This is a genomic window from Saccharopolyspora sp. NPDC049426 (genome assembly GCF_040676935.1).
Taxonomy (GTDB): Bacteria; Actinomycetota; Actinomycetes; order Mycobacteriales; family Pseudonocardiaceae; genus Saccharopolyspora.
Genome location: NZ_JBFAPZ010000023.1, coordinates 1 through 57,671 on the forward strand (window position 1 = coordinate 1; position 57,671 = coordinate 57,671).

The 57,671-nt window shown below is 66.1% G+C and carries 54 protein-coding genes, 1 tRNA gene and 1 pseudogene; 30 read left to right on the forward strand and 26 right to left on the reverse strand.

Features of this window, described 5'->3' with window-relative positions:
- Window positions 1-89 precede the first annotated feature (89 nt).
- Window positions 90-854 carry an alpha/beta hydrolase gene (locus tag AB0J78_RS31955; protein WP_363795549.1) on the reverse strand — a complete coding sequence of 255 codons (765 nt, stop codon included), beginning with the start codon at window positions 852-854 and terminating at the stop codon, window positions 90-92.
- A gap of 251 nt (window positions 855-1,105) precedes the next feature.
- Here AB0J78_RS31955 and lnt point away from each other — a divergent pair, with 251 nt between their 5' ends.
- Window positions 1,106-2,665, forward strand: a complete 1,560-nt coding sequence (gene lnt, locus AB0J78_RS31960) for an apolipoprotein N-acyltransferase (protein ID WP_363795551.1) — start codon at window positions 1,106-1,108, stop codon at window positions 2,663-2,665.
- A 50-nt stretch (window positions 2,666-2,715) separates the two neighbouring features.
- A complete protein-coding gene (locus AB0J78_RS31965; protein WP_363795553.1) occupies window positions 2,716-3,489 on the forward strand; it encodes a polyprenol monophosphomannose synthase in 774 nt (257 codons plus the stop codon).
- Window positions 3,490-3,774: 285 nt separating this feature from the next.
- Here the strand turns inward: AB0J78_RS31965 and AB0J78_RS31970 are convergent, their stop codons facing one another.
- The 3 genes from AB0J78_RS31970 to AB0J78_RS31980 form a co-directional block, all read right to left on the reverse strand.
- Window positions 3,775-4,113: an RNA polymerase-binding protein RbpA gene (locus tag AB0J78_RS31970; RefSeq protein WP_363795555.1), complete on the reverse strand. Its 339-nt coding sequence runs from the start codon at window positions 4,111-4,113 to the stop codon at window positions 3,775-3,777.
- Between the two features lie 479 nt (window positions 4,114-4,592).
- Entirely contained in the window at window positions 4,593-5,999 is a 1,407-nt protein-coding gene (locus AB0J78_RS31975; protein WP_363795557.1) for an MFS transporter, read from the reverse strand.
- 106 nt (window positions 6,000-6,105) lie between these two features.
- Complete coding sequence (locus AB0J78_RS31980) at window positions 6,106-6,990, reverse strand: glycerophosphodiester phosphodiesterase family protein (RefSeq protein ID WP_363795559.1); 885 nt, start codon at window positions 6,988-6,990, stop codon at window positions 6,106-6,108.
- A gap of 98 nt (window positions 6,991-7,088) precedes the next feature.
- Between AB0J78_RS31980 and AB0J78_RS31985 the strand changes: the two genes are divergently transcribed.
- Together AB0J78_RS31985 and AB0J78_RS31990 are read left to right on the forward strand one after the other, a co-directional pair.
- Window positions 7,089-7,451: a hypothetical protein gene (locus AB0J78_RS31985; protein ID WP_363795654.1), complete on the forward strand. Its 363-nt coding sequence runs from the start codon at window positions 7,089-7,091 to the stop codon at window positions 7,449-7,451.
- A gap of 131 nt (window positions 7,452-7,582) precedes the next feature.
- The gene (locus AB0J78_RS31990; RefSeq protein WP_363795561.1) at window positions 7,583-8,215 is read left to right on the forward strand and encodes a hypothetical protein; all 633 of its coding nucleotides are present in this window, start codon (window positions 7,583-7,585) and stop codon (window positions 8,213-8,215) included.
- On the opposite strand, the gene AB0J78_RS31995 is transcribed toward AB0J78_RS31990, so the two are convergent.
- Together AB0J78_RS31995 and AB0J78_RS32000 are read right to left on the reverse strand one after the other, a co-directional pair.
- Window positions 8,212-9,171: a tyrosine-type recombinase/integrase gene (locus AB0J78_RS31995; RefSeq protein ID WP_363795563.1), complete on the reverse strand. Its 960-nt coding sequence runs from the start codon at window positions 9,169-9,171 to the stop codon at window positions 8,212-8,214. The genes AB0J78_RS31990 and AB0J78_RS31995 overlap by 4 nt on opposite strands.
- A 58-nt stretch (window positions 9,172-9,229) precedes the next feature.
- Window positions 9,230-10,582, reverse strand: a complete 1,353-nt coding sequence (locus AB0J78_RS32000; RefSeq protein ID WP_132684213.1) for a M20/M25/M40 family metallo-hydrolase — start codon at window positions 10,580-10,582, stop codon at window positions 9,230-9,232.
- Between the two features lie 120 nt (window positions 10,583-10,702).
- Between AB0J78_RS32000 and AB0J78_RS32005 the strand changes: the two genes are divergently transcribed.
- The 4 genes from AB0J78_RS32005 (at window position 10,703) to AB0J78_RS32020 (ending at window position 15,194) form a co-directional block, all read left to right on the forward strand.
- Window positions 10,703-10,788 (forward strand) — tRNA-Leu (locus AB0J78_RS32005).
- 113 nt (window positions 10,789-10,901) lie between these two features.
- Entirely contained in the window at window positions 10,902-11,381 is a 480-nt protein-coding gene (locus AB0J78_RS32010; RefSeq protein WP_363795565.1) for a hypothetical protein, read from the forward strand.
- Complete coding sequence (locus AB0J78_RS32015) at window positions 11,378-12,424, forward strand: tyrosine-type recombinase/integrase (protein ID WP_363795567.1); 1,047 nt, start codon at window positions 11,378-11,380, stop codon at window positions 12,422-12,424. The genes AB0J78_RS32010 and AB0J78_RS32015 overlap by 4 nt, the downstream gene beginning before the upstream one ends.
- 544 nt (window positions 12,425-12,968) lie before the next feature.
- Window positions 12,969-15,194 (forward strand): hypothetical protein, encoded by a 2,226-nt coding sequence (locus AB0J78_RS32020; protein WP_363795569.1) that lies wholly within the window; start codon window positions 12,969-12,971, stop codon window positions 15,192-15,194.
- 502 nt (window positions 15,195-15,696) lie between these two features.
- Here AB0J78_RS32020 and AB0J78_RS32025 read toward each other — a convergent pair.
- The 7 genes from AB0J78_RS32025 to AB0J78_RS32055 all read right to left on the reverse strand — a co-directional run bounded on the left by AB0J78_RS32025 (window position 15,697) and on the right by AB0J78_RS32055 (window position 21,661).
- Complete coding sequence (locus AB0J78_RS32025) at window positions 15,697-15,996, reverse strand: hypothetical protein (RefSeq protein WP_363795571.1); 300 nt, start codon at window positions 15,994-15,996, stop codon at window positions 15,697-15,699.
- Window positions 15,997-16,272: 276 nt separating this feature from the next.
- Complete coding sequence (locus tag AB0J78_RS32030; protein WP_363795573.1) at window positions 16,273-18,675, reverse strand: tetratricopeptide repeat protein; 2,403 nt, start codon at window positions 18,673-18,675, stop codon at window positions 16,273-16,275.
- A 21-nt stretch (window positions 18,676-18,696) separates the two neighbouring features.
- Window positions 18,697-19,047: a hypothetical protein gene (locus tag AB0J78_RS32035; RefSeq protein WP_363795575.1), complete on the reverse strand. Its 351-nt coding sequence runs from the start codon at window positions 19,045-19,047 to the stop codon at window positions 18,697-18,699.
- Window positions 19,048-19,199: 152 nt separating this feature from the next.
- The gene (locus AB0J78_RS32040) at window positions 19,200-19,739 is read right to left on the reverse strand and encodes a hypothetical protein (RefSeq protein ID WP_363795577.1); all 540 of its coding nucleotides are present in this window, start codon (window positions 19,737-19,739) and stop codon (window positions 19,200-19,202) included.
- A gap of 93 nt (window positions 19,740-19,832) precedes the next feature.
- The gene (locus AB0J78_RS32045) at window positions 19,833-21,017 is read right to left on the reverse strand and encodes a hypothetical protein (RefSeq protein WP_363795579.1); all 1,185 of its coding nucleotides are present in this window, start codon (window positions 21,015-21,017) and stop codon (window positions 19,833-19,835) included.
- Between the two features lie 15 nt (window positions 21,018-21,032).
- Window positions 21,033-21,329 carry a hypothetical protein gene (locus AB0J78_RS32050; RefSeq protein WP_363795581.1) on the reverse strand — a complete coding sequence of 99 codons (297 nt, stop codon included), beginning with the start codon at window positions 21,327-21,329 and terminating at the stop codon, window positions 21,033-21,035.
- On the reverse strand, window positions 21,329-21,661 hold the full coding sequence (locus tag AB0J78_RS32055; protein ID WP_363795583.1) for an SAV_915 family protein: 333 nt from the start codon (window positions 21,659-21,661) through the stop codon (window positions 21,329-21,331). The genes AB0J78_RS32050 and AB0J78_RS32055 overlap by 1 nt, the downstream gene beginning before the upstream one ends.
- 738 nt (window positions 21,662-22,399) lie before the next feature.
- Between AB0J78_RS32055 and AB0J78_RS32060 the strand changes: the two genes are divergently transcribed.
- Window positions 22,400-22,603: a MerR family transcriptional regulator gene (locus AB0J78_RS32060; protein ID WP_363795585.1), complete on the forward strand. Its 204-nt coding sequence runs from the start codon at window positions 22,400-22,402 to the stop codon at window positions 22,601-22,603.
- A 260-nt stretch (window positions 22,604-22,863) separates the two neighbouring features.
- Here the strand turns inward: AB0J78_RS32060 and AB0J78_RS32065 are convergent, their stop codons facing one another.
- The 4 genes from AB0J78_RS32065 to AB0J78_RS32080 all read right to left on the reverse strand — a co-directional run bounded on the left by AB0J78_RS32065 (window position 22,864) and on the right by AB0J78_RS32080 (window position 25,695).
- Window positions 22,864-23,100 (reverse strand): DUF397 domain-containing protein, encoded by a 237-nt coding sequence (locus AB0J78_RS32065; RefSeq protein WP_363795587.1) that lies wholly within the window; start codon window positions 23,098-23,100, stop codon window positions 22,864-22,866.
- A gap of 45 nt (window positions 23,101-23,145) precedes the next feature.
- Window positions 23,146-23,559 carry a hypothetical protein gene (locus tag AB0J78_RS32070; protein ID WP_363795589.1) on the reverse strand — a complete coding sequence of 138 codons (414 nt, stop codon included), beginning with the start codon at window positions 23,557-23,559 and terminating at the stop codon, window positions 23,146-23,148.
- Window positions 23,560-23,924: 365 nt separating this feature from the next.
- Entirely contained in the window at window positions 23,925-24,305 is a 381-nt protein-coding gene (locus AB0J78_RS32075; RefSeq protein ID WP_363795591.1) for a hypothetical protein, read from the reverse strand.
- A 13-nt stretch (window positions 24,306-24,318) separates the two neighbouring features.
- Entirely contained in the window at window positions 24,319-25,695 is a 1,377-nt protein-coding gene (locus AB0J78_RS32080) for a helix-turn-helix transcriptional regulator (protein WP_363795592.1), read from the reverse strand.
- Window positions 25,696-25,883: 188 nt separating this feature from the next.
- Between AB0J78_RS32080 and AB0J78_RS32085 the strand changes: the two genes are divergently transcribed.
- The 18 genes and pseudogenes from AB0J78_RS32085 to AB0J78_RS32170 all read left to right on the forward strand — a co-directional run.
- Complete coding sequence (locus AB0J78_RS32085) at window positions 25,884-26,138, forward strand: zinc finger protein (RefSeq protein WP_363795594.1); 255 nt, start codon at window positions 25,884-25,886, stop codon at window positions 26,136-26,138.
- Between the two features lie 1,150 nt (window positions 26,139-27,288).
- Window positions 27,289-27,759, forward strand: coding sequence for a hypothetical protein (locus AB0J78_RS32090; protein WP_363795596.1), 471 nt, complete (start codon window positions 27,289-27,291; stop codon window positions 27,757-27,759).
- 127 nt (window positions 27,760-27,886) lie between these two features.
- Entirely contained in the window at window positions 27,887-29,275 is a 1,389-nt protein-coding gene (locus AB0J78_RS32095) for a hypothetical protein (RefSeq protein WP_363795598.1), read from the forward strand.
- 96 nt (window positions 29,276-29,371) lie between these two features.
- Complete coding sequence (locus tag AB0J78_RS32100; RefSeq protein ID WP_363795600.1) at window positions 29,372-29,563, forward strand: hypothetical protein; 192 nt, start codon at window positions 29,372-29,374, stop codon at window positions 29,561-29,563.
- A 135-nt stretch (window positions 29,564-29,698) separates the two neighbouring features.
- Entirely contained in the window at window positions 29,699-29,827 is a 129-nt protein-coding gene (locus tag AB0J78_RS32105; RefSeq protein WP_363795602.1) for a hypothetical protein, read from the forward strand.
- Between the two features lie 72 nt (window positions 29,828-29,899).
- Window positions 29,900-30,304, forward strand: coding sequence for a hypothetical protein (locus AB0J78_RS32110; RefSeq protein ID WP_363795604.1), 405 nt, complete (start codon window positions 29,900-29,902; stop codon window positions 30,302-30,304).
- A 121-nt stretch (window positions 30,305-30,425) separates the two neighbouring features.
- Complete coding sequence (locus AB0J78_RS32115; protein ID WP_363795606.1) at window positions 30,426-31,298, forward strand: bifunctional DNA primase/polymerase; 873 nt, start codon at window positions 30,426-30,428, stop codon at window positions 31,296-31,298.
- 256 nt (window positions 31,299-31,554) lie between these two features.
- Window positions 31,555-32,574: a DUF4192 domain-containing protein gene (locus tag AB0J78_RS32120; protein ID WP_363795608.1), complete on the forward strand. Its 1,020-nt coding sequence runs from the start codon at window positions 31,555-31,557 to the stop codon at window positions 32,572-32,574.
- 178 nt (window positions 32,575-32,752) lie between these two features.
- A complete protein-coding gene (locus AB0J78_RS32125) occupies window positions 32,753-33,316 on the forward strand; it encodes a hypothetical protein (protein ID WP_363795610.1) in 564 nt (187 codons plus the stop codon).
- A 192-nt stretch (window positions 33,317-33,508) separates the two neighbouring features.
- A complete protein-coding gene (locus tag AB0J78_RS32130) occupies window positions 33,509-33,934 on the forward strand; it encodes a hypothetical protein (protein ID WP_363795612.1) in 426 nt (141 codons plus the stop codon).
- Between the two features lie 275 nt (window positions 33,935-34,209).
- Entirely contained in the window at window positions 34,210-34,671 is a 462-nt protein-coding gene (locus AB0J78_RS32135; protein ID WP_363795614.1) for a hypothetical protein, read from the forward strand.
- Between the two features lie 38 nt (window positions 34,672-34,709).
- Complete coding sequence (locus AB0J78_RS32140; protein ID WP_363795616.1) at window positions 34,710-34,958, forward strand: hypothetical protein; 249 nt, start codon at window positions 34,710-34,712, stop codon at window positions 34,956-34,958.
- Between the two features lie 109 nt (window positions 34,959-35,067).
- Entirely contained in the window at window positions 35,068-35,442 is a 375-nt protein-coding gene (locus AB0J78_RS32145; RefSeq protein ID WP_363795618.1) for a hypothetical protein, read from the forward strand.
- Window positions 35,439-35,669 carry a hypothetical protein gene (locus AB0J78_RS32150; protein ID WP_363795620.1) on the forward strand — a complete coding sequence of 77 codons (231 nt, stop codon included), beginning with the start codon at window positions 35,439-35,441 and terminating at the stop codon, window positions 35,667-35,669. The genes AB0J78_RS32145 and AB0J78_RS32150 overlap by 4 nt, the downstream gene beginning before the upstream one ends.
- Before the next feature lie 307 nt (window positions 35,670-35,976).
- Entirely contained in the window at window positions 35,977-36,423 is a 447-nt protein-coding gene (locus AB0J78_RS32155; protein ID WP_363795622.1) for a single-stranded DNA-binding protein, read from the forward strand.
- A gap of 116 nt (window positions 36,424-36,539) precedes the next feature.
- Window positions 36,540-37,127 (forward strand): hypothetical protein, encoded by a 588-nt coding sequence (locus tag AB0J78_RS32160; protein WP_363795624.1) that lies wholly within the window; start codon window positions 36,540-36,542, stop codon window positions 37,125-37,127.
- A 160-nt stretch (window positions 37,128-37,287) separates the two neighbouring features.
- The gene (locus AB0J78_RS32165; RefSeq protein ID WP_363795626.1) at window positions 37,288-37,929 is read left to right on the forward strand and encodes a hypothetical protein; all 642 of its coding nucleotides are present in this window, start codon (window positions 37,288-37,290) and stop codon (window positions 37,927-37,929) included.
- 104 nt (window positions 37,930-38,033) lie between these two features.
- Window positions 38,034-38,185, forward strand: a pseudogene (locus AB0J78_RS32170) (methylmalonate-semialdehyde dehydrogenase (CoA acylating)); the annotation flags it as partial.
- Between the two features lie 38 nt (window positions 38,186-38,223).
- Here the strand turns inward: AB0J78_RS32170 and AB0J78_RS32175 are convergent.
- The 4 genes from AB0J78_RS32175 to AB0J78_RS32190 all read right to left on the reverse strand — a co-directional run bounded on the left by AB0J78_RS32175 (window position 38,224) and on the right by AB0J78_RS32190 (window position 42,957).
- Window positions 38,224-40,242 carry a transglycosylase domain-containing protein gene (locus tag AB0J78_RS32175; RefSeq protein ID WP_363795628.1) on the reverse strand — a complete coding sequence of 673 codons (2,019 nt, stop codon included), beginning with the start codon at window positions 40,240-40,242 and terminating at the stop codon, window positions 38,224-38,226.
- Between the two features lie 1,294 nt (window positions 40,243-41,536).
- A complete protein-coding gene (locus tag AB0J78_RS32180) occupies window positions 41,537-41,992 on the reverse strand; it encodes a hypothetical protein (RefSeq protein ID WP_363795630.1) in 456 nt (151 codons plus the stop codon).
- 41 nt (window positions 41,993-42,033) lie between these two features.
- On the reverse strand, window positions 42,034-42,276 hold the full coding sequence (locus AB0J78_RS32185; protein ID WP_363795632.1) for a hypothetical protein: 243 nt from the start codon (window positions 42,274-42,276) through the stop codon (window positions 42,034-42,036).
- A gap of 150 nt (window positions 42,277-42,426) precedes the next feature.
- Entirely contained in the window at window positions 42,427-42,957 is a 531-nt protein-coding gene (locus AB0J78_RS32190) for a hypothetical protein (protein ID WP_363795634.1), read from the reverse strand.
- Between the two features lie 858 nt (window positions 42,958-43,815).
- On the opposite strand from AB0J78_RS32190, the gene AB0J78_RS32195 reads away from it, so the two are divergent.
- Together AB0J78_RS32195 and mobF are read left to right on the forward strand one after the other, a co-directional pair.
- A complete protein-coding gene (locus AB0J78_RS32195; RefSeq protein ID WP_363795636.1) occupies window positions 43,816-44,898 on the forward strand; it encodes a hypothetical protein in 1,083 nt (360 codons plus the stop codon).
- Window positions 44,899-45,256: 358 nt separating this feature from the next.
- Window positions 45,257-50,350: a MobF family relaxase gene (gene mobF / locus AB0J78_RS32200; protein ID WP_363795638.1), complete on the forward strand. Its 5,094-nt coding sequence runs from the start codon at window positions 45,257-45,259 to the stop codon at window positions 50,348-50,350.
- 262 nt (window positions 50,351-50,612) lie between these two features.
- Here the strand turns inward: mobF and AB0J78_RS32205 are convergent, their stop codons facing one another.
- From AB0J78_RS32205 to AB0J78_RS32225, 5 genes are all read right to left on the reverse strand, one after another.
- Window positions 50,613-51,617 carry an ABC transporter permease gene (locus tag AB0J78_RS32205; RefSeq protein WP_363795640.1) on the reverse strand — a complete coding sequence of 335 codons (1,005 nt, stop codon included), beginning with the start codon at window positions 51,615-51,617 and terminating at the stop codon, window positions 50,613-50,615.
- Between the two features lie 7 nt (window positions 51,618-51,624).
- The gene (locus AB0J78_RS32210) at window positions 51,625-53,145 is read right to left on the reverse strand and encodes a sugar ABC transporter ATP-binding protein (protein ID WP_363795642.1); all 1,521 of its coding nucleotides are present in this window, start codon (window positions 53,143-53,145) and stop codon (window positions 51,625-51,627) included.
- Window positions 53,142-54,161 carry an ABC transporter permease gene (locus AB0J78_RS32215; protein WP_363795644.1) on the reverse strand — a complete coding sequence of 340 codons (1,020 nt, stop codon included), beginning with the start codon at window positions 54,159-54,161 and terminating at the stop codon, window positions 53,142-53,144. The genes AB0J78_RS32210 and AB0J78_RS32215 overlap by 4 nt, the downstream gene beginning before the upstream one ends.
- Window positions 54,162-54,170: 9 nt before the next feature.
- Window positions 54,171-55,238 (reverse strand): sugar ABC transporter substrate-binding protein, encoded by a 1,068-nt coding sequence (locus AB0J78_RS32220; protein WP_363795646.1) that lies wholly within the window; start codon window positions 55,236-55,238, stop codon window positions 54,171-54,173.
- Window positions 55,239-55,718: 480 nt separating this feature from the next.
- Window positions 55,719-56,135, reverse strand: a complete 417-nt coding sequence (locus AB0J78_RS32225) for a MaoC/PaaZ C-terminal domain-containing protein (RefSeq protein ID WP_363795648.1) — start codon at window positions 56,133-56,135, stop codon at window positions 55,719-55,721.
- Between the two features lie 371 nt (window positions 56,136-56,506).
- Between AB0J78_RS32225 and AB0J78_RS32230 the strand changes: the two genes are divergently transcribed.
- Window positions 56,507-57,619 (forward strand): Zn-dependent alcohol dehydrogenase, encoded by a 1,113-nt coding sequence (locus AB0J78_RS32230; protein ID WP_363795650.1) that lies wholly within the window; start codon window positions 56,507-56,509, stop codon window positions 57,617-57,619.
- The last annotated feature ends 52 nt before the right edge of the window (window positions 57,620-57,671 follow it).

Below are 57,671 nucleotides of genomic sequence, written 5' to 3' on the forward strand. Positions count from 1 at the left end.
AGTTCTTTCGTCACACATTGATCTTGAACACCCTCCTCCCATAACTACGGGCGCACCCCGCCTCACGTGATCTTCACGGAATCAACCATCTAGAGGGCGCTGGTGGACAGGAAGCGTTCGAGGGTGGTGGCCAGGGCGATCGGGGTCTCGTCGATCGCGTAGTGGCCGGCGTTGGGGAAGACCTCGAGATCGCAGTTGGGGTACCACTGGCCGAAGGTGGCCTTCATGGTCTCTTCGCCGAGGGCGGGGTCGTGCTCTCCGGCGATCACCTTGACCGGCACGGGGTTCCCCTCGATCTCGGTGTGGAAGTCGGTCTGGGCCCAGGCCCGGAGGTAGTCGGCGACGGCGGCCGGGTCGGAGTGCTGCCGGGAGTGCTCGACCATCGCGTCCAGCCACACCGCGGTGAGCCGGTTCCCGGTGGTCAGGTCGATGATGGCGCGGCGGTTGGCGAGGTCGTCGGCGGCACCGGAGAACAGCGCCCAGCCCTGGTCGTCGAAGGGCACTCCCGCTGCCGGGACCGGCGAGATCCCGACCAGAGCCCGGACCCGGTGCGGCGCGTCGGCCAGGACCCGTTGCGCCACCGCTCCGCCCATCGAGTGGCCGACCAGCGAGAACGTTTCCAGGCCGAGCCGGTCGGCCAGGGCGAGGACGTCGGCGGCGGCCTCGGCGAGGGTGTGCTCGCCCGCCTCGTCGATGCGCGCGCCGTAACCGCGGTAGTCGGGGAAGACGTAGCGGAAGCGGCTCGTGTCCAGGTGCGGGTGCAGCACCCGCCAGGCAGCTGCCGAGCCGAACCAGCCGTGCAGCGCGATGACCGGGTGCGCTCCGCCGCCGATCTCCTCGTGTCCGGTGCTCATCGGTCCTCTTTCCGTTCGATCGGTCGGTCGTAGCGCGACCATCGCTGAGGTGCGCTTTCGGCGGGCGCATCGATGATCACCGGGCCGATCGAGAGTAAGCGGGGTCACACGCGGTGGTCAATCGCCTGCTCAGGGCCTGTGTGCGGAGCGCACCCGGCTCAGCGCGTACATTTGGGCGAAGGCGTGCCTGGGCACGCGGCAACGTTGGCGGTCCCGGGCGGGGCCGAGAAAGCACCGAGAAGGTTGGTCGGGTGGTAGTCCCCACGGCTCCTGCGCAGGACGTCGCGCAGCCGGATCGCCGCACTCCCGGACGACGGACCGCCTGGGCGCTGCGCCTGGTCGCGGTGATCGCCGCCGGATTCGCCCTCTACGCCGGTTCACCGCCGCGCGAGGCGTGGTGGGTCGCTCCTCTCGCGCTGGCCGTGCTGGTCGCCGTCGTGCGCCACCGCAGGGCCCGCGCCGGTTTCGGCTACGGCGTGGTGTTCGGGTTCGCGTTCCTGCTGCCGCTGCTGGGCTGGTTGCAGGACTTCCTCGGCGCCGACTTCGGTCCCTGGCCCTGGCTGGGCGTGGCCGCGGTGGAGGCGCTGTTCATCGGACTCGCCGGAGCCGGGATGGCGCTGGTCAGCCGCCTGCCCGCGGCCCCGGTCTGGATGGCGGCCGTGTTCGTCACGGCCGAGTCGGTGCGTTCCGCGTTCCCCTTCGGCGGGTTCCCGTGGGGTCGGCTGGCCTTCACCCAGGACACCGGACCACTGCTGTCGCTGGCCGCGATCGGCGGCGCGACCCTCATCTCCTTCGCCGTGGCTCTCGTCGGCGGCGGGCTGGCCGAGCTCGTGCGCGCCCCGCGCCGCCGCTGGGCGGTGCCGGTGGCCGCGATCGCCGTGCCGCTGCTGGGCGGGCTGGCGTGCTGGCCGCTGGTGGGCACCGACGCCAACGCCGGGACCGCGCGGGTGGCCATCGTGCAGGGAAACGCCCCCAACCTCGGTCTGGGCCTGCTCTACGAGGACGACGTCCTGCACGACAACCACGTGCGCGCGGCGCAGACGCTCGTCGACGACGTGCGAGCCGGGCGGGTCGCACGACCCGATTTCGTGCTGTTGCCCGAGCAGGTCGGCAGCTGGGGCCCCTCGCGCACCGACCCGGAGCTGTCGGCGATCGCCTCCCAGCTGGGCGTGCCGCTGGTCGTCGGCGGGCTCGGCCAGGACAGCGACGGGAAGTTGCACAACCAGGTCGTGCGCTGGGATCCCGGCACCGGCTTCGGCGACCGCTACGTCAAGAAGCACCTGGTCCCCTTCGCCGAGACGATCCCGATGCGGGAGGTCGCGCGTCTGGTCAGCCCGTTCGTGGACCGCTTCAAGTCGGACATGACGCCGGGCGAGGAACCGGGCGTGATCGACGTCGCGGGTCTGAAGCTGGGCGTGGGCATCTGCTACGACGTCGCCTACAACGACGTCTTCGGGCCGGCCGCCGCCGAGGGCGCCACGCTGCTGGCGGTGCCCACCAACAACGCCTGGTACGGGCATTCGGAGATGAGCTACCAGCAGCTGGCGATGTCCCGGCTGCGCGCGGTGGAGACCGGCCGGGCGGTGCTGGTCGGGGCCACCAGCGGGGTGAGCGCGGTGGTGGCGCCGGACGGTTCGGTGATCGCGCAGACCGAGCTGTTCACCGAGGAGAACTTGACCGCCGAGGTTCCGCTGCGAGCGAACCGGACACCGGCCACCGAGCTCGGCTCGGTTCCGATGTGGACACTGGCGGTGCTGGGGGTGGGCGCGATCGCGGCCGCCGGGTGGCGGTCGAGGAAGTCCGACGCCTGATCGACGAACGAGTGCACGGCCGGTCCAGGTGACCGGCTAGGAGGATGTGGATGGCGAGGCAAGCCCCGGCCGAGAAGGTGCTGGTGGTGATCCCCACCTACGACGAGCGGGAGAACCTGGAACCGATCGTGCGGCGGCTGTTCGACGCGCTGCCCGCGGCGAACGTGCTGGTGGTCGACGACGGCAGCCCGGACGGCACCGGCGAGGTGGCCGACCGGCTGGCGGCTTCCGACGACCGGTTGCACGTCATGCACCGCACCGAGAAGGCCGGCTTGGGGGCCGCCTACGTCGCCGGGTTCGAGTGGGCGCTGGCCCGCGACTACACGGCGATCATGGAGATGGACGCCGACGGCTCGCACGCCCCGGAGGACCTGCCGCGCCTGGTCGGCATGCTCGGCGACAGCGGGACCGGTGCGGACGTGGTGCTGGGGTCACGGTACGTGACCGGCGGCCGCACGGTGAACTGGCCCTGGTACCGGGAGTTCCTGTCCCGCGGCGCCAACGTCTACTCGAAGCTGGCGCTGGGCGTGCCGATCAACGACATCACCTCCGGCTACCGCGTGTACCGGCGGGAGGTGCTGGAGACGGTCCAGTTGCACAACATCGCTTCGCAGGGCTACTGCTTCCAGGTCGACCTGGCCTGGCGCTCGGTGGAGGCGGGGTTCACGGTGGTCGAGGTCCCGATCACCTTCGTGGAACGAGAGCTCGGCGCCTCCAAGATGGACGCGGAGGTCGTCCGAGAAGCCCTGCTCCGCGTCACCAAGTGGGGCCTGCGCCGCAGAGGCGGCCAAGCAGCAGGAGCAATCCGCTCCCTACTCCCCTGACACCAGCAGGCGCGAGGCGCCCTACGTCAGGCAACCGGCGAAGCCGGTTTCTCCGTGCCCCACCTGATCAACCGGCACCGCCGCGGGTTCTGACACGTCTTCTGGGGAGGACAGCCGACGTGCCGTGTATTGGGCATACACAAGCCTCGGATCCCGGAGCCAGAAGGCGTGTCAGGTTCCGCTACCCGCACCGCTGAGCAGGGTGACCACGGAGTATTTGATCAATGGAGACACACGTAAGCGCCCGAGCTGAGCTCGGACGCTTGCGATGCCTGTATGCGAGTTCTACCGGCCGCGACGGGCGCGCAGAAGCTCCAGTCGCTCGTTGAGCAGCTCTTCCAGCTCCGGGACCGTGCGTCGTTCGAGCAGCATGTCCCAGTGGGTGCGCGGCGGCTTGACCTTCTTCTGCTCCGGCTCGTTGCCGTCGATGATCTTGGACTCGGTGCCGTGGAGGCGGCATTCCCAAGTCGGCGGGACCTCGGCGTCGTCGGAGAAGGGCACCTCGAACTCGTGGCTCTTGGGGCAGGCGTAGCGCACCGTCCGGCGCGGTGCGAGGTCGTGGTTACGGTCGGTCTCGTAGCTGACAGCTCCGAGCCGGCTGCCACGCAGAACGCGGTCGGCCATGACGGTTCCTTTCCCTTCGGCCCGGGCTGAGAGCCCGAGCGGTTGTGCTCACCGTGTGCAACGACGGAGTACCCGTCATCTGTTCCCGGCGTCGTGTTGCTGGTCGCCGTCGGTGACATTGTTCACCCGTCAACAACGGCTGTCCTCCTAGAGACGCGGTCGAGCGGCGTTCGTGACGCGTTCTCCCGACAGCAATCTACAAGTGGGTTCGAACGGGTGATAGTGCCAGATGTCCGGTCACCATCGCCAAGCAGGACCCTGGATTGTTAGTCATTGTGGGATGCAGATCACGACCCGTATGGCCGATCCCTTCATCCACTACGTGACCGTTCGTAGTGCCATGATCCTCCCCGTGATCACAACGCAGCGTACTGGCATATTCCGTTTTTGCGGATTCCCCAGCACTCCTAGATCACCAGCATGGAGCAATGCCCGCTCGATCGCGAGACGAACACGCCTGATCACTCTGCGCACACGCGCTAGAGCAGTTCCGGTGCCCGGTTGCCCACCGCCTCGATGGCCCTGCGGACCGGCACCAGCGCGACCAGCACCAGGCCGACCGCGAAGAACACCACGAGCGAGATGATGGCCAGCCGGAACGAACCGGTCGCCTGACCGACGCCGGCGAACACCAGCGGCCCCAGCCACGACGTCGAGCGCTCCCCCACCTCGTAGAGGGAGAAGTACTCGGCCTCGCGGCCCGGTGGAATCATCTGGCTGAACAACGAACGGGACAGCGCATTGGTGCCCCCGAGGACCATGCCGATTCCCACGGCCAGTCCGTAGAACTGCATCTCCTGCCCGGCCTGCACGAAGTAGGCGGCCACCAGCACGAGCAGCCAGGTCGCCAAGCTGACCAGGATGGTCTTCTTCGCGCCGATGCGGCGGGCCAGCACGCCGTGCAGCACGCCGCCGACGAAGGCGATGAACTGCACGATCAGCAACGTCACGATCAGCGAGTCCTGCGGCAGCTTGAGCTCCAGGCTGCCGTACTGCGCCGAGACCTGCGACACCGTCGAGATGCCGTCGGTGTAGATCCAGTAGGAACCCAGGAACGCCAGCGTGAGCGGGAAGTGCTTGGCCTCGCGCAGGGTGCCGATCAGCTGCTTGAAGCCCGCGGTGACCGCCGCGGCCCCCTTGTCACCGCCCTCGGCGGCCTTGTGCCGGCGCAGCGCGGTCAGCGGTAGCAGCGTGAACACCGCCCACCAGATGCCCGAGGAGAAGAAGATCAGGCGCACCGCCGCGGATTCGGACAGGCCGACGGCGTCGTGCCCGAGGTAGATGACCAGGTGCAGCGCCAGCGCCGTGCCGCCGCCGAGGTAGCCGATCGCCCAGCCGCGGGTGGAGACGTTGTCGCGCTCGTCGGCGTCGGCGATCTCCGGCAGGAACGAGTAGTAGACGACGATCGAGGCGCCGAAGCAGATGTTGCCGATGATGAACAGCACCACGCCCAGCTGCCAGTTCTGCCCGGCGACCAGCGCCAGCAGGCCCGTGGTGATCGCGCCGCCGAAGGCGAACAGCGCCAGCATCAGCCGCTTGTTCTGGGTGCGGTCGGCGATCGCGCCGGTGATCGGCAGCACCACCACCTGCACCACGGTGGCCACCGACAGCAGGTAGCCCCACAGCGAACCGGCGGGGAAGGTCAGCCCCACGATCGAGATGTCGCAGTTGACCAGCGAGTTGTCGCCCGCGCAGGCGTTGATCCCGTTGCGCGCGACGTCGGCCTTGGCCGCGGCGGTGGCCACCGAGGTCAGGTAGAGCGAGAGGAAGACCGTCGTCACCGACGTCGGGAAGACCGAGTTGGCCCAGTCGTACCAGCACCACCCGCGTTGTTCCCGGCGGCGCTGCGCGGCCCCCGGTGCCGCTTCGCTGTCCATCACGCTCATTCCGTTCGGTCCTCCGCGGAGTGGATCACTCGATTGGAGGCACCATACTGGCTACCGGTTCCCGCGTGAGACGCACTTCGCACAGGTTCGGAGAAACGTCGTCCGCTCAACTCCGGGCGCCGTCGCCGACCCGCTCCCGCAGGAGCCGGTTCAGCAGGTCCGGGCGGTCGGTGACCAGCCCGTCCACGCCCAGGTCCAGCAACCGCAGCATCTCCGACGGCTCGTCGACCGTCCACACATGCACCTCGACACCCCACCGATGAGCCAGCCCGACGAACCGCTCATCGACGACCTCGAGCCCCTTGTGCCGCGCGGGAACCTGCACAGCAGCACCCCTAATAAACCCCAGCTCACCCCCCTGACCGGATTTCCACTGAAGTCCGGGACCGGATTTCAGTGGAAATCGGAGTCCGGACTTCCACTGAAATCCGGTCAGGGAGGTCCGTATCGACCGTGGCGGGGCCCACGGGAGGCGGGACCACGCCCACAGCGCCGCCACGCCGCGCTGGCCGGTGGACGTCAGCAACCTCGGGCCGCCCACCTTGCGCAGCAGGGTCAGGCGCCGGTCGACGAACGAAGCCAGGCACACCCGGTCCCAGGCGTTGTGCCTGCGCACGGTCCGCAGCACCGGTCCGGCGGCGCTGTCGGCCTTGACGTCGATGTTCAACAGCAGGTCGGGGAACTCCTCCAGCGCCGCGTCGAGGCTCGCGACCGGTTCCCGTCCGGCGATCCTGGCGCGCGACACCTCCGAGAACGGCAGGCTCGCGATGTCGCCGTCGCGATCGGTGGTGCGGTCCAGCGACGCGTCGTGGTGGATGACCGCGACACCGTCGCTGGTGGCGTGCACATCGGTCTCGATATAGCGGTAGCCCTCGTTCGCGGCCGCGCGGAAAGCGCTCAGCGAGTTCTCCATCTCGGCCAGATCGCCGAGGTGCCAGCCGCGGTGGGCGAACGCGCGCGGCCACTGCCCGTCCAGGAAGGGATGCGTCACGGTCGCCACTCTGCCGCACGCAGGTGACCAGCCGGTGTCGGGCCGGTGGCGTCGCAGTCGGCGTGGCGACGCCGACAAGATCACCGGGGTTGACTAACGTGATCACCGTGGACAACTCCGTCGAGCCCACCCGACGAGCTCGCCAGGTGCGTCACTGCGCCTGGTGCGGCAGGCGCGTACCCGACTCCGGACGGCAGGGCAGGCCGCGCCTGTACTGCGCGCAAGCCTGCCGGCAGCGCGCCTACGAGCGCAGGACGGCGGTGCAGCGTGGCGGGCTCCCCGAGGACTCGGTGGTGCTGTCGGCCGCCGAGCTCGCTGATCTGCAGGATCGCCTGTTCCAGCTGCGCTGCGCGGCCGAGGACGTGGTGACCGCGGTCGACGACGACGCCGACCAGTCAGACCTGCGCAAGCTCGCGGCCCAGGTCGTGGACGTCGCCGCTGAGCTAGAGCGCCTGCGCTGAACTCCCGAACGCCACCACGCGCACCCGGCACGCCCCACGAGGGGTCCGCTCCATCCCTGGGACGAACGGGGCATTGTGCCGGCGTGCGCGGGTGGCAAGATGAACAGATCCCCGGTGGCGAGGAAACGACGGTGCCCGCACGTCCTGCGGTCCGCGGCTTGCGTCGCGTCGACCTGCTCAGTCGCGATCCGATGGCTGCTGCCATCTTCTACCGAGTCGTGCTCGACTGGTCGCCGGTGCCCGTGGAGGCCGGACTGGACTGCTGGGTCGGCAACCGCCGCTGTGCCTTCATCCGCAAACCTCGCGCCGACGAGACCCCCGGCTTCCGCCTGGTGTTCGCCGGCGCCCCGATGGACTGCTCGCTGACCGGCCCGGACAACGCGCTCGCCCAGGTCACCAAGGGACGCGCCCAGCACGGCCCGCAGGCACCCGAACCGCGCCCGGGAGAACCGTGCTGGGCCGAGCTGTCCACGACCGACCCGGCCCGCGCCGACGCGTTCTGGGCCGAGACCCTCGGCTGGACCGTCGAGGAGGGCACCTACGTCTCGGGAGGGCGGGCGATCGCCGGGCGCAGCGAGGCCACCGGGGATGCGGGCTGGCTGTGCTACTTCGCGGTCACCGACCTCGACGAGGTCGCCGAGCACGCCGCCGAACGCGGCGGCGAGGCCGAACGCCTCGACCACCCCGCGCTGGGCAAGGCGATGCTGCTGACAGACGACTCCGGCGCCCGCATCGGCCTCGCCGAAACCTCCACCTGGGGCTAACCGAGCTCGCCGAGAACCCGCAGGGTGCGGTTGGCCTGCACCGACAGCCGCTGCTCGCGGGCGGTGACGTCGATGTAGGTCTGGCTGGAGTTCATCGACGAGTGGCCGAGCAGTTTGGCGATCTCGGCGGCGCTGGCACCGTCCTCGGCGAGCCGGGTGGCGAAGGTGTGCCGCAGGGCGTGCACCATCGCCCCGGGCTGCACCCGGTCGGACACCCCGGCGGCCTGCAACGACCGCCGCACCAGGTATTGCAGGCCACCGCGCTGGAGCTTCTCGCCCCGGTGGTCGACGAACAGCGGTTCGGCGCCGGGGAGCCGGTTGCCGAAGCGCTGCTTTCGGGTGCGCAGGTAGGTCTGGACGAGTCCGTCGAGGCCATCCTCGATGGGGATCGAGCGGCTCTTGCCGCCCTTGCCCTGCACGTGCAGCCGCCGGTCCCCGGCCCTGCCCGCCAGCGACGCCACGGTCAGCTCCAGCAGTTCCGCCGAGCGCACACCCGTGCACAGCAGGGTCGCCAGGATCGCCAAATCGCGTTCAGGCCACGGGTTCCGGGCCTTGCGGACCCCGGCGGCCACCTGGCGCAACAGGCGCTCCGGGGTCTCCTCCCCCTGCAGCGGTTTCGGCGCGGCGGGCGCGCTGCGCGGCTTGGGCACCACCTGCATCGGGTTGCCCGACACCGCACCTTCGACGACGCCGAAGCCGAAGAAGCCGTTCCACGTCGACCAGGCACGCGTCACCGTGGCCGCCGAGCGGCGCGCGGCGAACCGCGCGAACGCCGAGCGCAGCATCGACGGGTCCAGGTCGTCGGCCGCGATCCTCTCGGCGGGCGTGCCGGTGAGCTCGACGAGCTCACCGGCCACCGACTCCAGGTCGCGGCGGTAGGCGCGCAACGAGTTGGCCGCGAGCTTGCGAGCCTGCAAGTGCTCCAGGTAGCTCTCCACCAAGCGCGCCAAGTCCACGCCACACCTCCCGACACGATGATCAACTGCGGGAGATGTAACCAGACGGCACCGACAGTCAGCTGTTGCGGATGAACCGGTCCAGCACCCGCACGCCGAACTTCAGCGCGTCGACCGGGACCCGCTCGTCCACGCCGTGGAACAGCGCGGAGAAGTCCAGGTCGGCGGGCAGCTGCAGCGGGGCGAAGCCGTAGCAGTTCATGCCCAGCCGGGCGAAGGACTTCGCGTCGGTGCCGCCGGACATCATGTAGGGCAGCGCCTTCGCGCCGGGGTCCTCGGCCAGCAGCGAGGCCTGCATCTGCTCGACCAGCCGGCCCTCGAACTTCGTCTCGACCGGCGGCAGCCCGACCCACTCGCGCTCGACGTCGGGCCCCAGCAGGTCGGCCAGCTCCCGATCGAACGCCTCTTCCCGGCCGGGAAGGATCCGGCAGTCCACGGCCGCCTCGGCGACCGAGGGGATGACGTTGTGCTTGTACCCGGCGGTGAGCATCGTCGGGTTGGCGGTGTCGCGCAGCGTCGCCCCGATGATGCGGGAGATGTTGCCGAGCTTGGCCACCGAACCTTCCAGGTCCTCCTCCGGGAAGTCCCAGCCGGTGATCTCGCTGACCCCGTCCAGGAACTCCTGCACGCTGTCGGTCATGACCAGCGGGAACCGGTGGTTGCCGAGCTTCGCCACGGCCTCGGACAGCTGCGTGACCGCGTTGTCCCGGTGCACCATCGACCCGTGGCCCGCACGCGCCCGCACGCGCAGCTTCAGCCAGCGGATGCCCTTCTCGGCGGTCTGCACCAGGTAGGCCCGAACGCCGTCCTTGAGCGTCAGCGAGTAGCCGCCGACCTCGCTGATCGCCTCGGTGCAGCCCTCGAACAGCTCCGGCCGGTGATCCACCAGCCACTGCGCCCCCTGGAAACCGCCCGCTTCCTCGTCGGAGACGAACGCGAAGACGATGTCGCGCGGCGGCACGATGCCGTCCCGCTTGTAGCGGCGGGCGATGGCCAGGCTCATCGCCAGCATGTCCTTCATGTCCACGGCCCCGCGTCCCCACACGTAGCCGTCCTGCACCGCCCCGGAGAAGGGGTGCACCGACCACTCGGCCGGATCCGCGGGCACCGCGTCGAGGTGCCCGTGCACCAGCAGACCGCCCCGCGAGGGGTCGGCACCGGGCAGCCGCGCCACCACGTTCGCCCGCCCCACCTGGTCGCCGGCCTCGACGTAGGTGACCTCGTAGCCGACCTCGCCGAGCTTCTCGGCCACGTACTCGGCCGCGGCCCGCTCAGGCACGAGAGTGTCGGCGTCCCCCGTGTTCGTGCTGTCGATGCGGATCAGATCACTGGCCAGCTGAACGACCTCGTCCTGCGCCAGCGCCAACCCCGCGTCCTGATCAGTACCGGAGATCCCGTTGTGCTCGCTCACCAGGCATTTCTATCACCCGCTGCGCCAACAGGGGGGTCCCTGCGAGGCGCAGATGACCATGAGCTAATCTATTAACACAACACAGCGGGAACGCCCCGAAAACGGCGGCAGACCCGAGATGTCCGAGTGGCGGAATGGCAGACGCGCTAGCTTGAGGTGCTAGTGCCCTACTAATGGGCGTGGGGGTTCAAGTCCCCCCTCGGACACAAAAATGCGTGCAATTTCACCAACGCACGGCAGGCACTCTAACACCGCAGCGATCCTCTGATCGTTGCGGTGTTGCTGCGTTCACCAGCCCCACAGCGAGGCGGTGGGTGCGGTGAGCGAGCAGATCATCAGCGGGCTGGTCCCGCCCCGCGTCGACTCCCCGCTTCAAGCACGTGGGGCTCGGCAGAAGCAGTGGCCGATGTCGGTGCCCCAGATCCGCACCGAGCCGACACCACCAACGACCGTCTACGGGATCGGCCACGTCGACCGGGCGGGCCGGGTCTCGGCCAGCCCGATCCTGCGAGCACTGGACTGGCCGCCACGGCAGCCCATCGCGATCACGGCGACCTCCACGGCGCTGGTGATCTATCCCGATCCCACCGGTGTTCATCGCCTCCCGGCCACGGCCTGCATCGTCCTGCCCTCCCGCGCCCGGCGGTGCTGCGGCATCCGGGCCGGCGACGCGGTGCTCCTGGCCGCCGACCCAGTCCACGACCTGTTGCTCGTCGACACCCTCACCGCTCTCGATGCGGCGCTGGCTGACCGTCACGCGGCCGCTCGAGCCGAACTCACCACGAAGGCCACACCATGACCCACACCAGTAACTCCGGTTCCAGTGATCTTGATGCCGCCCGCCTGCTGCTGGAGCGCCTCGGTGTCTCCCCCGAAGACCTCCTCGGTACCTCCGCACCGAAGCCGCAGGCGCCGACGTTTGCCGACTACATCCCCGAAGTAGCCAAAGCCGTCTCCCCCGGTACCAAGCGCGTCTACGGCACTTACTGGAACCGCATCCTCGAACACTGGGGCCACCGGCACCTCGACGAACCCACCACCCTGGAGATCCAGCAGCTCGCCGAAACCATCCGCTCCCAGGTCGTGGTCCGTCGCAACGCCCGCGGCGGACGGGGCGCGGCCGAGCACCTCATCGCCGCCATCCGCTGCGTCTACAACCACGCCGTCGACGACAAACTCATCACCGACGCCGACAACCCCGCCAAGAACGCCACCAAACCCCGACGACTCCCCAGCACCCGACGCGGACTACCCGACAACCGACTCAACGAGATCAACCACATCGCCGCCACCACCGGCGACGACCCCGCACTCGACACCCTCATCCTGCGCCTGCACATCGAAACCGCCTGCCGACGCGGCGGCGCGCTCTCCCTCACCCTCCGTGATCTCGATCCGGACCAGTGCCTGGTCCTCCTGCATGAGAAGGGCGAAACCGTGCGGTGGCAGCCCGTCTCCCCCACGCTCATGGCCCACCTGCGTGACCACGCCCAGCAGCGCGGCGCTACGAAGCCCGGTGACCAGCTCCTGCGTTACCGCAATCACCAGCCCATCACCAGACGACGCTACGACCACCTCTGGACCCGCATCGGCACCCACCTGCCCTGGGTCCACACCCAAGGCATCAGCACCCACTGGCTGCGCCACACGGCCCTCACCTGGGTCGAACGCAACCACGGCTATGCCATCGCTCGTGCCTACGCAGGCCATACCACCACCAGCAGTGACACCGGCACCACCACCGCCTACACCCAAGCCGGGATACCCGAAATCGCCACCGCACTCGCCACCCTCACCGGCGAACCCCACCCACTCGCCACCAACAGCCCACCCACCAACTGAGCAAGCTGCCCGATATTCGCCCTGAAGGGGATCGTCGAAGCGTCTAGCTCAATCCGAGCCCCTCCCAGGCACTCCTGCGGATACTTTCGCAAGCCCTAAGGTTGGCACCACGCCTCGACGCCGCTAGCTAACGTTGAAGTTCCGGTCCTCGCCAACCCCGAGGTGCTGGCACCACCCTGTATCGGACGGTCATCCTCACGGTCAGACAGGCTGGGTCTCTGCCGCAGCGCGGGGACGAAGATCCGGATGTTATATGATTGCTCTCGGCTGCTCAGCACGAGCGAGTCGTGGTTGCCCCACCCTCTGGGTGATTCCGCCAATAGGCGGCGATCGGACACAGCGAGCCCGACGGGCCATCCCCTGTGTGCCGGTTGGCGCAAGCGCGTCCTTGTGACTGTTGCGACCGGGTCGGCCTATTCGCCTTCAGGGCGAAGGGTGGACGCTGTCGTGGGACTGCCATCCCGAGCGGCGGCCCCAACGTGGGTCCATTGTGGATGATCCCGCTCCGGTCGGTTCCGGGGCACCTCGACAGGAGTACACAACTGTGTCCACCTCGCCCACCTTTGACGTACCCGGCGCTCAAGATGACGACGTGGCCCTTCGCTTCGAAGGCAAACTGACGACTGAGTTGGATGCCGCACTGGGGGCTGGCCTCACGGATATGCAGCTGGTGCCGTCACCGTCCGAATTGAAGGGACTTGCTGACGAAGCCCCGACTCACCCCTCGGTGACACTGGACTCGGAGGCGGTCGCCGCTCTCATGTCCGGCATCACGCACCCACATGAGGTCCTTGACCAGCTCGTCCATCCCGATACCGTTGCCGAGCAGCTCCGGAGCCGGCGGAGCAGAAACAGCAAGGCGCCACTGCCCACGGTTTCCCCCATTGCCCGACTACAGCGTCTAGCCACGGATACCTGTTACGCGACAGCGGTCCGCAGTCCTCTCCACCAGCTTCCTGGGCTGAAAGTTTTGGTGGTCAACCCGCGGTTTCTTGCAAAGCTGCAGCACGCATTCACCAGCGGCCACGTCACCGACCCTGCGTTGGAGGGCTCCACACCCGGCCTGCTGGAAATCCATCTGCCTACGTCCGCGGACCTGCGCCGCATGATCGTCGACACGGTGCAGCACCACCTGTTGGACTATGACTGGTCCGATTCCATTGCCCGTACCGGAGTCCAAGAGGCCCTCGTGGCAATGACCATGCGGGTGCATTACGCCGACGGTAGCTCGGAGACGATCGTCGTGGTCATCGACGGGCAGTCCCGTCTGGTGTCGGCCTGGCGGACCATCCTCGGGCTCAAGCCTGGCGAAAAAATCCCCAGAAACAAGGCCCGCGAGACCGCTGAGCAGATCGTTGGCCGGATGTTTGCGCACGATGCGGTTTCGGCCTCCCGCAAGGCGGTCAACACAGCGTTGCAGACCGCCGAGACCCACGGCTGGTCGGCGAGCGAAATCCAATTGCTCCATTCCCATCTCGCCCCGGTGAACCTCGTCACCGGCACCTTTAGTCGTTCCGGCCAGCCCTGCGACACCACGCAGTGGTTCACTGAGTTCCTCACCCAGATCCACCTCCGAACCCGCTCGTGGGGCGGAGGCAGCGATCGAGAGAAAGCCGTCGCCGATGCCCTGGCCACGGCCGCCCGAGTCGGCAAGCTCACCAAAGAGCAGGCTGCTGCTCTCTCCGGACGTCTGCACAGCAAGGACTTCACCAACGCCACCGGGCTGCCGTTTCATCCGGCCTACGCACGCGGTGCCCTCATCGAGGCAGTTCTCTCGGCCGAAGCGGGACCGGTGATCCGCACGGCCATCGCCGAGTACCTCTCGCTCGATCCCACCGACTCGCAGTTCCCGCGCAACCTTCTCGAAGTCGTGGCGACCTTCGCCACCCGCTTCCTGAGGTCGGGAGAGAAGAACCTATTTCCTGGGGTCGTGCACGCCTGGACGGACGGCGGCTCGGTCACTAGGGAGATGTGGGACCGGGTCAGTGCAGGTGAGGCCGCCATCACCCTGACCCGACTCACCCCCGCTCAGCTCGACTTGCCGCCTCAGGAGGCAGCCACAGCCGCCGTCAACGAGCTGCGCAAGCGCGCTGAGGAAGAGCCAGCTGCCTGCGCCGAGCTAGCCCTGCTCGGCGGCGACGCACTGATCGTCGCCGAGGCACTAAGTCGTGACCGCGGCTCCAAGGAGAACCTGCGCACGGACACACCCCAAGAGCGCTACACCCCGTACAGGGCCAAGCCGAACACGATTGTCGCTGCGCTCAGCGCAACAACGGCTGGCCGACTAATGCTCGGAGAAGCCCTCGCAGACTGGGTCAAACGTGTCCCCGGAGAACCCGAGGACTTTTCCCGCCTCTTCACCGTTCCAGCGGTCAACACGGGCATCGACGGCGCTCCGGAGATCATCACGTCATACGGCGCCCCCGTGCGCGCACTCGAATGGAACGTGTTCGAGACGGCGTTTCACGGACTGCCCAGTAGTCGCCGCAAAAAAATCGAGGTCCGACGCGAAGCCGCTCGCGCGAGCACTTACAACGATGATGAGCCGACACCGACCCTCGACCAGCTCCAAACCAAGATCCACGGAGTTGCTCTGACTCTGACTAGGATCCTTGAGAGCGCTTCCCCACCCAATTTTGAAACCAAGGCAGAGCGTGAGGCCTTGCAGCAACTCCTGTGGAAACTGGGGGGCAGCGTGGGGAACATTCCCATCGTTCCGCCACCAGTCCCCGCCAACGTGTACGAGTACCCGTCGGAGGGGAACAAGTGAACTCCGGTTGGACACTCCAGCCTGCCCTCGCCGAACGTGTCGCTACCCTAACCGGCCAGCACCTGGCCGTGGCTGCTGAGGATCTCGTGCGATGTGTGTATCCCCTGCGCGATACCGAGGGCCACTGGACGGTCGAGACACTCCCCCTCTGGCCATCGGCGCTTTACGTTGCACTGGACCACGCCCACGGCTGCCTGTATGCCGGCATCGTGCAACGCGGCACCGATGAACGACCGAACACGAAAGCCATCCGGGACCGGACCCGCGAGCACTACCGCAACAACCAACCGCGCCAAACGCGGGCTACATGGTCCTACTTGTGGGTGGTCCCGCTGCGCTACGGAGTACCGCGAGACGATCTTGAAAAGCTGGAAACCGCCCTACGCTGGGCGACCGCCTCACCACAGACCTGGAAGAGTAGGCTCCTCCGCTCAGCTTCGTAGTTCTTAAGTCACCAATGTCCAGAGCTCGACGAGGAGTTGGTCGTGGCGGCGGACCGGGGTCACCGGTGTGTGTTGGAGTTGTACTCCTCGATATCGCAGCGCCCAAGATCTCCCTGACGGAAGAGCGCGAGGGCGGCGTCCGAGACGATGAGATGGCCTCGGGGCGTGAGGTCCACGTCGTCGCGGCCTGCTGTACCCGCCACCACGAGCCAGCGGAACCCGGGGAACTCGCTGAGCCCGTGTCGCTCCAGCCGTTCATAGGCGTCCTCGCCGTAGGTGATCTGGACGTCTCGGATCTCGAACCGCCCAAGCCCAGAACCCGTCAGATGGCCGCCATCTTCTCGGTGACCAGATAGCACGGAGCCGACATGATCACGTATCGCCGAAGTAGTTGTCGATCTCGTAGGTGAGCGCCTACGACTTGAGCGGGATGAGCCGAGGCATCCAGGACAGTCGGTTCGCCGAGCACGCCCGGAACGTCGGGCATCATCCAGTGCAATATGGCCTCACGTATCGAACGGGCGGAGTGAACTGATGCCCAAAGAGCGTTCGACAGTGAAGTTCCTTGGTTCTGAGCTGCGCCAGCCAAGCACTCGAAATAGCTCAAACCGATCCAGCATCGTGCACGGTCCTGGTCAACCGTCGATCGGCCAGCGGAGCAGGAACTTTCCCAGCGCGTCGTCGATGAGACGTCCGCGCTCAGTCGGTTCGCCGTCATGATCGATGTGCTCGCTGAAGGCGTCGGAAAGGATATCTTCCACAGCCTCGCGTTCATCTTGGCTGGGCTCGCTGCTCGCCCGCAACGAGTTCAGCAGATCGTTGTCGTGTTCGTCGAGTACTGCAACGAAGACCTCCTGGAGCTCGGGAGTCAAGCTGCCGATAACGTCGCTCACGGATGCCTCCTTCGAGCTCTCGGTTCGGATCTCTCTCAAGCCTTCGTCGGCAATCCGAAGAAGGTCATTCGCCTCTATCTTCTTAGCAAGTTCCACGGCAGTATTGAGTTTCTTTTCACCCGCTTTCAGCCGACCTGCGCTCACCAAAGCACACCCGAGTTTAATCAATGCGTAAACTTCGAAATATCTGCTCTTTTCCTGCCTACACAGAACCACCGCACGCTTCAACAGCTTCACAGATTCTTCATGCTTCCCTGCGGCATGGTGGGCAATACCAAGGTTTGTCCACGCCCTAGCATACCTGAGGCCGTCGCCAGCCTCCTTATACAGAGCGATAGCGTGGTTGTGTGATTGAATAGAATCCTCAAAGTTCCCTAAAGCCATCTGACAAGCCCCGAGGTTGTTCCAAGCCCTAGCCTGCCCGTAGCGGTCCCCAATCCTTTGGCGAATATCCAGCGCACGCCGGTGGGAATCGATAGCCTTTTCTGCGTTCCCCATTGCCAATAGGGCACCTCCGCAATTGTTCCACGCCCTTGCCTCACCCCCGCTATCACCAATCATATGGTAAAGATAAATTGCGCGCTGGTGAGCCTCGATTGCTTTCTCAAATTGATCCACCCCTGAGAGGGCAGCGCCCAGGTTATCCGATGCCTTAGCTTCGCAGAGGTACCCTCCCGCGGGATAAGCCACCTTATAGGCAACGTAAGATACGGCGACCCAATCATCGAAATAACGCAAAATTTGGAGAAGTTCAGACATAGAAGTTGGAAGACCGAATGCGATGTCCGCATGCCCGGCGTCTGCCGCCGCGTGGGCAGCGGCAACCAGGTTGGCCCGTTCGGCGTCGAACCACGCTAATGCCTCTTCTCGGCCATTGAAGGCATTGGAAGTTCGAGGCGCCGACTCGACACGCACGTGTTGATCTGCATGATAAGCCATTTGATTGTAGTAGACCAACAATCGGCGATGTGCCCGGCGCGGAGCAATCGACGAAAATTGAGGCTCGGCAAGGCGGTGGAGGGCGTAGTCTGCGAGGAGGTCATGCATCGCCCAACGTCCGGCATCAACAGCATCGGGCCTCAGTAGGTGCGCGGCAGCCAACTCATCCAGCACTTCTCCTACCTCGTCGACGTCCTTACCGGCCAGAACAGCGGCGGCCGCGGTTGAGAGGCTAGGCCCTGGATTGAGGGCAAGCAAAACGAATACCTCTGCCTGCTCGGCTGACAGCCGTTCGAACGAGACATCAAAAGCGGCTCGTACAGCCCTTCGCTTATTCCCCAAATCGAGTCGGTCGAGCCGCCGTACCCTGTCGTCCAGCTGGTCAGCCAGACGTGTCGGAGTTACCCGTGGCGACCTACTTAGGCGCGCCGCGCAGATCCGCAAGGCCAACGGGAGGAAACCACATGCGTCGGCAATGCGACCCAAACCCTCGTTGTCATCAACGCGCGCATCCACGGGATTAGAAGCTGTGAGCACTTCCTTTAATAGGTACCGTGCCGCGTCTCGGCTCAAGACATCCAAGTCAACACGCACGGCCGCCTGCAGTAGGTCTAAATGACTGCGTGACGTAATTAGCAGCCGATGACACCCACGGCCGGGCAATAGTGGTTCAACTTGTTCCACCTCGGCAGCGTTGTCAGCTACTATCAAGACAGGACCAGCTCGCTCCTTGGCAATCTCTTGCAGTCGCGACCGATAAAGCTTCGCCCGCTGGTCCAGCGTGGGCGGAATATGTACCGCCGAAATACCCATATCGCGCAACAACGTCTCCAGCGCGTGCTCGGGATCAATCGGTGCGGCTTCAGGCGTGTATCCATGCAAGTCGATGAATAACACTGACGAGAACCATCCGCGCGTACGAGCCGTATGCGCGGCCACCGTCGCCAGTGCAGTCTTGCCGACACCGCCCATGCCGGCAACTGCCGAAATGACCACGCCACCGCCTACGGCTTCTGTGGTCGGATCTAACGCTTCCAACAAGCGTTGTAGGTCACTATCCCGACCGGTGAACGCATCTGGGACAGTTGGTAATGTTTCGAGCGCTTGCGGAAGCATTCCATAGTGGTGATGAATCGACTGGTTAGCCACGACATCGCGGCCAGCGCGAATGTGCTTCTGTGTGACGGTCTGACGGCTCGTCGACACGATGTCTCCAAAGTTTGTGGTCTATCGGTCGGAGTCAGAGTTAGGGAACTCCTGCTTACCGATGACGTCGCCGTCGGCCTCTAGGCGCGTCTGCCGGATCAGGTCAGCACTCGCCGCGCTTCCACCAGACTTGCCCACAATGCGCCCCTTGGCCCTCACTTGCCGCTGGTCAACACGGTCTCTCGTCGTATCACGGTCGTCGACGCCACGCATGAAGGCACGCATCACCAGGCCACAAGCGATGGACAGCGCCGCGATAGTTCCGGCAACCCAACTGGTGTACTCCATCCCCTTCGTCATCATGCCGCCAGCAATGGCAGCAGCAATAGCCAGGGCACCGACGAGAAAGAGCACGCGCACGAATAAGGACATGGCCGTCATTATGCTGGATCGCCCCCCTTGATGGGCACGAACCGGTGAGTAGCTTCCGTGAGCTGTGTCAGCTAGCCTGGACACGGTCCTACGGTTTCTGCTGGTTAGCTCGGCAGTATCGCCGTTGCCGAGCACGTTCCATCTTCTTTGGATTAGTATGACCGAAGCTTCAGCTTGTCCAACGCCTTCTGGTTGGTTTTTGCGCTCCCGTGTTGCACTGAATGAAGGATGCCGTTGTAGACGAGGTCCCACAATGCTTGGTTTGCCTCGACGTCAGCCGCATCAATCGAGAGCTCGTTGCCCTTCTTGTCCTTGAGCTCGAGCGTCCACGCAAGGCCGGCGCTGGCTCCTTCGACCGTCACCTCGGTGAGTTCGTAGGTGTCGATGTGACCATCTTTGAGCGCGAGCCAGTCTGCGCCCGCTGAAATCCCGGATGAGTGGAAGAACAGAATCCACAGGGGCCAGAGGATTACTGGCGGTAGGACGAAAAGCCAGAGCCACCACGTCCCCATCCACTCGAATCCCCAGTCTCGAAGGCACATCAGGGCGAACAGGATCGCTGACACGATGAGCCCGGAGATGATCGCCGAGTCGATCGTCGACTGGTACCACTCCAACACGGGCCCGCGGCCTTCAGGCGCCTTCGGGTAGCGCGCGAACTTCGACGAACGCCGCGGCAGCTTTGTCCACACGGTGATTCGTGGCGCCTGCGGCGGGCGGGGCGCGCCAGTCTGAGGACTCGGACGACGGGGAAGTGAAGTTGCCACGGTATCTCGCTCTGGCCCTTACCTGGTCATCTTCGGGTTGATCTCTTCCAGTCGCTTGCCAGCGTTGATCATGTCATCGCCGAATTCTTCAACGGCGAATCCGACGCCGATACCGACGAGGCCACCGACGATCGCCCCTGGTGGGCCGCCAATCGCGGCGCCGACGATCGCACCGGACGTCAAGCTAGCTGTTCCGCTGGCGACCGCGATGGTCGGGTCCTTGCCCTGGCTGATGTCGTATCCGATGCCGCCGGCAGTAGCCAGGAGCCCCAGCCCAGGAATGATCTTCCCGAACTTGGAAGCGCCTTTCAGCCAGGGGCTGGCGGGCTTGAACCCCTTGGGCACGAGTTTCGCGTCGAGCTGACGCAGGCTTGCCTGCACCCTCGGGGGAAACCGGTCGATGACACGGGCTGCGCGGGAAGCTGTGGCTTCATTCAGCGCGTCTTGGGCACGCATGTCGTTCGTGATCTGGATCGCCGCGGCCTTGGTGCGGTTGGCGATGCTCAGGTTCTGGCTTGTCGTCAGCTTGGCGGAACGCTCGGCCTTGGTCATGGCATCGTCGGCGAACTCCTTGTACTTGCTGAGCCGAACGGCCGTCGCTCCAACGAATCCGCCTGAAATGTCGGTGAGCGTGAGAGACAACTTCGCCGGGTCAAGCACACCCGACAGGAAGCGCACCAGGACGTGCTGGGACTGCGATTCCTTGTCCTTGGCCTCTTTCACGATCTGACTGGCCTGCGCATATGCCATTGCCTTGCGATCGAACGCCGCCTGCGCATCGACCGCCGCTTCATGCTGCTGTCGTTCCTGCGGTGCCGCCTGCTTCGACAGCGGCTTCGGATCGGGCGGTGCAGGCCCAGGCTCTTCGATCTTGAAGCCGTTGACCGTGAGGCCGCCTTCCTGCGCGACATCGCGAGCGCGCTGCATCATGGCCTTGACCGTGCGGAGATCGTCGGCGTGGATCTGGAGTGCACGGCACGTGTCCTTCAGCGCTCGAACCTCGGTATCGGCCATCCTGCCAGCGCCGATCAAGACAGCACGGAAGCCGTCGGCGGCTGCGCCAACCCATCCTGACTCGGAATTCGTGCTGGTGAGCTGCACCTGACGGGCTGCCTCTTCGGCGCCTTCAGATTGCTTGCTCATCCAATCGCACACCGCAGTCAAGCTCTCCGGGTCGCCCTTGACTTCAGTATCCAGCGACATCGATCTCCCCCACGTCTACCGCGGCTGCTCGGCCGCCAGCTCGCCGACCCGAAGAGCGGCTGCCTGCTCGTAGTCGACTTCGGAATACACGGCACGACTGTCTGCGGTCGCATCTCCGACAGCCGCGATGCCCGTTGAAAGGTTCCCCATCGCCTCAGTCAACAGTGCGATGGCTCCTTGCACTGCACCCGTGATGACTCCAGCCTGCGGATCTGGTGGAGGCGTGGCCTGTTCCTCCAGTTCCGCACCGGTGTTGCGAAGCCTGCTGGCCAGCGCGTTAAGCAGCTCAGGGTGCGCGTTCAGATCCGCCATTAGTCCCCCTGTTGAAACCGGGTGCGCCGCTCCTCTGCCGGGAGGGCCGCGTCCCACAGCACGACGTCTGCACCACTGCGTGCCTTGATGTCTTCGATCTGCTCGCCTTTGACAGCAACCCAGGGCTGACCGTCTCCGCAACCGTCGACGAGCTGCTGAAGTGAGGTGAAGGTCAGCAACGCGCGGTGCCCGTCGGCGGTGTCCCGCAGCTCGACCGTGACGTCGCTGTCTCCACGGGCCACGCGCGCGCAGGGGATGTATGCCGTTTCGGGTACGTCTTCCTCGTCATCGAGCGGTGCGACATGCTCCGCGCCGATCACCGACGGCGCCACGTCCCCATGATCACGGAACAGGTGTCGGTCTCCGTACGCCAAACGTCCTCCCTACCTGCGGCTTGCCAGCCTCGCATCCTACCGAGTGGACCTTGAAACAAGTCAGGATTGCTTCAGCTCCTGCGCTTGTCGACGTCGTCTCACACGAACGGCCCAGTGAACGTGCGAGGCCGACGCCGCAGAGTTTTCTACAGCGTCGGCCACGACTGACAGCGCGAAACTACTCAGGATCGGAGCTGGATTCGCGCTCAATCTCTAGCCCAACCCCGAAGACGGCGGGGTCGAGTCCAACAGGCGCCGGGATTGGTGGTCCGACGACCACTTCTGGCTCACAGGGTTGGTCTGTGGCCGACTCGGGACTAGTCATGAACTCCTCTCGATTCGTATCGGCGATCACGCTTGGAGCGCTTGGTGGGCCTCCCCCGGATGCGGATTCGGAAGTGCCGGGTTCACGACGGCCCATGCCGCTCGTCGGCATTCCGGGCAGGTGTCGTCGAGCCATTCGATCTCGGTCGCCTTGCGAATGACCAGGTCAAGCCCGCACAACGCTGAGTCCTCATCGGGGCGGTAGGCATGGCGTCGGCCAGCGTGTGGTTGCCATCGGACCACCGGCTCCGTCTGCTGCAACACAGGCAACGGCCTCCCCAGGAAGACGCCCCAAACTGGAATATCTGTAAACTGAGGAACAACTGTAACATTGGGAAAGACGGCATGCTCCGGAGTTCGTAAGTTCGGGGCATGCCTAGTCAGTCGCGCCTCATCAGCAGCTCGGAGCTGGCGCGCGAGCTGGGCGTCACGCGTCAGACGATCGCACGGTGGGTCCGGCGCGGTGTGATCACACCCGCGTCGGTCACCGCAGGCGGTCAAGCGCGGTTCGACATGGACCAGGCCAAACGCGAACTGCGAGAACACACCAAGCGGGACCGTGAGCAGGACCAATAGCCGGCGAAGACCCCATCTCGCAGTCGGTCAGGCTTCTGCTGTGTCGCCACTTGGCCAGATCACGGCCTGACCAGCAATAACAGTCTCACCGTTGAAGGTCAGACTGGGCCTACGGCGCAGAACGTAATCGCGGGGTCAATGTTGGCCCGGAGATAGCGGCGCGGCGGTCCTGGACACTTCCTCCTGACTTCGATTAACGGAGCGCTGTCCGACGCGACGCCCCCGCTGTGACGGGACGTCGGGTCGTCATGCCAGGTGGTTCAGACTGCCGGTTCCAGGGCACCGGTAACCAGGTGGTCGAACTCGCCGCGCTTGATCCCGTCGAAGAAGATGGCGAGGTTGCGCACGGAGGTCTCAACGACCGCCGAGGGGTTGTCGGACTCGACCAGGAATGCCGAAGTCCCCTCAACGGCGACGTGGATGCACTCCTTGCCGTCAATGTGCGAGCGGCTCGCCTTCACGAAGTTCAGCTCGGTGCCGTCAATCAGGAGATTCATTGCTGTGCTCCATTTTTCGGAGCACGGGCCACATCGATCAAGTTATCAGCGGTCGAACTTCGCGAGAAGGCTCTGAGTGGAAATCGCCTGATTGGATGCGTCGATGGGGTTGTCCTCGCCAGTGACGTCCTTCAGCATCTGCGAGCTGCGGGTCTGGCGTTCCCACTCAATTCGACTGGCGAGATCGACGTCACCAGGGGTACCGACGGCCGCGAACTGGCCGGAACTGATCACCTCGGTAAGGAAGTCGAGCACCCAGCCTGGCGAGTTGGTCTGGTCCCAGCTGGCACCGCAGGCGAAGCAGTCCACACGCCACACGGCGGCATCCGGGTTTCCAGGCGGGAAGTTGGCCGCCTGGAGCCGCACGTACTCGTGCGGATGCAGGCACTGCTTCGGGTTCATCCAGATCTGACTCGGGTACTCGGGATCCCGTCCCGGTGCGATCTCGTGATCAGCCATCGTCATCCCCCTTGGTGGGCCGCGCGATCAGGATAGCGCCGAGTATGCGCTCGGTCACAGAGGGTTGATGGATAGGTGTCCCAGCTGCATCGCAGCTGGGGACACCGACCCGTCCAGGACCATGCTGTTGATCTCAACGTGCGGCAACCTCTCTGAAGGCCCGCCGCTGCACCAGCCACAGCAGGCCGTCGCCCCGCATGGAGCACTGATATCCGTCCGGCGTCCATGCGGACGCAGTCTCCTCGTGGAAGGTCGGGCACGGCCCACGTTCTCCAGCCGCGCATGCGCGCCGTACACGTCGGTGTCAACTTCCTCGAGCTACGAGCACTTGGTGGTCGCACGCGGCGGCTGGGAAAGTTGCGAGATCACCGTGACGCGGTGTGTGGCGCGATCTCCTTTTCGATGCGCTCGAAGATGTCGGAATCGGTTTCGCGCTGCCATTCGGGCATGTCCGCCCAGTCAGCGACGTAGGCGGGCTTGGGGTCGGCGAAATGCTTGTAGATCTGGCCGGTCCAGCACAGCGCCACGAACCTGCCCTTTTGCTCGCGGGTGAGCTTCGAAGCACTGCCGGCCGTGGTCTCGATGAAGTCCTGCACCTGCTGATACACCGCCGCCGCGCTCGCACGTTCCCAGTCGGGCGTTTCTTCCCACGGTGCGATGTATCCGGGCTTGGGCTCGCCGGGGTAATGCGCATTCACCCCAGCGATCCATGCCTCGCGGAAGATGCGGCCCTTCTCGTCCGACACTGAAAACCTCTCCTCACTGTGAGTTGGTTACGGACACGACGTCCTTGATCTGCGAATCCAGGTAGCGCACATGCCGGTCGCCGAGGTACGGCACCAGCTGCTCTCGAAGATCTCCGAGCTTGCGGCCAACGTATCCGACCGAGGCCGTCTGCCTGGCGCTGTCCACTGCCGCAGCACCGTTCATCACCAGCTGGTCGACGTCTCCTCGCTGAGCGCCGACGGTCGCAAGATCAACGAGCACGCTGCCACGACGGCGCGCCGACCTCGCTTGCCCCAGTGCCTTGTTGAGTGCAGGCTCAGCCAGCTCCGGGCGGCGCAGGGTGACGAAACACGCGGCGCGCTCCTCGTCCAGGCGTGACCCTTCGAATCGAAGCCAGCCTGTCGCAGGTGCCTTGTGGTCAAGGCCGGCAACTTCATCGGCCCTGTCCAACGCCCGTTGGCAGGCGGACAAGTCCTCAAGACCCGCGTAGGTCTGGGCTTGGACGGCCGCAACCCAGTACCGGGTCGTCCGGGCGGGGTCGCCCCGCACCGCGAGCTTGGCCGCCCCTTCCAGCAATGGAACGGCATCGTTGAACTGGTGTTCGTAGATGCTGATGAAGGCATGGCGCGTCATGGCGCATGCCCAGAGGTCGGGATCGCGCGCTTCCTTGCTGACATGCGCGGCCTCGGCATAGCACTGCGCGGCGGCCGCGTAGTTGCCGCTATCGAAGAAGGCTTCCCCGCAGAGTTGGAACAGATCACCGGCTGTCGTGCACAAGCGGCGCTGTACATGAGCGGTTTGGGACTCATTCAAGCTCGCATGCAGGGTCGCAAGCTGTTGTCGTACAGCCGGGAGCACCTCGCGTTTGGATTGTGCTTCGGCGAACCGTGCCCACAGCGTGTCGTTGAGCTGTTCGTAGGCGTCCAGGGTCGCCGAGTCGAGGTGGCGGGGATGTGCTTCGGCGTGCCGCACTCGATCGACATCGACAGCGGGGATCGCAAGCAGGCTTCCGGTCGCTGCTACAAGGCGGAGTAGTTCGCGGCGATTCACGTCGTCCTGCCCATCCTCGTCGCGCGGCGAGCCGGGGAACCGCGGTGGTTGTGGTGTTGCGTCAAACCTTCGTACCGGCCCGCCCTGCAGCTCAGCAATCCTGACCCGCTTCTCTTCCGCGACGACACGATCGAAGCCCTCAACCAATTCGCCATTGGCTTCGAGGGCTTGATCAGCGGTTTCCCAGAAACCGCGGTCGGGGAACTGCCGGCCGGACTCGATGTGTGAAATTGATGTTCGAGAGTAGGCGGTGATCCTCCCGATAGCGGTTTGGTCGAGCGGTGACGCCTCCCGGTACCGGCGGAGCACAGCCCCGAGGCCGCGGCGCAGTTCGGTGACCGCTTCCTGCGTACGGGCCACGGGAGTCTCCAGTCAAGTGCGCAGTGTGTGTCCGATCAGGCCAGCGTAGCTAGCTGCACGAACACGAGGCCACGGATAAGTGTGGGAGTTTCGCCCACACCCTGCCCCACATCAACTCCACACGGTTACGTGATGACTGCGGAGCGCAACGAACGGATGCGTCGACCGGAAGCTGTGGGGAGAACACATTGAGTACTGCGTGGAGGCCGCACCCGTTCCACTGGGTCCCTGCCGACGGCCAGAGACACGCTTCGCACGGACGCGTAGCTGACGGTGATTCCAGCCGGATGCTCTGCGGTGAATACGCGGTCGCTTTCTATGGCGTTACCGCGTGGCTGTGGGCGACCTGCGTCACCTGCAACATTGCCGCGCACGAGCTTGCCGGTGTGCCGATGGTGCGTGCTGGACACCTCGAGGGCCGGTCGGTCGGGGCCGAGGCATGACAGCGGCTCCGAAGATGCGGGCCTCGAATCACCGGCAGCTCAGCGGGCAAATCGCCTGTGCCGACCACCCCAGTTGAGGGGTGGGGCGTTCGTTTCGAAATGAAGACCGCCCGGCCGGGTTCCGTATCCGAGTGGAGCACGGGCCACACCCCGGCCGGGCCGCCAGGCCCCGTGTCGTGATTCGCAGTCGCCGGCACGGGGCCTGGCTCCAGTTTAGGAAGGTTGATCGGATGTGGAAACGCCGGAAGCAGCGGAGAAGTCGTCTTCATTGGTCACGTGTTCGGGTCGCTCGGTAGGCGGCAAGTTGTGAAGCGACCCTCTCGACGCCCTGCACCTCGAGGATGTTTCGGAGCTCGACCGGACCGTAGTGCCCGCGTGCGGCACCTACCGCGAGAAGGGCCTGCGGGCACTCTGTGGGGTTCGCAAGTGACCGTCATCCTCGCCCGTCGCCATACAGCTACCCGTACTCAACGGATCATCCATCTCTGGGAAGCCGTCCAACCCGGGCCGATGGTGGAAGCGCTACGCAAAACCGAGCCCGAGCCGGATCAGCTCGAACCGTGCGAGACGGTCGGCACGTCGTGTGAACCCTGTCTGATTCGCGCGAGTCTCCTGTCCGCCACGCATGGCGACCTTCCGTGTCGGGCGCCTGGTAAGTCACGTGCGATCAGCAGCAAGTACGCCGAAAGTCAAGGCGAGCGGACCGAGTGGGTGCCCACGGAGTCGCTGGATGGCTGGCCTGTGGCAGTTTCCGCGCGCATGCGCTCTGGATGGCGGGAGATCCGCGTTCCTAACGGGTACTTATGCCCGAGCTTGCGGGCGGTACAAGCCTGAGTTTCCGCCGCGTATCACGGTTGCGCTCGTGCACCGGTACTCCGACCGCGGGCCGCTGTGTCTGTTCGCCTGTTGTGACAAGTCGCCCGGCAGCGGTGTCGCGTTTCGGTGTTCTGCCTGCGGGCAGGGTGCTGGACGCCGGGCCGCTGCACGCAACACGGGCACCCCGGAGGGGACCCCGCCCGTGTTGCGTTCCGGGCCCACCGCCCAGCCGCGGGGCCGCAGGCAGAACCCCCGCACGCCACCGCTGCCCCGCCTAGGGTTCGGTGGCGGGGTTCTGTCCTTTTCTGGTTCCTGCGAAAAGGATCACGTATCGATGAATTTGCCGAAATACACCAGGTTTCAGTACGGCCATGACGAATCACGGATCTTCCTCGACGACGCGCACGTGATCGGCATCCTCGATCACCCTCGCGAGGACTCCGAGGTGCGGGTGACGTTTTGCGGGCCGTCGGGCACGCGCTTTGCCATGCCCGCGGTGGAGGACATCACCGGCGGGGTCAGTTCGATCATCACCGCCTCACTGCACTACGACTACCGTGCCCACGAGATCGCCATCGGCTACGTCTCCGCACGCGGTTACGGGGTGTGCTGTCCCACCTGCCACACGGCCGGCACCGTCCTTTCGCGCTTCTACGACTGTCCCTTTGAAGCGCAGGAGCGTGCCGTGGCCGACCACGAAGACCTCTGCGGTCAACCGGCCGTGGTCGTGGCCAAGCCGGTATCCCGGGGGCCGGATCGTCCGCCGCCCAACGCCTGGCCGACCGAGGATCCAGACCGGTCCTGAACTCCCGCGAGCGCTGAATCGCATCCTCCCCACAGACCAAGAACTCCAGCTCATGAGCGGCGGAGTCGGGCACGAGCCCGGCTCCGCCGCCTTTTTGTGTTCCGGCTTCGTTGAATGGAGAGCACTCATGACCACCACTGAGCGGCAGCTGCCGTACTTCGACCACCTCAACCCGCAGGACCTGGTCCTTCGCAACAATCCGCGCACGATTACAGATCTGGAGGCCGAGGAGCCGGAGATGCTGGCCAGCATCGGCACCCACGGGGTCCGCCTTCCTCTCCTGGCCACCCCCACCCCGGAGGGGCCGGCGGTGATCGATGGGTTCACCCGGGTCCTCTGCGCCCTGCACCACAAGCAGGATCAGGTACCGGCTCTGTTGGTCGATGAGGCCGAGGCCGAGGAGTGGCAGCGGTTGGTGGATCAGTGGATCGCCAACGAGCACCGCCGCGGCCTCGGTGAGGCCGACAAGGCCGCGATGATCGAGCAGATGGCACTGTTCGGGTTCAACCCGGACGACATCGCCGAGAAACTCACCACCGACGTCACCCTCGTCAACGCCGCGTTGAAGGTCCGCCGCAGTGAGAAGACGTCGTCGCTGGCTCGCCAGCATGCCCAGTTGAACATGGTGGAGATCGCCGCGATCAGCGAGTTCGAGAACGACGAGGACGCCTACGCCGAGATCGTCGACACGCTGGAGAACCGGCCGGCGCAGCTCCATCATGTGATGGCTCGGTGGCGCAACGAGCTCGAGGCGCGGCAGGCCCGCGAGGCCGAACTGCAGCGGTTGCGCACGGCGGGCGTCAACGTGGTCGACTCCGCCGAGCTTCCCGAGACCGCTCGTGCGCTCTCGGAGCTGAAGAACCCCCAGGGCGAGATCCTTGCGGACAAGCTTGAGGAGCACCAGTCCTGCCCGGGGCATGCCGCGAGCGTGCGGTCGACCTACCTCGGCGAACCGCGTGTGTCCTGGCATTGCCTGGACTGGAAGACCCACGGCCACGCTCCGCGCTCCGACGCCTCCGCCGAGAGCGGGCTGACCGAGGAGCAGAAGGCTGAGCGGCAGCGGGCGCGGGCGTACAACCCGCAGTGGCGTGCCGCGCTGGAGGTCCGCCGGGAGTGGTTGGGCGAGTTCCTGCAGCGCAAGACGCCCCCGAAACAGGCTAGGCAGTTTCTGGCTTCCGTTCTCGCCGCCGGCGATGATCAGGTGACCAAGGCGATCAGTCGCGGGAACCGCTACGCCCGCACCGTGCTGGGCGACAAACGCATCGACCGGCTTCAGGCCGGTGGGCGTCGGATGACTGAGGACCAGGTCACCATGCTCGAACTCGGGCTCGTGCTCTGCGCTTACGAGCATGCCTACGACGCTGCCCACACCGTGAGCACCTGGCGCTCCCCCACTCCGGCCGATCAGCGCTACCTCGCCGCGCTCGAAGGCTGGGGCTACACGCTGTCCCCGGTGGAACAGCTGGTCTTGCACCCCGACACCGCCACGGCCACGCCGGAGGGCGAGGCTGCCTGAATCCCGCGTGCCATCTGCACGTCTCGCGGCGATCCCGGATCCCCACTGTGGGGTGCCCGGGATCGCCGCGTTGGTCGCTGGAGGAGAGGGTTTTCGGTGCCTGTCGGAGACGATTCCGATCTATCCAAGGTCAGTAACGAGCATCTCGAGGTGCTGACGTTCGACGTGAACATCGATCGCGATACCGCGCGGCTCGACACGCTGCAGGCCGAATGGTTCCGCCGGGCCGAGCGCAGCCGCCAACTCGGCCAGCTCGCCCGCGACCACAGCCACAAACCCCACCACTAGCGCCGTGGGCTGGATCCCGCCCAGGTCTTGCGGCACTTGCACCAAACCACCAATTTCCTACGTGGAGTTTGTCCCATGTGGTTGTTCTCGTTGGTCTTTCAGATCCTTGTTCTCGTTTTCGTTGGTGGTGTCGTCATGACAGCACTGCGGCACGTCGACGACTTCTTCACCGCCCTCATCGAACGCATCCGCACCACCACCCCACCGCCCGCGGCCGAGGCCGCACCCGAGGAGTCCACTGACGATTCCGACGAATCCCAGTAACAGTCGCCTTGGCGAACGCCGGTCCTGCAGCGGCAGGACCGGCGTTCGCCATGTCCAGGGGAGGAATCCACCGTGAACACCCGCGCGAACCCGGCATCGTGGCCCTCTCGCGAGCCCGCGAAGGTCCGGATCTTGCACAACAACAACCCCCAAGCCCAGTTCTACGGCTACACGCTGCGCGACACCCTCACCTGCGTCGACACCTACGACGACCTCGACGTCCAGCCCGCGACCCCTGGCATCGAGGTCGCCGAGCGCGCTTTCATAATCTTCGGCCTCGTCGGTCATGCCCCCGATTCCGGCCCGATCGACCCGCGGACCGTGGCCTACCGGGAGCAGGGCAACCGGCCGCTGTCGGTGGGTGACGTGGTGTGCGTGGACGGGCACTTCTTCGCCTGCGAGCCCTTCGGCTGGAACGAGATCGACCCGCCCCGCGAAACCCCCAGCGATCTCCCGGAACCCACCCAGCTCGATTGAGCGATGCGGTGGCTCCTCGGGGTGCGACGAAATGCGCCGACGGGGGCTTACCGTGAGGTCCAGGAAGGACTCCTCAGCCATGTCATCCACACCTACCGACACGGCAGTAGGGCCACGGTTGATGCGCCTCGCCCTCCAGACAGCCGGGGCGGGGCACTGGGTATTTCCACTGCGGCCCCGCAGCAAAAAGCCGGCCGTGAGTGCGTGGGAAACCGCCGCGACCACCGATCCCGAACGGATCACAGCGTGGTGGCGGCGGGCACCCTACAACGTCGGCATCGCCTGCGGCCCCAGCCACCTGCTCGTCATCGACCTCGACACTCCACACGACTCACCCACGACCAACGCCGGTGAGCACCGCACCGGCCGGGACGTCCTCGCGGTGCTCGCCGAGAAAGCCGGAGAGCCGTTTCCGGCCGATACCTACACGGTGGCCACCCCGAGTGGTGGGCAGCATCTGTATTTCGCCGCCCCGGACGAACCGGAGCTACGGTGCACGGTCGGGCAGCTCGGGCCGCTGGTCGACACCCGTGGCGCCGGGGGCTATGTGGTGGCCGCCGGGTCCGTGCTCCGCGAGGGCCGGTATCGCCTCCACTACGACGCCCCGATCGCACCGTTGCCGCAGTGGATCACCGGCCTGGTCACACCCCATCCGGTGTCGGAATCGTCGGACCTGCGGCTTACGCCTGAGCGTGCCGCGGCGTATGTCGCGGCCGTCCTCCGGGGCGAAACGGAGGCCGTGGCCCGGGCAGTAACCGGGCAGCGTCATCACGCGTTGCTGCGGGCTGCAGGCGCGTTGGGGCGTTTGGTCGGTGGCCAGGAACTCGACTACGCCGTCGCCGACAACACCCTGCGCCAGGCCGTCGAGCGACATCTCGGCCGGGACGGCTTCACCACCGACGAGGCCGACACCACCATCCGAGCCGGTCTGGCCTGGGGCATCCAGCGCCCCCGCCGCATCACCGAAACCCACCAGCCTTCCACCCACAGCTAACCAGGGGTCACTGACGGGCCGTGTCTCGCCCGAGGACCTCGACCTGCTGCGCAGCACATCAGGACCCCGGCCGGGGTGGCACGGGCGCCTGCGGCGTCGCTGCGCGATGTGCTGCGCACACCCCGCCACCCCCACCGGCGTCCTGATCCCGCCTTCACCCAGATCGACAACCCCTCGCCCCCTGGGCTACGCACTCGTGGCCACGGGGGCGAGGGGCTTTTTCAGCCTGTCCCAACACGTCACGGAGGGAACACCCATGAACGACCCCACCGCCGTGCCCATGCACTCGGTCCCGGACCTGCTCGCCGGGCTGCCTCATCTGATCGGGTTCTACCCGGTCGACTCACTGGTCATCGTCAACGCCCACCACCGCCACAGTGGCCAGCCCCGGTTGGGTGCCACGATGCGGGCCAGCCTCCCCGCCCCGGAGCACTACGCGCAGTTCCTGTCCTACCTGCTCACCGGACCGCTGCAGACTCTGCAGCCCGACGCCGTGCTGCTGTTCGTCATCACCCACCCCGACACCGAACAGCCCGACGGGTTGCCTCACCACCAGCTCATCAGCGGCCTCCTGGACGCGCTCACCACGGCCGGGCTCCCGGTGCTGACCGCGGCGTGGACCCCCGACATTCACGACGGTGCCGAGTGGATCTCCTACCTCGACCCGGATCTGCGCGGCACGGTCGGTGACCCGACGACCTCTGTGCTGGGGGCGGAGCTGGCAGCACGCGGCCACGTGTTGTTCTCCAGCCGCGAGGACATGTGCGCGCTCATCGCCCCCGAGCGAGACGGGGCCACCGCGGCCGAATGGGCCGTCAAGCTCGACGGGCTCGGCCTAGACGACACCGGCACCGACGCGGTCGCCGAACGTGTGGAGGCGATCGCCGCGGCCATCGCGGGTATCGCCGGTGACGCGTATCCGGATGAGGACTCGCTTGTGCGGATGCTGCACTGGATCTCCGACAGGCGCGTCCGCGACGCTCTCCTGCCCACCGCGCTGGGCGAGCACGCCGGTGCCGCGGAAAACCTGTGGATCACCCTCGTCCGCAAAGCCCCGGCACCCGAGCTCGCCGACGTCGCCACGCTGCTGGCGGTGTCGACCTACGTGCGCGGCGAAGGGGCCCTCACCCAGATCGCGCTCGGCCGGGCTCTGGAGGCCGATCCCGAACACACTCTCGCCGACCTGATCCGCCACACCCTGGACAGCGGCATCCCGCCGTCGGAGTTCGCGCAGTTCCTCCGGCACTACACCGACACCACCGACGCCACGAAGTAGCAGCAGAGCACCGCGCAGCTGCGTGTCAGGGCCCGGCTTTCGTTCGGTAACACACCGCCTGAAAGCCGGGCCATTTTGTGTCTCCGACACCAGCTTCTCGCGACTGCGCGCCTCCGGACGTGCCGACCGGGCACCCGGTTCTGACTGCACTCCACCGTATTTGTGATGGGAGAGCCCTTTGTTCACCGAACTCACCGACCTCATCGACGACGTGCACCGAGAACTTGTCCCGGTGTTCGACATGATGGAGTGGGCCGAGGACGAGATCAGTGCCGCGCGACGGCGCCATCCTGCCCATGCCGACACGCTGCACCACAGCTTCGCGCTCCTGACTCCCACTGGTGACCGGATGCGTACGGAGTTCGTTTACCGCGGCCACGCCCGCGAACTCCTCGACCGCGTCGCCCAGGGCGAGGACACGCGGCCCGCCACCGCTGCCGAGATCGTGCTCGCGTTCTGCTATGCCAGCCAGACCGCGCCGCTCAGTGCCACCGCGACCGGACTGGTGTTCCGCCTGTGGCAGGAGGCTTTTCCCGACACACCGGTGGATATCGACGACCAGGAACACCGGGAGCAGCTCTACGGCAGCAGCATCGATGACGCCGAAGCCGACACCCGCGCCAGGCTCGCCGTCTCCAGCCGGGTTCTCGGGACCATCGAGTGCGGCGGATGGCACCACGGCGAACCCGTGACCTGCAGTTACGCAACTCCCCCACTGCGTCTGGGACACAACACCGCATAGCCGCAGGGACAGGTGTGCCCTGGCCCTGCTCCACACGCCACCCGCGCGTCCTGCACGCGCCCACTGTCACACACCACACCTCCACTAGAAGGGGAGCTTCTCTTGTCTTCGACGTTTCGAGCCTCGACCGACCGGCGGCACGCCCTGCGATCGGGCCGTCATCGTCGGTGCCGTGGCTTAGCATCGCTGGCCATGCGGTTCCAGCCCTTCATCGTCTACGCCCGGCTGTGCGGAGCGGCCGGGCTCGGTGTACTGCTGGGCGCCGCCGCCACCGGTCTGCTCAACGTCCTCACCGGCAGCGTGTTCACTCACCTTCCGTACTGGTTGGCCGGTGTCCCGGTGCTGGCCGCCCTCGGCGCCCCCACCGGGCTGTTCGCCGGGTGGCTGACCCGCCGGTGGTTCGCCCCCGATGTCCCACGTCGCCAGCTGGTGTTCGCCGTGGGTGGGCCTGTCGCGGTACCGCTGGCCACCGCCGTGCACAGCGACTCAATCGCCCTGGCGTTCCCGCTCATGCTGGGTGCCGCGGCGATCGCCATCGCCCTGTGGGTGCGCGGGTACCGCCGCGAAACCGCCCAAGTCCGCGCCATGATGTACGGCTACCACCGCCACAACCGCTAACCCACCACCCCCGCCCGGTTCGTGCTAATCGGGTTTGTGTTCGTGTGTCGGTGGCGGGTGGGGTTCTGCCTGCACTGCAGCCTGCTGGATCGCGGGCCGCTCCACGCAACACGGCACCCCAGAGGGGACCCCGCCGTGCTTGCGTTCCGGACCCCCGATCCAGCACACGCGGCCGCAGGCAGAACGACCCACACCGGCTACCCCACCGTGGCACTGCCGCTGAAGGTGTCGGTCGTCTGCCCTTTTTCTGCCTTCTGCATGGAAAAGGATCCGCGATGTTGCCGAATGTCGTTGCCCAGCGCCGCGACCCGTACCGGACCCGAATTCTCTACGGCCGTCATGTGATCGGTGTGCTCACCGAACACCCTGAACACAACCGCGTCCACGTTGTTTTCCGTGGTCCTACTGGTCGGGGGTTTCGGCTGCCTGATTGCCACACCGTCTCTAGTGGCACGGCGTCGCTGATCGTCGCGGCGCTGAGCTACCACTATCAGCCCCACCAGATCACCCTCCGCACCACTGACGAGGGCTTCGTGCTGTGGTGCCCCACCTGCCACGGCGCCGGCATCGGGCTCGGCCAGTGCTACAGCACCAAGCAGGCCGGGCTCGAACGGGCCGTCGCCGATCACGCGAGCGTCGTGGGGCATCCGGCGGTGGTCGTCGACCGGCCCCAGGCGTTGCCCCCGGATGTGCCTCCGGACAACGCCGTGGCCACCGACGAAACGAGCACCCCATGAACACCGACCTCAGAGCCGAGTTGAGACGGGATCCGATCGTGCGTGACTTCGCACAACGAGTCCGCAACAGCGGGATGCCGCGGGAGTTTTTCCAAGCCGACGACGGCAGTCCCGGTCTGTGCCCGCTGTTCATCGACTCGATCCGGCGCGGCTACCGGCAACGGGGCGGCACGATCCACGCCGATCCGGCACTGGTGGCCGACGTCGTCCTCCGCCTCGCCTTCACCCCCACACCCAAGCCCAGCCTCCTCGACCGGCTCCGCCCCCTCCTGCGACGCCGCCGGTAACGCCAGCCCACCGCCCTGCGCGCGCGGCTGGTCCCGGAGCGCCAGACCAGCCGCCCGCGCACGACGCCTCACCAACCTGCCTGAAATTCCCACGATCGAAAGGCCTCTCATGCCGCTGCCCGAACACTCCCACGCACGCATCGAGGAACTGCAACGCGCGCTCGAGCAAGCCCGCTCCGAACTCACCGCGTTCCGCACACAGGTCCGATCCCGCATCATCCAGGCCCACAAAGACGGCGACATCTGCCTCACCGGCATGAACGGGGGTCTGCGGGACCTGGACCTACCCGAGTACGTCCCCGGCTGGAAAGGCACCGTCACCCTCTCCGTCGAGGTCGTGGTCACCGGCACCGAAAGCGAGGACATCGCGCGCCGCTGGGCGCAAGACGCTCTCATCGTGTCCTCACAGGACTCCGACGTGCACACCGAATCGATCGAACGCGACGCCGAAGACTTCAACGAAGCCGACGAGGACGACCTGTGAAGACACCCCACGACCTCCGCGCCCTCGCCGCCCAAGCCCTCGCGCGTGCTCGGGCGGGTGAGCCCGGCATGCGCCGCTACGCCCGGGGCCTGCTCGACGAAGCCCGCCGACGTGAACTCACCGAGCACTCGATGACCATCGGCCGCCGCAACGTCACCCCGAATAGCTACCGCGCCTTCCTCCGCAACCAGCTCACCGCAGCACCTGTGGAAGACCAGGTGGCTTGATCGCGAACATCCCGCAGGGGCCGAATCCCGTAGAGCTTCGCGGTGGGGTTGCTGGTGTTTGCTGAGTTCGGGGGCGGCGATTGCGTGGCTGTGGTGGGTCGATCTGAGGCGAATCAGATCAGCACGCGCCGGGTGCCGCAAGGGCGCCTGCGGCGTCGCTACGCGATAAACCCTTGCACCACCCGTCCCGTCCCGATCGCGCGGTCGCAGATCGACACCCCACAACCACACAACCCGGCCACGTGTTGGCCCGGTCTTCGGGGTGTCGGTGTTGCAAGCGAATTTTCGTGGATTGAGGAGGCCCGTTGTGGCTGGAGAAACCGAAATCACCATCGTCGGCAACCTGACCGCCAACCCCGAGCTCAAGTTCACCCACTCGGGCGCGGCCGTGGCGAACTTCACCGTCGCCAACAACCCGCGCTTTCTCGACCGCGCGAGCGGCGAGTGGAAGGACGGCGAGTCGCTGTTCCTGCGCTGCAACGCCTGGCGTCAGCTGGCCGAAAACGTCGCCGAATCTCTCACCAAGGGCACCCGCGTGATCGTGCAGGGCCGGTTGAAGCAGCGCAGCTTCGAAACCCGCGAGGGCGACAAGCGCACCGTGGTCGAGCTCGACGTCACCGAGATCGGCCCCGCCCTGCGCTACGCCACCGCCACCGTCCGCAAAGCCACCCGCACCACCACCGACGAGCCCCCCGCCGACGACATGTGGGCCGCCGCGCCCGCCGGAGCCGGCGCCGCCGACGCGCCGTTCTGATCACCGCCCCCAACGGGGTGGGTGCCGTTCCACCAACCGACGGCACCGACCCCTTCTTCTTTGCGCTCGCCGGTGCCTGCAAACCGACACCACCAACCCGAAGGAGGAAATCCGTCATGACCCAGCAACCCGACGCCGCCACCTGGCACGCCACCCCGCAGGACGAGGCCTGGTGGGCGCCGTCGACGCCGGAGATGATGACCGCGATCCTGCTCACCCGCGAGGGCGCGGGCATCATCGAGATCCCCCGCCACCAGCCCCAGCACGCCATCCGGGCGCGAGTGGGTGACCCGCTCACCGAACGCGTCCGCTACACCCTGGATGCCCTGATCTGGGTCGGGGACAACAGCCAGCGCACCAATGAGTTCAACCCGGGCGCCACCTCGCTCATCACTGAGCTGCTGAACCACATCACCACCGGTAACTACGCCGCCAGCGACCGCGCCCGCGCCCACACCCGGGCACTCTTGGACACCCCGGGGTTCGTTCCCGCCATCTACGGCAACGCCGTGATCACCGGTGTGGCCGACGACGGCGAACCCGGTCCGCTCTCCGAGGCCTTCACCCACTGGTTCGACTCCACCGCCACCGTCGTCCAGTCCTCCCTCGACGTCGACGTCCTCGCCCTTGCCGCCCTACTGGACGCGCTCGGCATCGACCCCGGCACCGTCCTGGAAACACCGGACACCCCGGACTCCCCCTGACCAACACACCGCCGGGGCCCGTGCCGCAGCCGGGCCCCGGCACACAACCGGCGCCCCTCACAACGAGGCCCCGGCTGGAACCGGAAATCAGACCGACTCCAGCCGGGGCCTCGTGCTGTCTTCACCCAGCTCACACCCACTGCGAAAGGCAGACCTCGTCATGCACCAGCCACCCCGTGACCTCCTCGACGACATCGAGCAGCTCCTCGCACCCCTCTCCGCACCGCAGGAGCCGTCCCCGGCCGCCAGCGGGTTCTGGGATGTCTCCGGGCCGGAGATGATGCGCGCCGTACTGCTCGACCAGGACCGCATCGAACTCATCGAGATCCCCCGCGCCGAACCGGTTCCCGCCATCGCCACCCGGGTCGGGGACCCGCTCGCCGAGCTCATTCAGTACACCCCCGACGTCCTGATCTGGGCCGGTGAAGACGGGGCACACACCAGCGAGCTCAACGACACCGCCACAGGGCTTGTCTGTGAGCTCATCGTCGATGTCGCCCAGGGCACCTACGCCTCCACCGAACACGGCCGTGCCCACGCCCAGCGCCTGGCCGTCACCCCGGAGTTCGTGCCGACCCTCTACGGCCCCGTCGTGCTCACCGGCGCCACCGAGCACGGCGAACCCGCACCATTCACCGACACCTTCGGCCACTGGTTCGCCACGATCCTCGACCAGATCGACCGCACCGCCGCCCGAATCCAGGCCCACGCCACCGTCGAGACGATCCTCTCCCTGTTCGGGCCGCTCCGTGCTCCCCGACCCCACGGTGAAGACACCGACGGCCCCACCCGCAGGCACTGACCTTCCGCACTACACAGGCTCGCTCACCCGGCTCGATGACCGGGTGAGCGGCACTGCTGTCCCCACCTTCCCAGCTGCGGCACGTCTCTCCTCGACCGGTCTCGCAGAACGAGATCGAAGTAGGCATGATCGGCATCAACGTTCCGGTCCCCGTCCCCACGGCACCGAAGGCGTGCATTTCCTCACGCCCGGCAAGGTCGTCGCCACCCGCTGGCTCGATCCCAGCCACGCCGGGCTCAACCTCGGATTCCCCAGAACTCCGCAGCTGAGCCCGTTCTCGCGGTACCCGGCTCGTCAATCGCCGCCACCATTGCCGTGCTTCGAGTGCCCGGGCCGCTTCGGTGGTGGGCCGGGCTCGCGTGGTGGCGGACCGGGCTCGGGCGGTGGCGGTGGGGCGACCGGCGCGGGTGGTGGCGGTGGGAGGAACTGTCCGATCGGTCCGGCTCTGGTGAAGGGCTGGACGGGCTTGCCTGCGAGGTAGGCGTTCATGAATTGCTGCCAGATGTGTCCGGGAAGGCCAGCGCCGAAGACGGGGCCGCCATTGGCGTCCCGCACCGGCAGCACCGGGTGCTGCGCGTCTCCCGCGCTCATCGACACGGCGGCGGAGATCTGCGGGGTGTAGCCCACCGTCCAGGCCTTCTCGTTGTCGGCGCCGTCACCGTTGCCGTACTGGTGTGTTCCGGTTTTCGCGGCCACCGGCCTTCCGTCCAGCGGCAGATGGGAGTGGTCGGCGACCTGGAGCAAGGACTCCGTCACGTTCGCGGCCAGGTTCCGGTTGCGGTGCGGGTCCTTCGCATCGAACGCGGGCTGCGGTTGCGGGCCGAAATCCCGCACGGTCTCGCCGGTGGTGTTGTCCACGATCTTCTGGACGAACCGGGGCTGGTTGCGCATCCCGTCGTTGGCGAAGGTCGCGTAAGCACCGGCCATGTCGGTGGTGCGCACCGGGTACATGCCCAACGCGATGCCGGCGCTGGTCGTGCCGTCGGCGTTGACCAGGGTCGGCGTGCCGTTGGCCACGCGAGGGATGCCCGCCTGGTGGGCGGCTTCGGCGACCTTGGCCGTCCCGAACTGCACCCCCATGTCCACGAACACCGTGTTGACCGATTTCGTCATCGCCTCGCGGACGCTGCAGTGCAGCGGGTCGTCGCACCTGACACCCGGGTTGTTGGCGAACGTCGTCCCCGCGATCTCACGCGGCGACGAGCCGTCGTAGAGCTCACCCAGGCCGCGGTTCTGCTCCAGCCCGGCCAGCGCCACGAACGGTTTGAACGCGGAACCGGGCTGCTGCGGCGCGTTGGCGTAATCGAACCCACCCGCGTCGGTGCCGCCGCCACCGTAGTAGGCGCGGATCGCTCCCGTGCTCGGTTCCACCGCGACCAGCGCCGGGTGCAGGTCGCTCGGCTGGCCCTGCATCACCGTGCTGACCGCATCTTCGGCAGCCTTCTGGGCCTGACGGTCGATGTTGGTGACGACGGTGTAGCCGTGCTGCTCCAGGCTCTGCTGGTTGTAGCCCTCCCGATCCAGCTCGGCGAGCACCTGCTCGCGGATCTGGTAATGCGTGCCCGTTGCCTGGTTCGTCCGGTCCGCACCGTTCTGCGTCGCCGGGAACCCCATCGCCGCGCGCTGCTCGGCCGTCACGAATTCGTAGCGCGCCATCTGGTCGGCGACGTAGGTCCACCGGCGCTGGGCCTGCACGGGGTTGATGCGCGGGTCGTTGTTGGACGGCTGCTGCACCATCCCCGCCAGCACCGCCGCCTCGGAGGCGTCCAGGTCCTTCGGTTCCTTGTGGAAGTACACGTTGGCGGCGGCGTGGATCCCGTACGCGCCCCGGCCGTAGTACGCGGTGTTCAAGTACGCCTTGAGGATCTCGTTCTTGGACTGCTGCTGGCTCATCTTGTACGCCAGCACGATTTCCTTGAACTTCCGCGTGTAGGTGTGCTCGTCGTTGCCGGTGGAGAGCTTGATGTACTGCTGGGTCAATGTCGAACCGCCACCGCTGTCATCACCGGTGAGCTGACCCCACACCGCCCGGACGATTCCGTTCACGTCGAAACCGGGGTTCTGGTAGAAGGTCGGATCCTCCGCCCCGAGCGTGGCATCCCGCATCGGATCGGACACCTCGCGGGTCACATCTCCGATCATCGTCCGATTCCCCGAGGCGGGGACGATCCGGGTCAGTTCCGTGTTGTCCGAATACTTGATCACAGCCGTCTGCGCGGTGCCCCGGGCGACCGACTCCGGGCTCTCCACATCCCACGTGACGTACCCGACGCCGAACGCGATCAGGAACAAGCAGATGCCCGTCGTGATCAACCAGATGACCGCCGAAAGCGGAACCAGCAGCCACCACTTGGCATTCCAGCGCCCTCCCCGCTGATTGCCAGGCCCCGTCGTACCCGCCAGAGGCGTCCCACCACCAGGGGTGGGGCGACCTAACCGTTGAGTGGGGCTGCCGGCTGAATCTGAACGCCTGTGCCGCCCAGTCGGTCCAGTCCAATCATCGCGCTCGCTGTTCACCAAGAGTCCTCCAAACGTGGCGCGGCGGGGCTCCACGGCAACACGTTCGGAGCACTCTGCCATCCTAGACAAGAATTGCGGTGAGGGCGTGACGCGCGAGACCGGCAGCCCGGCAACGAGATTGACCGTTTGCGATCAGCTCTCCACAGCGAGTGTCCGGGACTACTCGGGAGATCACCGACCAGAATCACGTTGCCACTGGGTGAAATCAACAAGCATGTGCCTCCACGGTGGACGAATTGACGTGATCGCCGCCGCGTGCGATACCGGGACGGCGGATCTCTCGGGGCAGGTCCTGACCTCGGCAATCGCGCCCGGGTCATTTGAAGCCCTGGGCGGCCCCTCGGGCGGACATGGTTGCCCCAATGCACCTGTCCGCGGTTGGGCCGTCGCGACCTCGGCCGTCCTCGACGCCGCGATCAGCCACGGCCGCGGTGCTGCCGTTCACGGCTTGAAATCGCGGGCGACCCCGGCAGCCGACACGGACTCGTCACAGACAGCGATGATCTTGCCACCGGCGGTGAGGTTTGATTCAGTGGGTGGACCAATTCTCGTCACACAGACCGCGCCGACGCGTCCATCAGACATTCCTCGCCGATCGCGACGACGGAACGCTGTCGGCGAGGTCTTTGACGGACGCAGAAGCGGAGAAGACCAGTGTCATACGAACCGGAGCGACGTCGGGCGAACTGGCCGTGGTTGGTCGGCGGCGTCCTGATCGTGTTGATCATCCTCGGCTACCTCGCGAGCAAGCAGTCCAACACCCCGACGACCCCGACGACTCCGACGACCTCTGCCCGGCCCACCGAGACCGCCCCTGTGGTACCCGGTGCGCCCGGCACGAACACCCAACCAACCCACAGCGAAACGACTGCACCAAGCCCGTCATCGCAGTCAACGGCGCCGCTGTCGGCATCGACGCAACCATGACCCCTCACCGGTGGTGAGGGGTCATGGTTGCGGGTCGCGGCCAATGGTGCGCCCAGCGGCAGCGGCAGCACCAACCATTGCGCGTGGCCTCCAAGCCGTCACCCGCTCGTTCTGACCTCTGGACGGTCTTGGTCCTCGTCCCCGGTGGTGGCGAGCCGGTTCAGGTCATCGTGGACGCTCCGCACATGGTCAGTTCCGCCACGAAGTAGTTGTCCGGTGCTAGGCACAGAGTTGACCAGTCCTCGGTGTAATCCTTTTGGTGCAAGGGGTCTTCAGCCTCTCCGTTGGCAAGAATCCCTACATCCGGCGACTGGTCAAATTCGCAGGTGAGCGGGCCGACATGGCCAATCTCACCGCGCGACGAGACGAACCGTTCGCACCGTCGTGACCACTTCGCCGGCAGCAAGCGAGGCGCCGGGCAAGCCGAGCTTGAATTCGTTTCCAACGCGTGGTCCAGCCGAGTGCGGGAGGACGAGGCGGACCGGCGACGGCGGATCGTCAGCATCACCGACGAGATGCTGCCCGCGATCGACGGCTGGCTGACCCGCGGCGCCGACGCATAGCGCAACGCGCTCGCGCCGCAGACGCCCGAGCAGCGGCGGATGTTCATCGACACCCTGCACCCCTACGAGCTCGGCGTCGCCGGCAAGTCTGACGTCAGACCTGGAGAGCCGCCCAAGGGTCCACCGGGACGACCCTGGTGCTCCGGCCCTCGTCGTCGAGGATCCGGCCGTGGACCTTGGACGTGCGCAGGACCAGCTTCCGGTCCACCACCTTGGCATCGGGGTGGTCATGGGCGATCCGGATCAGCAGTTCGTCCAGGTGTCTCCGCGAGCGCAGGCCCACGAGCAGGCCCAGGTTCGCCGAGCTCGCGATCGGCCGAGCAGAGGCGCGGGTCACTGACCCCGACACCCCGCAGCCCGCTCCCGGTGGCCGGGCACGCTTCCCCGGTGCCCGGCCACCGGTCCACCGCCACACGGCCCAAGCCGGACGTGCGCGACCCACACAGCGATACCGACGAACGACCTGGCCCCTCCGACGGGTCCGGCCTTACTCCGTGTCGCGCTGTCCGTCCTGCCGCACCACGTCGTGATCCAGAATCGTCGGGTGTGGCACAACGGCCCTTATCGACGTATCCGGCGCACCGGTGTTGTACTGCTCAGCCGCGTCCCCACCCGTACCGGGCTCCTGCTCGCCGGTGGCGCGCGCCCGGCTTGAGTCTTGGTTCACGGCGCCGGTGCGGCCGGTATTGATCAACCGCCGGGCTTCTTTCTCGCTGCGCAGCTCCAGGAGCTCGGCGACCTGTGCGGCGCTGCGCCCGCCGTGTTCGTGGATCGCCCATGCCGCCGCAGCCTGCCGCGCGTGCTCACCCGCGACCCGCTCCGTAGATTCCGCGTGGGCCTGGTCGATCTTGCGGTGCAGAACGGCCACCTTGTCCTCCAAGGCGGCCTGTTCGGCCGCGATGACCACCCCCGCGTCGACGAACTCAACGAGGTTGTCCTCCACCAACTGCTCGCGCTTCTTCTGCTCGGCCAGCTGCTCGGCATTGCGCTGTCGTGCTCGTTCCAGGTTCTGGCTCACCCGCGTCGACCGACGCAGCCTGCGGCCCCCGCGGGGTGTTGATGCGCTCATCCCGTTCCCCCTCCATCGGATTCGCTTGGCTTCTTCCGACGGTAGGTAGCGGGAGCGGCGATCCGTCCCGACACGCCCGGGTCCACGCCGTCAGCGGCAGAAGGGGCGGAATGCAGTGCGGGGGTGTCCGGCCGTGGCCTGGGCACCCCCGCATGCCGAGTGCGTTAGCCCAAAGGGCTAACCACCACACAGTGGTGGCTCCGCCAAGACCACACCCGACAACCATCCGGCGTGCACGAAGGCCCACTGAAAAGCCCATCCCGCCGGACGCGTGATCAGTGTAGACACCTGGGACCGTCGGCCGAGCCGGTTGACGGAAACGCGGTCGTGCCCGGCCAACCTCTGAACGAGCGGTCGGGCTGCGATGCCACGCCTCCGGTATTCCGGCTTCCGGGAGCAGCTGGTTGGCTTTCCCGGCGTTTCGACGGCCGGATTGTCTCGGCGTTTGGACCCACCGGGTCAAGGGCACCCCGGGATGCGCACACAATTATTCTCCGCAAGCTCCGAAGAATTGTGCACCCATCCCGGGGACCCCACCCTTGACTCGGCGACCCCAAACGGAGTGATGGCCTTTATCGAAACGACGGCGAAAACCAACCAGCTTCGCATAGTCGTCCAGAACTTATCCGCAGGTCACAGCCTTCTCCTTCGCATTCGACAATGCACACGATAACCACCCGAAAGCACCATCGGGACAATCACTTTCTCCCTGCATTTATTGCCCCATTTTAGATAGACTGGTAGTGCACCACCCGGGAACCGCCAATCCCGGATCTACTGCACGAAAACCAACTGATGGGGTCTTTCATGTCGCATTCTGTGACGATTTCCGATTCTGTCGCCTCGGTGGCCGCACTGCTGCGCACCGGTGACCTGCACGCCGCCCGTGAACAGTGGGACGTGACGCTGGCCAGCGCCGACGAGGTCGAAACCGCCGCACTCCTGGAGTGCGGGCGCATCCTCACCTGCTACCCGCGTACCGCCACCGCACACCTGCGCGCCGCCTGGAACCGTGCCACCGACCCGCGCATCCGCGCCGTCATCGAAGCCTGCGCTCCCCGCCCAGACGACCAGCCCGCCCCCGCACCCGGAAGCGAATCCGAGCAGGAGTCCCCGCGCTGGGATCGCCACGCCATCGAGCGCGCCCGCGCCACCCGACGCACCGCCGAGCCAGTCAGCACCGACAACGACCCACAGCGCCGCCGCGACCGCCGCCAGCAGCAACAGGCCGCCCAATCCCTCACCGCGCACCTGGCCTACACCGCCGACAACCCCACCACCACCGAACCGGAACCCGCCACCGGTGGGCACCCCGGGCACGCTGTCGATTACGACCGCATGGCCATCAACCCCGTTGCCCAGGACCGGGAACGACGCGACCCACGCCGCACCCCCGTGCGCGGCAACGGGCGCCCCTGCGTGGCGCTGGGGTGCCACGTCGAGCCCAGCCGCGCCGACGCAAGCGAGCACTCAGACGGGTTGTGCGGCGAGTGCCGCGACGCCGGACGCCCCGGCATCCAGGCGCCCGACGACGCCACCCACGAGCAGGCAATCGAAGCTCTCTGCGCCTACATCTGGGATAACTACCCGGCCGCGCTGGACCACCTCCGCCGCGAATGGGCCCGCTGCAGCAGCGACGCCGACCGGGCCACGGTCGCCGCGTGGGTCAAGGCCAACGTCCCCGAGCCCCCGGCCCAGCCGGTCAGCGTTCCGGAGTTGGCCACGTGTGCGACCTGCGCCGCCGAGCGCGGGCCGCGTGATCTGCGCCAGCAGCCCGCCGACGACGGGCAATGCGCCAGCTGCCGTGCTCTCGACGGCGCCGCGCCCGAGCGGATGATCATCCTGGCCACTGTGGAGACCGTTCCCGAGCCGGAGCTCATCGCCGCCTGACCTGACCACCACTCCACCAGAGACCCCCGGTCGTGACCGGGGGTCTCTTTTGTGCGCGCTTTCTCGGCCTACGCCTCCGGCCGCCAGTGCCGACGCGCCACGTTCCGGACTTGGCAGCCGTGTTCCCGTGCCCCGTCGCGACACGGTCGCGCCGTTGCTGCCGGTCGCCTTTCGGCCGGCATCTCACCGTGCGACCGTGCCGGCGCCCGTTGGCCGGCCCTCTCGCCTGGCACACAGCACCTCTTGCACTTGAAGTGCTCCCCGGAACTGTATCGATTTCGTCTGCGACGGAAACCCGTCGAACCCGGCCTAGCGTGAAAACCACTTCGTGCAAGCGAAATCCACTGTGGGGGGCGTTGTGATCGGTGTGCGCAAGATGTCGCCCAGCGGTCACGAATACCTGACCGGCAGCGTCGCCTGCGGAGACCGCGAGCTTGACCTGGGCGAGTCGCTGTCGGACTACTACACCGCTCACGGCTACCCGTCCGGTCAGTGGTTCGGCCGCGGCGCGGCCGAGTTGGGCATGGACGGTGAGGTGACCGCTGCGCAGATGAACGCCCTGTTCGGCGAGGGACGCCATCCGGATGCCGACAGGATCGAAGCCGAGCTCATCGCCGCTGGGACCTCGCCCGAGGAGGCTCTGGCGGCGACGAAGCTCGGGCGCCGGTTCCCGCAGCACAGTGAGATCGACGCCCTGCGCAGCCGTGTCATCGACGCCTACAAAGCCCACAACCTCGAACACGACCGACCCGTCGGCGCTCCCATCGACGAGGCCACCCGCGCCCGGATCCGTCACGACGTGCAGGCACAGGCCTACTCCGACGCCCACGACGGGGCACAGCCCTCCGACAGCGAGTTGAAGAAGTGGCTGGTCGAGCAGAAACAGAAAATGAAGAATGCCACCAGCGGCTACGAGCTCGTCTTCGCCCCACCCAAATCGGTATCGGTCGCCTGGGCACTGTCCGATGAGGCCACCCATGAACAGATCGTGGACTTACACCGCCAGGCTGTGCGGGACACGTTGCAGTACTTCGAAGACAACGTCGCCCACACCCGCAAAGGTGCCGGCGGCTACGCCCAATACGACGTGCAGGGCATGACCGCCGCCTGCTTCGAACACTGGGACTCCCGCGCCGGGGACCCGCACCTGCACACCCACGTGCCCATCAGCGCCAAAGTCCAAGGCCCCGACGGGACCTGGACCAGCCTGGACGGACGCACCGTGCTCGCCGCCGCGGTCACGACCTCGGAGTTCTACAACAGCCGTCTGCGGGATCTGTTCCGCCAGCACGGGGCGTCGTGGAGTGAGAAACCCAGCGGCGGGATCGACCTCAAACGCCCCGTCTGGGAACTCAACGGCATCCCTGCCGAGCTTCTCTCCGGGTTCTCCCAACGCGCCTCAGCCGTGGAGCAGGAACGGGCCCGAGCCATCGTGGAGTTCCGCGGTACCCATGGCCGTGAACCGTCGCCGAAGGACATCCTGGAAATCGGCCGCCGCGCCCAGTACGGCACCCGAGCCGCCAAGCAAGCACCCCGCACCCTGAACCAGCACCTGCAGCGCTGGCGCGGTCAAGCACTCGAGATGGTCGACGACGGCCTCGTCGCGAACCTCGGTCAGCGGGTCTTCGGTGGCAAGCCCGAAGCAGTAGCGGAGGTGGATGTCACCGACCTCGCCGCCCGCACCGTGGCCACCGTCTCCGACCACCACAGCCACTTCAACATCTGGAACCTCGAAGCCGAAGCGCACCGCCAGTCCGCGCACCTCCGCGTCCCCGACAACACCCGCAGTCAGGTCGTTAGCCAGATCGTGGACGCCGTCCTGCACGACCCGGACACCGTCGGGCTCCAGGCACCCTCACTCGTTGACGAACCTGCCGAGCTCCGCCGGTCCAACGGGGAGAGCGTGCTCGTCGAGCACAACGCTCAGCGCTTCACCACCCACCGCACCCTGCGGGAAGAATCCGCCCTCGCCGCCTGGGGACGCCGCCACGACGGCACCCGCATCACCGACACCGCCGTCCAGCAAGCACTCCAGGGCACGACACTCAACGACGGTCAGGCTCGCGCGGTGCGCGAGTTCGCCACCTCCGGGCGGCGCGTGCAGCTGCTCTACGCACCGGCCGGGGCAGGCAAGACCACGACGATGCGGGTATTCGCCGACGCCTGGCGCGCCGAGGCAGGCAACGTGTATGCGTTCGGGCCCAGCGCGCGTGCCGCGCAGGAACTCGGCAACTCTCTCGGCGCCCGCCCGCACACGCTGCATCAGGTCACCACTGCACAGAAGTTCGCGGTCGCCGAGCGGGCCTTCCCGTTTGCCCGCGGTGACGTGCTCATCGTGGATGAGGCCGCGATGGCCGGCACCCACACCCTCCACGACGTCATCCGCTACGCCCTCAACAAGGGCGCCGATGTGCGCCTGGTCGGCGACGACCGCCAGCTCACCGCGGTGGAGGCCGGTGGGGCGGTGCGCTGGTTCGCCCACCGCAACGGAGCCCTGCGCCTCAAAGAGGTCGTGCGTTTCGCCGACCCCGAGCAAGCCAAAGCATCCCTGAAACTGCACGCCGCCGACCCCGAGGGCCTCGACTACTACTTCGACCGAGGCTGGGTGCACGAGGGCAGCCGGGAAACCATGCGTGATGCCGCGCACCGAGCGTGGCGCGCCGACCTCGACGCCGGGCGCCCCTCTCTGTTGATCGTGCCCGCCAACGACGACGTCACCGCCCTCAACCACCAAGCGCGCCAACTGCGCCTCCAGCGCGGCGACGTCGACCAGGCTGGATGCACAGTCCAGTTGCACGACGGCACCCAGGCCAGCACGGGCGATCTCGTCGTCACCCGCAGCAACGACCGCCTCACCACCCTGTTCGGCGGCAAAGACTTCGTCAAAAACGGCGACACCTGGACCGTCCGCGCCGTCACCCGCACCGGCGGACTCACACTCCGCCACCACGACAGCCGCGGCACCGTGACGCTGCCCGCCCACTACGTCGCCGAGCACGTCGAACTCGCCTACGCCACCACCGGCAACCGCTCACAAGGCATGTCCATCCACGGCAACTCGCACAACCTCGTCACCCACGGACTCTCCCGCGAGCAGCTCTACACCCAGATGACCCGCGCCGAATACGGCAACCACACCTACGTGGAAACACGCCAGCACACCATCGACTCTCACCAGGAAACCCCACCCGAGACCACCGGCCGCGGAGTCCTGGAAGCCGCGCTCAGGCGCTCCTCGGCCGAAACCTCGGCCACCGAGGAACTCCGCGCCTCGCTCCAGCGCGCCGAGTCGCTACGCACCCTGGTGGGGCACCACGACTTCGTCGCGCACCTGCACACCGACAACCGCATCGAATCCGTGCTCACCGACCACGCGCCCCACCTCCTCGACCTGCCCGCAGCACCCGCCCTGCGCCAGACCGTGCGCACCGCCGAAGACCTCGGCTGGCAACCCGAACACCTCATCCCCACAGCCCTCAACCAAGGCCCACTCACCGACACCGACGATCCCGCCGGCGTCCTGCAATGGCGCATCGCCCAACACCTGCTCCACGACACGCCACCACCCCGCCTCGCCTCACCCACACAGCAACAAATCAACCAGTGGCGCAGCATCGTCGAACACCACGACCCCACCGCTGATGTCGAACAGCCCACGTGGGACCAGGTCTGGAAACTCGCCGCCGCTGGTGTGGACGAGGGCCTGAACGGCGAAACCGCGGTCACCACCGGAGCCCAGCACCTCGCCCAACGACCCGCCGCCGACCCCATGGACGCTCACCGCTACACCGCCGAGACCGTCGCCGCGGCGTTGGCCGAGCAACGCGCCAACGGCGAAGGCTGGAACCCCGTGCTGCCGTGGATGGCACGGCCCGAACACCGCACCCTCAGCACCGACATGTCCGACTACCTCCAGCGGCTCGAAACCGCGATCCAGGCCCGCCACACCGAACTCCGAGCACAGGTCACCGCCGATCCACCTGCCTGGACCGCTGCACTCGGCCCCAGACCCGACGACCGCGACGCCGCCGAGCGCTGGGACACCCTCGCCGGACTCGCCGCCGCCTACCGCGACACCTACGACATCACCAGCAACGACCCCGCACACCCCCTCGGCCCCCAGCCCGAGGGCCACGGTCTGCGGGCCCGCGCCTACGCCGACCTCATCGGCCAATGGGAACCGCCCGCCGAACACACCAGTGCAGAACCGCTCAGCAGCGCGCAGGAGGACGCACTCGAACGGCTCCGTACCGACGTCGACGTCGACGAACTGCTGAGCACCTTCGCCGAACCCCTGCACCACCACGCCACCGAATCACTGTCGGTGCTCGTCGCGCAGCATCGCGATGTCAGTCGCCAACTGCTCGACCACGTCGCGCACCAGGCGCTGTCAGAACATGCCCCACACGCGCTCGGCCAACCCGCAGAACCAGCGCTGCTGGCCACCCTGCGGCGCGCCGAAGCACACGGCTGGCAACCCGACCGGCTCATCGCCCGCGCCGCCACCACCAGCGGCCACGACCACAGCACCGATCCCGCGGCCGTTTTGCGGTGGCGCATCGAATCCCACCTCGCCGACCACCAACCACCCGCCCGCGTCGCCGAACCCACCCCACACCAACTCGACCGGTGGCAAGCCATCGTCACCCAACACGCGCCCCACACCGAGATCACCGACGACTGGCAACTGGTCTGGCGCCACGCCGCCGCCAGCGCCGCCGAAGGACTCAACACCGACGCCGCACTCACCTCAGCCGCCCACCAGCTCGCCCAACGGCCCACCCACGACCCCATGGACGCCCACCGCTACACCGCCCAAACCCTCGTCAACCACCTCGCCCACCAACGCGACACCCGCACCAGCCAGCACCCCGCCCTGCCCTGGGTCACCAGCCCACACCGCACCCTGCACACCGCCCAACCCGAACTCGGCGACCGGCTCGACGAACTCACCACCGCCATCCACACCCGCCTCACCGAACTCCGCGACCACCTCGCCGCCGACCCACCCGAATGGGCCTCCACCCTCGGCCCCAGGCCGCAAGGATCCGCCGCCGCTGAATCCTGGGACGCCCTCGTGGGCCTCGCCGCCGCCTACCGCGAGACCTACCGCATCCACACCACCAACCCCAACGTGCCACTGGGCCCCGAGCCCAGCGGCCCCACCGCCAAAGCCGACGCCTGGCGGGATCTCACCGAGAAATGGAGCACCATCATGACCAACCCGAACCAGCACTTCCAGCGCGACGACACCCTCGAACGCATCGAAGCCCTACGCGACCAGATTTTGGAATCCCACGAAGACCACCACGACGAAAACACCGAACAGCGCGCCGACTACCGCGACGACGACCTAGCCCGCCGTGCTAGCGAACACCAGCACGATGACGAACACTACGGACACGACGACCACGAACTCGACCAGGGAAGCGGATCCCATATGGGACTCTGACCGCACCCACCCCACCAAAGAAGTCCCGCCGCCCCAAGAATCGGGTCGGCGGGACTTGGACTCCCGCTGGTCCGGTGGCTGACAGCCGCCCCTGATTCGACGGTGGCCTGCTGTAGACCTCCACGCCTTCGGCACCCAGGGCAGCTACAATCCGTCCGTCACATCCGTAGACTGTAGCTCAGATCGAACCAGATAAACCCTTCATCGGCCCCTCCCAAGCGGCCGGGATCCACGAAGCCACTTGCACCGTGAGACAAGGGATCTATTTGATGACAGATAGTCGGGTCCGGTCGAGTGTGAGCGCCACGGCGACGATGATGATGGCGCCGTAGATGATCTGTTGCGTCTTGGGATCGACATCGGCGACCGTGGTACCGATTCGGAGAACCGTCAGAATCACCGCACCGATGAGCACGTTCAGCGGATGGCCCACTCCCCCGGTGAGGACACAGCCTCCGACGATGACCGCCGCGATTGTCGGGAGAAGGAGCTCATCAGCAAGCCCGGGTGCTGCACTGTACTGCTTAGCGGTGAGGATGACGCCTGCGATGCCTGCGAATGTGCCGGACCAGGCGAAGGCAAGGACCTTCACTCCTCGAGTGGCCATTCCGGACATCAGGGCAGCCTTCTCGTTTCGACCGATGGAGAAGAACCACGACCCGACCACGGTGCACTTGAGCGCCAACCAAGCAACGATCGTCAACAGCATGCCGGCCCACACCGCCAGGGGCAGGCCGAGAACGGTGTACCCGACGAGCCAGCCGATCGGGCCTAGGTGCTGAGTGACGGAGATCGTTGAGGCGTCGGATACAAGCAGCGCCAGCGCTTGCCACACACCGAGGGCACCAAGACTGACGATAAACGAGGGCACTTGCGTGTAGGCGGCTACCATCCCAACGATGGCACCGCCCAGCGTCAGCACCACGATCGCAAGCACCGGGGCAAGCGGGCCCAAGGGTGCCAACGCGGTGGCAAGCAGCACCGAGGCAAATGTGCTCGCGGCGGCGATGGACAAGTCGATACCGCCGACCAGCACCACGGCCATCTGGCCTAGTGCCAAAAGCAGGATGGGCAGGGCCTCTTCGACAAGGACTTGAAGGCTGGTTGCGCTGAGGAAAGCCGGTTGCGCGAAGGACACTGCAGCCACCAGCACCAGCAGCATGACACTCGGCGCGATCTGCCGAGTCAGCGCACGGACATCACGGCTACTCTTGTTCAACGACGCGTGGTCGACCGATTCGGTATCCGGTGTTGTTGTCGTGGTCATCGCAGCCTCACACCATCCTCTCGAGGAGATCGACCGGTCGCGGTTTATCCTCGTCTTCACAGCTGAAGCGGCCGGTTACGGCGCCATCTCGCAGGACGATGATCGTGTGACTAAGCCCGATGGCCTCCTCCAAGCTGTCAGCCAACAGCAGCACCGCCATTCCAGAGGCGCACAGTTCCCGGATCAGGCCGTAGACGTCTTCCTTCGCCCCGGGGTCCAATCCTCGCGTCGGATGGTCCAGGATGAGCAGTGTCAGGTCACCGGACACCAGCCACTTACCGAGCACCACCTTCTGCTGATTCCCGCCGGAAAGCCGAGCAATATCGGCCCCGGGTTTCGGCGGCCGCACCTTGAGCCGCTCGATCCAGCTCCAGGCGATCGCACTCTGCTTCCGAGGCCTCAAGAACGGGCCAGAACGCACTACGAAGTTGTGCGCGAGAGTCAGGTTCTCCGCAACAGTTGCCCCGCCGATCACGCCCTCGGAATGCCTGTCCGACGGGACGTAGCCGATGCCCGATCGCACTGCCGATCGCGGACCGCTACCTCGCAAGAGCTTGCCATCGAGAACAGCCCTGCCACTGTCGAGCTCGGCGGCACCGAACACGGCACGGCTGAGTTCTTCGCAGCCGGATCCATTGGTTCCCACGAGTGCGAGCACTTCGCCCTCGTGCACGGTGAACGACACGTCCGAGAATGCCCCCTGCCGGGTCAAGCCCTCGGCTTCGAGCACAGGCGATTCCACGTCGAAAGGCAACCGGTCGGCTTCTCTGAAGTACTCGGTCGTCGATGCGCGGCCTACCATCAACTCGAAGAGCTCATCCTCGCGCACATCGGAAGTGTTCCGCTGAGCGACGATGCGTCCGGCGCGCAAGACGTAAACACGGTCACAGAATCTGAGCACCTCGTCCAACCGGTGCGATACGAAGATCACCGCCCCCAGCTCACGAAGGCGGTTCACTTCCTCTTCAAGCACCTCGACGTCGTCGCTCTCGAGCACGGACGTCGGCTCGTCGAGCACAATCAATGGTGCGGCGTCGGCAGTTTCGACCCTTCCGACCGCTTTTGCGATCTCGATCATCTGGCGCTCAGCGAAGGACAAACGTTCTACCGGCAGGCTGGGGTCCACCTCGCAGCCCACTCTGCGCAACACACCTTCGGCCTTCCTCCGCAGTTCACGCCACCGGTAGAAGCCCCCGACCACGGCGTCTCCCTCATGGCCGAGCAGCACGTTCTCCGCCACCGAAAGATTAGGAACCAGCGACTGCTCTTGGTGCACCACGCCCACGCCGAACTCCGCCGCTTGACGCGGGTTCGTCGGTCGACGAACTATTCCGTTCAGCCGCATCTCGCCGCCATCCGGGGAATGCACACCAGCGAGAACCTTCAACAGGGTGGACTTGCCGGCACCGTTCTCACCGATGAGGCCGATCACCTCACCGCGGTCTATGTCCATACATACACCGTCGAGCGCGGTGAAGGATCCAAACCTCTTGGTGACGCCGCGAAGCTGCAAAACAGTGTCGTTCATTTCACGATCCTCAATCTGCTGCGGGCCCGCCAGCCTGTGGCAGCGACGGCGATGATGATCACAACTCCCTGAATCGCTTGCTGCACGTACGGACTCACTCCGGCCAGCACGAGACCATTGCCCAAGACGGTCAGCAGGCCCACACCGACCACCGACTGCAGAACGCCGCCACGCCCGCCACTGAGCAGGGTCCCGCCGAGAACAACCGCGGAGATCGTGGTGAACAACTGGCCGGTGCCGACGTCAACACTTCCAACTCCCAACCGCGCACACCCCAGAACCCCGGCCAGCCCCGTGCACAGCCCGGCCAGCACGAAAACCCCCGTTTTGTACCGGTCGATCGGCACAGAGCCCAACCTCACGACCGACTCGTCACCCCCGATGGCGTAGGCATACCGGCCGAGGCGCGTGGAACGCGAGATCACCGACGCGACCGCGACGACCACACCGGCGATGACGATCGACATCGGAATTCCGAATACTGATCCGGTCAACGAACTGAGCGTCGCGGCATCCGTGATCTGTGGTGTTCCGGCGCCGAAAAGCACTGTTCCGACACCAAGGGCGATCGACCAAGTTCCGAGTGTGACCATGAATGACGGAATCCGCAGCTTGGTGTGAATTAGGCCGTTGGCCAGACCGACGGCCCCACCAGCCAGAACGCCCGCGACAACCGCGGCGTATCCGAAGTCATTGGTGTTGACATCATTGGCCACAAGCAGGACGAACGTCAGCCCGCTAGCCGCCATCGCACCTTCCAACGACAGATCGATGCAACCGAGCACGATCACCAAGCTTGCTCCCGATACCAAGATCAGCGGCAAGGCTGCTTGGTCGAGCAATGCCCGCAAGTTCGCCCCGGTGGCGAAGCCGGGATTGATCGCAGTGAACACGAACAACAAGAACACGAGCGCAAGAACCGGTCCTGCTCCTGTGAGCCTGCGCAGCATGTCCGATCTCTGTCGCGCGGCCTTGCTCTCGCCGCGCTCAGCCGTGATTTCGTCCAACTTGGGCATGTCATCTCCTCACTGGAGAGGACCCGTGTATCGGGCGAATGGCCCCTTGGCCACCTCCGATAACACGGATTCGGGGGCGGGAGGCGCCAGGTGTTCGTCCACATTCGACTTATCGACGGCGAACTCACCCACGTAGTACTCGCGCCTGTCGCGCGGCAAAGAGTTCACATCTATCTCGCCGACAGCAGCCTGGTACGCGGTTGCGATCCCCATCGCTCCGTTGTAGTAGGAATCAGTCGAGAACGTCGCCACGAGCGAGTCGCCGTTCTTGATGGCATGCAACGCTTCGGGCACCGCGTCTGAGGCACTCGCGATCTTCACTTGAGCCTCTCTGCCAGCTTCCTTGACGGCCCGCGCTGCGCCCAAGGCCATGCTGTCGTTGGCCGCCCACACGCCCTTGACCGCATTTCCATGTTTGGTCAGCAAGCTTTGCGTCACTTGGTAGGCCTCGTTGCGCTCCCACTTCGCGGTTTGATCGTCAAGCAAAACCGCACCGGGGTGTTCACCGATCGCACGTTGCAAACCAGCGAACCGTTCCTTCGTGGGCTGGTTATCCAGCGTGCCCTGCAAAGCGACGACCCCACCGGAACCCCCGATGGCCTCCAGGAGCTTGGTGCCCGTCTCATAGCCACTGATCCGCCCATCATATGAGACGTGGGAGACCCAGCTAGGACCAACATCCCACGGATGCTGATCACTCGGCTTGTTCCACTGCGTGACGACGTAGCCCCCCATTGTCCGTACCGATTGAACGATGGCCGGAACGTCTGCAGCAGCGTTCGGATTGATGGTCATCACGACTTTCTTGCCGGAGGCTGCTATCGCCCTGATCTGCGACAGCTGCTTCTGGGAGTCGCCTTCCGAAATGATCGTCTTCAGCGGCAGACCAACTGAGGCGGCGTACCAGCGGGCGCCCTCGATCCACTGCGCTTCATAAGGATTGGTCAAGCTGCGATTGACCGTGACCAACTGGATATCGGACCGCGCCAGCTTCTGCTGCGTCTGATGTGCAGTGGACACGGCCGTGCAGCCGCCTAGCACGAGCATTGCAACGGCGATCAGGGCAAGCGCGGCCAACCGCCGACGAGCCCGACTCGCGCCTCTGCAGAGCGCGCTCACATCACGTCCTGACCTCATCGTCATGGATCGATGCCTCTCTACCCACTCGGCACAGCGGGATGTACCCGGCTGCCGCAATAGTCGTTGCGGCTCGGATGATTCATTCGACCCTAAAAGGAGACTCCGTCTCCACTTGGGCCACTGGCGTACCGTCGAACATCGGTACGCCCCTGCAGCGCGAGGCATCTCAACTTTGAGAGACGCCCGTCACATCAATCTGTAAACGCTTTCTATCAGACGTTCTCGTTCAGGTCAACAGCGGTACGCGCGCCAACATGCAGAGGAAAACGTTTCAGCAAGACGGCGCGGGACTGCCGGCTGGACACCAGCACGGAGCGACGCGATCGAGGATTAAACTCGCCCAACCCTCGGGTCACACATCAGCGCACCCCCTCAACTCATGGAGGCGCGCCACGACCGAAGTACGCCCTCAGCACATCAAATGCACTGCAAGATATGCCGGGCAGCAAGACACACGTCACCTTGAGCGCGGAGCACTCGGACCTCTGCGATCACCCGCTCACGCTCCCGGTCGATCTCCGCCACGGTGTAGCGAATGTTCAGCTCGTCACCGACGAAGACCGGCGCTGGGAAACGCAATCGGTCGTAGCCGTAGGAAACCGACGGCTTGCCGAGTCGCCTCCCGAGCTCCGTTGACGCCGCAGTCGAGAAACCGAGGGCGAGCACTCCATGTGCGATGCGCTTGGCATATCGCGTAGTTTTCATGTACTCGTCATCCACATGCTGCGGCGCGAAATCTCCGGTGAGATCCGCGAAACGATCGATATCATCCGCCGTCACCGTGCGCCAGAGGGTGATCTCGTCCCCTACTGCCACTGAATCAAGTGCAGCCATGCCGTCTCCTTCCCGCAGCGCAGGCAACCGCGCCGCCATGCCCACGGGCTTCAGTAGTAAACGCTTACTCTGCTCCCGCCACCTGCGTCAAGACGAGGACCGCCCAGATGCAAGTCCATCCTGGCAGTTGTAGCTGGTCATACGCCCGATCTCTGCCGAGCCACCTACCCCACCTGGGCACTCTTGCGCTCATGCCGAGGAGCGGGTTATTGTCCGAAAGATCGGCAAACGCTTTCAAGAGCGTCTTTCGACAGCGGCGCCGTTCGTGCTTGAGCTGTGCAATCTCGTTTGGCATTGATCATGTCCTGTCTCGTGCAGGTACGGGTAAGGCATGAGCGCCGTCACGTGCTTGATTCGATAGGGAGAATCACATGCAGGTTCGGGGAGCAGTCGTCAAGGAAGTCGGGCAGCAGTGGTCCGTTGAGGACATGGAGCTGGACGAACCACGGGACAACGAAATCTTGGTCAGGGTTATTGCTTCGGGCGTGTGTCACTCCGACTACCACCTGGTGACCGGAGATCAAGAACAGCCGTTGCCCCTGGTCGGTGGCCACGAGGGAGCGGGGATCGTGGAGGCGGTAGGTCCGGGTGTCACTCGAGTCCGTCCTGGTGACCACATCGCCACCGCATACATCCCTGGTTGCGGACGCTGCGAATGGTGCGCCCGGGGCATGCAATACATCTGCGACACGGGCGCCAACGTCGCCAACGGGATGCTGCTGGACGACACCGCCCGCTTCCACTTGTCAGATGGAAGCGGAATCGGCGCGATGCAACGACTCGGAACCTACGCGAATTGGATGGTCATCTCCGAAGACCAGGCGGTGAAGATCGACGACGATCTACCGTTCGACCGAGCGTGTCTTGTAGCTTGCGGTGTGACCACCGGGTGGGGAACTTCGGTCAACGCTGCCAAAGTCCGTCCCGGCGACACGGTGCTGATCATCGGAACCGGCGGCGTGGGAATGAATGCCGTGCAGGGGGCCAAACTGGCCGGCGCTGCGAACATCTTCGCAGTCGACTCGGAACCGTCGAAGCACGAACTTGCCAAAAGCTTCGGAGCTACGCACACGGCCCGCACCATCGACGAGGCGCTTGACGAGATCCGTCCACTTACCAACGGCCAAGGAGCCGACAGCGCGATCGTGACCATCGGCGTTGCCTCCGACGAGATCATCTCCTCCGCATTCGGTGCGATCCGCAAAGAAGGCACGTGCGTAGTCGTCTCGGTCGGCCTGCAGAAGCCGGGGCTCAGCATCAACCCGTTCGAACTCACCGTGTACGCCAAAACATTGCGCGGCGCGTTGTTCGGTAACAGCAACCCGACTGTCGATATCCCTCGACTGCTGAAGCTGTACCGTAGCGGACACATCAAACTGGACGAGCTGGTCACCAAAACCTACCCGACCGATGGCATCAACGATGCCTACGCCGACATGCTCGAGGGACGCAACATCCGCGGCGTGATCCTGCACGACCACTGACCTCACCACCGGAATTTCACCGCGAATCTCCGGTCAGCGCGTAATAACGCCG

What these genes read in the sequence shown, in the direction of transcription:
- AB0J78_RS31955 (WP_363795549.1), bottom strand. Translation starts at nt 854, where the DNA reads ATGAGCACCGGACACGAGGAGATCGGCGGCGGAGCGCACCCGGTCATC.
- AB0J78_RS31965 (WP_363795553.1), top strand. Translation starts at nt 2,716, where the DNA reads ATGGCGAGGCAAGCCCCGGCCGAGAAGGTGCTGGTGGTGATCCCCACC.
- AB0J78_RS31970 (WP_363795555.1), bottom strand. Translation starts at nt 4,113, where the DNA reads ATGGCCGACCGCGTTCTGCGTGGCAGCCGGCTCGGAGCTGTCAGCTAC.
- AB0J78_RS31975 (WP_363795557.1), bottom strand. Translation starts at nt 5,999, where the DNA reads ATGAGCGTGATGGACAGCGAAGCGGCACCGGGGGCCGCGCAGCGCCGC.
- AB0J78_RS32015 (WP_363795567.1), top strand. Translation starts at nt 11,378, where the DNA reads ATGACCCACACCAGTAACTCCGGTTCCAGTGATCTTGATGCCGCCCGC.
- AB0J78_RS32035 (WP_363795575.1), bottom strand. Translation starts at nt 19,047, where the DNA reads ATGTCCTTATTCGTGCGCGTGCTCTTTCTCGTCGGTGCCCTGGCTATT.
- AB0J78_RS32045 (WP_363795579.1), bottom strand. Translation starts at nt 21,017, where the DNA reads ATGTCGCTGGATACTGAAGTCAAGGGCGACCCGGAGAGCTTGACTGCG.
- AB0J78_RS32050 (WP_363795581.1), bottom strand. Translation starts at nt 21,329, where the DNA reads ATGGCGGATCTGAACGCGCACCCTGAGCTGCTTAACGCGCTGGCCAGC.
- AB0J78_RS32060 (WP_363795585.1), top strand. Translation starts at nt 22,400, where the DNA reads ATGCCTAGTCAGTCGCGCCTCATCAGCAGCTCGGAGCTGGCGCGCGAG.
- AB0J78_RS32065 (WP_363795587.1), bottom strand. Translation starts at nt 23,100, where the DNA reads ATGAATCTCCTGATTGACGGCACCGAGCTGAACTTCGTGAAGGCGAGC.
- AB0J78_RS32070 (WP_363795589.1), bottom strand. Translation starts at nt 23,559, where the DNA reads ATGGCTGATCACGAGATCGCACCGGGACGGGATCCCGAGTACCCGAGT.
- AB0J78_RS32090 (WP_363795596.1), top strand. Translation starts at nt 27,289, where the DNA reads ATGAATTTGCCGAAATACACCAGGTTTCAGTACGGCCATGACGAATCA.
- AB0J78_RS32095 (WP_363795598.1), top strand. Translation starts at nt 27,887, where the DNA reads ATGACCACCACTGAGCGGCAGCTGCCGTACTTCGACCACCTCAACCCG.
- AB0J78_RS32105 (WP_363795602.1), top strand. Translation starts at nt 29,699, where the DNA reads ATGACAGCACTGCGGCACGTCGACGACTTCTTCACCGCCCTCATCGAA.
- AB0J78_RS32115 (WP_363795606.1), top strand. Translation starts at nt 30,426, where the DNA reads ATGCGCCTCGCCCTCCAGACAGCCGGGGCGGGGCACTGGGTATTTCCA.
- AB0J78_RS32120 (WP_363795608.1), top strand. Translation starts at nt 31,555, where the DNA reads ATGAACGACCCCACCGCCGTGCCCATGCACTCGGTCCCGGACCTGCTC.
- AB0J78_RS32130 (WP_363795612.1), top strand. Translation starts at nt 33,509, where the DNA reads ATGCGGTTCCAGCCCTTCATCGTCTACGCCCGGCTGTGCGGAGCGGCC.
- AB0J78_RS32135 (WP_363795614.1), top strand. Translation starts at nt 34,210, where the DNA reads ATGTTGCCGAATGTCGTTGCCCAGCGCCGCGACCCGTACCGGACCCGA.
- AB0J78_RS32145 (WP_363795618.1), top strand. Translation starts at nt 35,068, where the DNA reads ATGCCGCTGCCCGAACACTCCCACGCACGCATCGAGGAACTGCAACGC.
- AB0J78_RS32160 (WP_363795624.1), top strand. Translation starts at nt 36,540, where the DNA reads ATGACCCAGCAACCCGACGCCGCCACCTGGCACGCCACCCCGCAGGAC.
- AB0J78_RS32165 (WP_363795626.1), top strand. Translation starts at nt 37,288, where the DNA reads ATGCACCAGCCACCCCGTGACCTCCTCGACGACATCGAGCAGCTCCTC.
- AB0J78_RS32195 (WP_363795636.1), top strand. Translation starts at nt 43,816, where the DNA reads ATGTCGCATTCTGTGACGATTTCCGATTCTGTCGCCTCGGTGGCCGCA.
- AB0J78_RS32205 (WP_363795640.1), bottom strand. Translation starts at nt 51,617, where the DNA reads ATGACCACGACAACAACACCGGATACCGAATCGGTCGACCACGCGTCG.
- AB0J78_RS32210 (WP_363795642.1), bottom strand. Translation starts at nt 53,145, where the DNA reads ATGAACGACACTGTTTTGCAGCTTCGCGGCGTCACCAAGAGGTTTGGA.
- AB0J78_RS32215 (WP_363795644.1), bottom strand. Translation starts at nt 54,161, where the DNA reads ATGCCCAAGTTGGACGAAATCACGGCTGAGCGCGGCGAGAGCAAGGCC.
- AB0J78_RS32225 (WP_363795648.1), bottom strand. Translation starts at nt 56,135, where the DNA reads ATGGCTGCACTTGATTCAGTGGCAGTAGGGGACGAGATCACCCTCTGG.
- AB0J78_RS32230 (WP_363795650.1), top strand. Translation starts at nt 56,507, where the DNA reads ATGCAGGTTCGGGGAGCAGTCGTCAAGGAAGTCGGGCAGCAGTGGTCC.